The sequence below is a fragment of the Pararhizobium mangrovi genome (assembly GCF_006516965.1).
Lineage (GTDB): Bacteria > Pseudomonadota > Alphaproteobacteria > Rhizobiales > Rhizobiaceae > Pararhizobium_B > Pararhizobium_B mangrovi.
This window is the reverse complement of record NZ_VHLH01000016.1, coordinates 1-54,986: the sequence shown is the minus strand read 5'-3', so window position 1 is coordinate 54,986 and position 54,986 is coordinate 1. Positions and strand designations below refer to the sequence as shown.

Genomic DNA, 54,986 nt, shown 5'->3' with positions numbered 1-54,986 from the left:
GGTCTTGTCGGGCGGCGTCGGGTTCATGCGCATCTGCATGAACATCGTGAAGCCCATGATCAGCGGCCAGATGCCGATCATGAAGGCGTCCGGCGGCGTGAAAGGCAACAGGCCGAACAGGTTGAAGATCGAGGTCGGATCGGGTGCCGAAAGGTCCTGGATCCAGCCGAAGAACGGCGCATGCCGCATCTCGATCGTCGTGTAGAGCACCTTGTAGAGCGCGAAGAAGACGGGAATCTGGAGGAGCATCGGCCAGCAACCCGCGATCGGGTTGATCTTCTCCTCCTTGTACATCTTCATCATTTCCTGCTGCATGCCCATACGGTCGTCGCCGTATTTCTCCTTCAGCTCCTGCATCTTGGGCTGAATGGCCTTCATCTTGGCCATGGAGGAGTAGGACTTGTTGGCAAGCGGGAAGAAGATGAGCTTGATGATGATCACCGTCAGGATGATCGCTACGCCGAAATTGCCGACGAGGTTGTAGAAGAAGTCCATCAGGTGGAACATCGGCTTGGTGATGAAGTAGAACCATCCCCAGTCGATGAGCAGGTCGAACTGCTTGATGTTCAGGTTGTCGCGATAGGCGTTGACGAGGGGCACGCGCTTGGCGCCGGCGAAGACGAGGTTCTCGATTGAGGCGGATTGACCCGCAGCGACGCGCACCGGGGTCGACTTGAAGTCCGTCTGCCAGTGCGGCCTTCCGTCCTTGAAATAGGCGTACCGCCCGTCGAAGGAGCCGCTGCGCGGAATGAGCGTCGTCGCCCAGTACTTGTCGGTCAGGCCGAGCCAGCCGTTCTTGGCGCTCGGCTGGTCGACGATGCCGTCGTCCTTGATCGAGGAATAGCTCGTCTCTTCGAGGCCGGCATTGCCGAAGACGCCGATCGGACCTTCCTGAAGCACGTAGGAGGAGCGGTCGTGCGGACGGTTGAAGCGCGTGACGCGACCGTAGGGCGTCAGCGAGATCGCCGCGCCGGTTTTGTTGGCGATCGTGTCCTTGATCGTGAACATGTACTGGTCGTCGACGGCGATGTGCCGGTTGAAGGTGACGCCCTTGTCGTTCGTCCAGGTCAGCGTAACGGGGTTCGAAGGCGTCAGCTTGCCGCCCTCGCTCTCCTTCCAGACCGTGTCGGGGCCGGGCACCTTGCCGACCGCGTCGTTGCCGATATAGCCGAGCTCGGCGAAATAGCCGTTCTGCGACTGGGCCGGGCTCAGGAGCGTGATGAGCGGGCTGCTCTCGTCGACGGTCTCATGGTAGTTCTTGAGCTTCAGGTCGTCGAGGCGCGCGCCCTTGAGGTTGAGCGAGCCGATGACGGCGGGCGTCTCGATCGCGATGCGCGGCGTCTCGCCGATGAGCACGCTGCGGGCGGTCGTGGTCTGCTTGCCGGTATCGCCGTTGCCGGCGGGAAGGGTGCCGCTGGCCTCGTTCGGCGGAGGCGCCCCGTCGTCGGTGCTTCCGTTCGCCGGTGCCGTGCCGGCGTTCGAGCCGGATGGCTGCGATGCGGGCGCCTGCGTCGTCGCGGCCTGCTTTCCTTCGCCGGCCGTGTTTTGAGCGGTGCGCTGGCTGTCCATGCGCGGGCTCACGTAGAAATATTGCCAGCCGATGAGTACGAGCACCGAAAGCGCAATCGCGACGATGTAATTGCGGTTGTTGTCCATCCCAGATCCTTGATGGCCCCAGTTTCTGCTGGTCGAAGGTGCTCGACGACGTCCGCATTGCGGACCTGATTTCCGGCATGTCCGCCACGGCGGGGCGCGGCGCCTGAAATCTCTAGCGTTTCACGGTGCGAGCGCCATCGCCACGCCGGGCGGCCCGCTCGCGCCGGCCCTCGATGCGGTCTTTGAGCGCCGAGGTCAAGCGTGAAAACGACGCATGAAGCACCTCGCGCCGCCCGACGAGCACGTAATCGTGCCCTTCGGCCATGGCGAACCGGCCTTCCAGACGCACCGCTTCCTTGAGCCGGCGACGGATGCGATTGCGCTCGCAGGCATTGCCCTGGCGCTTGGTGACGGTGAAGCCGATGCGTGGGGCTTCGCCATCGCCGCGATCGCGCACCTCGAGCACGAAGAACGGTCCGCGACGGCGTTCGCCCTCGCGGACCGCAAGGAACGACGAGCGCTTCTTGAGCCGGCCGGGATGCCGCGCGGCATCGCCGACGGGAAGAGCCGCGTCCATGGCGCGAACGCGCCGCGTGAGCCGGCTTTACGCCGACAGACGCTTGCGCCCGCGGGCGCGGCGGGCGGAAAGAACCTTGCGTCCGCCCTTGGTCGCAAGGCGTGCGCGGAAGCCGTGGCGGCGCTTGCGCACGAGCTTGGAAGGCTGAAAGGTACGCTTCGACATTATTTGAATACCGCGGTGTGCGGCCCTTCTTGGAATGGCGTGTTTCGATGCGTGGATTGCGCTCGCACAGACGCGCCCGCAGGGCAGGCGCAAAGACGAACGGGCGACGTATAGGCACGCAAGTGACGAAAAGTCAATCCGCGCGCGGCCGTCGCGTGCCGCTTCGAGGTCGTCGCACGATGGCCGTTCGGGCCGGCCCCGCCTTCACGAAGGCTTCAACGAATGCGAACAGGCGTTAGTTGAGGCCTCGGCGGCGATGGCTTAGAGCGTTCGACGGGACGGGCGAAGGGCGCTCTTCCGAACTATCGCGACAGGGGCGGGCGAGAATGCGGGAAGGCGAGGGACGGACCGACACCGCGCCGGGCGAAGAGACGACCGGACCCTCCGCCGGGAGCCGGAACCGATGGACGCGCTTCCTACCGCTCGCCGTCCTGCTGGCGCTGCTTGCCGCGGGCTATGCGGCCGGTCTGCAACGCTATGTCTCGCTCGATGCGCTCGCCGATCGCCGTGCCGGCCTTCAGGCCTATGTCGCGGCGCATACGCTGCTTTCCGGGGCGATCTTCGCCGGAATCTACGTTCTGGCCGTCGCGGCGTCGTTTCCGGCCGCTTCGCTGTTCACGATCACCGGCGGCTTCCTCTTCGGCTGGCTCGGCGGTGGGCTGGTCACCAGCGTTTCGGCGACGATCGGAGCGACGATCATCTTCCTCGCCGCCCGAACCGCATTTTCGAGCGTACTGCGCCGGCGCGCCGGCGGCGCCATCCATCGCCTTGCCGGCGGCTTCGAGCGCGATGCGTTTTCCTATCTGCTGGCTCTGCGGCTGGCGCCGATCTTCCCCTTCTTCGTCATCAATGTCGCCCCGGCATTCTTTCGCGTCAGTCTTTTCGACTACGTCGTGGCGACCTATCTCGGCATCCTGCCCGGAACCTTCGCCTACGCCTATCTCGGCGAAGGTCTGGACAGCGTCCTCGTTTCCGCCGCGAAGGCCGGGCGCAGCGTGACGCTTTCCGACATCGTCACGCCCGAGATCACCATTGCCTTCGTCGCGCTCGCCGTGGTGGCTCTGATTCCAATGCTCGTTCGCCGCTTCCGTTCGCGCTGAAATCGTTCGCCGCGTCGATCGACTGCGGCAGCCGGAGCACGGCGAGCGAATTTCGGTGCGGCTTGGGGAACGCTCTCGCGGCCGCGATCTTTCGCCCTCCGCAGGTGAAGGAGACGAGAGACGGTGTCGATACGAGAATGCGTGGCGGCGTATGGCGGGCACCTTCTGGCGCCGACGCCTGGCAAAAGCCCCGGCAGCGCCCGCATCATCGTCTGCGTGCCGGTTCGAAACGAGGCGGACCGGGTCGGGCGATGCCTCAAAAGCCTTAGCGAAGCCTTCGGGGCCGAAGCGCACGTCCTTCTCCTCGTCAACGATACCGACGACGGAACGCAGGCGGCGATCGAAGCGGCTTCGTCGAGGCTTGCCTGCGGGATCACCGTCGTCGATGTCGGGTGGCGAAACGGCTGCGGTTCGGCGGGCCGTGCACGCCTTCTCGCGATGGCGATCGCGCACCGCCTCGCGCCGGGCGCGATCCTCTATTCGACGGATGCCGACACGCTGGTCGCGCCGGACACGATGACGGTGCTCGACGGGCATTTCGCCGAAGGCTTCGATCTCGTCTGCGGCCGGATCGGCTTCATCGCCGAAGAGGCCGCCCTTCTCGAAGCCGTCGATCCGGCGCGGGATGCGGCGATCCGCGCCTATCGCGAGACCACGCGCCACATCGCAGCACTTCTCTTTCCGGATCCGGACAATCCCTGGCCGCATCACGGCAATATCGGCGGGGCGAACTTCGCTATTACGGCAGATGCCTATCGGCGCATCGCACCGCTGCCCGTCGTCGCTTCCGGCGAGGATCGGCTATTGCGGCGCCATTGCGAGGCGCACGGCATGCGCATCACCTACAGCAACGCGCTTCGCGTCGAGACCTCCTGCCGGCTCGACGGCTTCACGCAAGGCGGCCTATCCGCGGAACTGACGCGCAACCGCCACGAGGCCGACCCGGAAGTCGACGAGATGCTGGAGCGGCCCTCGGAGCTGCTGCGACGCCTGCGCCTGCGATATCTCATGGAACACGAGAACGATCGGCAACGGGTCGCAAAGTGCCTCGCCGCACGTGGCATGACGCCCGAGCACGCGGCCCGGCTCGCCGATCTCGAACCGCGGACGCTCGCCTGGTTGCGCGTCGAGAACGAACTTGCCTGCCTTCGTCGCGAGCGGCTTCGCTTCAGCGCGATGAAGCGCTACCTGCCAGGTCTGGAACGCCTTCACCGGCGTATCGAAGAAGCGTCGCGCGATAGGCCTCCCGCCCGCGCTCGCTGACCGTGACGAAGCGATTGCCGAGCACGGCGAGGAAGAAATCGTGGGCGTCGCGGCCGGAAAGCGGCGTGCCGGTATCGCCAAGATAGTCGACCACGAGAATGTCGCCGCCCGGCTGGAGCCGTTCGATCAGGCCTTCGGCAAGAATGCGCGAGCCTTCCTCGTCGAGGAAATAGAGGATCTCCGACACGATCGCGAGATCGAAAGGCCCGTCCGGCAGGCCTTCCGGCAGCGCGCCCTCGACAAAATCGAGACCGGAGATTCCGGCATGAACCGTGCGGGCACGGGCTACAATACCGGGATCGCGGTCGATACCCGTGAGTGCCGGGACGACGCCGGCCTCGACAAGGGCGGCAGCGAGATGACCTTCCCCGCAGGCGACGTCGAGCCCGCGCGTATGGTGCGTGCCGGAAAGCTGGTCGATGTTGTCGGCGCGCTTGTCCGCTTCGTATCGCGAGGACCGCACGTGCCACGGGTCGCCATCGTTGGCGTAGAGATCGGCGAAATGGTCGGCACCCGGCAGTGCGCCCGGCATCGCCGCCCAGGCGTAGCGCTCGAACGGCGCGCGCTGCGCTTCGAGAAACCACTCCGGCAGCACGAAACCCTCCGGATCGTCGGTCACGAGCGCGCCGAGCTGCGAACGGTGGCAGGCGATGGCGCGGCCCTTGGCTTCGATGTCCGTCGCCAGCCTGAACGGCGTCAGGCCTTCCGTACGGCACGGCTCGTCGTCGCCTAGCCGCATCGACCAGACATAGTAATGGAGGAGCCGGATACGGGGGCGAAGGGCGCGAACCGCCTCGGCAAGTGCGGCCGTCGCGTGGTGATCCGGGTGCGGATCGTCCGGATGCGGAGCGCAAAGCGCAGTAGCCCCGATCTCGTCGAGAAAGGTCGCGACTCGGCCGGCCGCTTCGGCCATGCGCGGATCGCGGCCCGCGCCGCTGTCGGCGAGATGCAGCCGGAGCCATCGCGCATCGGCAACACCGAGGCTTTCGACGGCCGCCTGCTGCTCGGCCGTGCGGATTTCGGCAAGGCGCTCCCGTGGGATCGAAGGTGAACGGTGCGACGCTTCCCCATCGGTCACGGCGACGATGCCCATCGTTCTTCCAGCACGCGCGGAACCCGAAATCAGCGCGGACGTCCCGAACGTCTCGTCGTCGGGATGCGGCGAAAGAACCACGAGCGCGCCGTCGCCGACGAGGCGGCCCGCTTCCGTGACCGGCGCGTCGGCCATGCGTTCGCGCCATGGGCCCCAAATCGTCGTCATTTCAGATAGGTCTCGGCGAGCACGCGGCATTTGTGCAGCAGAAGCGCATCCGGGTTCGCCTGGCGCATGTAGACTGCAAGGTCGCGCACTGCGCTGTCGAGCGGGTTGCCGGCTTCGAAGGAGGAAAGCCCGACAGCACGCCGCGCGATCTCGCTGACGGCGAGCCCGTCCGCCTCCACCTGCAGACGCGTATAGGACGCACCGGCGACGGCGAGCGCGATGGCCGCATGATCGTCTGAATCCACCGTCTCGACGGTCCGAGCCGCATCCTCGACCCAAAGCGCTGCCGTGCGCGCATGCAGGATCGCCTGTCCCAGACGCTCGGTCTGCAACGGATGCTCGATCCGCCCGGTCGCTTCGAGATGGCGTGCCATCAGCATCATGATCGCCTCGATGCCGCCGAGATGGACGGCGGCGCAACGCCAGATCCCGCCCTGCAGGAACGGCTCGATCGCATAGTCGCCGGGTTCGCCGAGCATGGCGTCGGCATCGAGCCGCAGGCCTTCGAAATCGTAGGTGCCGGACGCCGAAGCCTGCATGCCGCTCATGCGCCAGCCTTCGCCGTTCTGCCGGGCCGGATCGTCGGCCGGCACGCAGTAAAGCTGCTGGCTGCCGTCCTCGCGCTTGATCGGCACGATGGCGTGGGAGACGATGCCGAGCCCCGAGGCGTAGCGCTTGCCGCCGTGCAGGACGATGCCTCGCCCGTCCGCTGCCACCGTCAACGGCGGGTCGGCGTCCGCGCCCCACACGCCGAGGATCGCATCCTTCTCCAGCATCGCTTCGAGCCGTGCGTGCTGCCGTCGCGAACCGTAGAGCCTGAGAAGCTGCACGGCGTTGGCGTGCCCTTCGAGAAGCCGGCCGAGATTGAGGTTCGCCGCACCCGCGGACCGCAGGCGTTCGAGCATCGTCCGCCAGTCTTCGCCGAGCCGGCCGTCTTCCCGGTAGAGCCGTCCGACCTCGCGAAAGAGCCCGTCTCGATGCGCCGCGTCGAAGGCGGTATCGAACGGCATGTAGGCAAAGCGATTCCCTGTCGCCGCGGTAAGGGGCATGCGCGTTCGCTCCATGAAGGGAATGCGCTTTGCGAGAAGGGGACCAAGCGCTGGAGATGGAACGGATGGCACGCCCGTTCGGTTCAGCCGACAACAAAAATCGTCTTTTCGGGCGGCAGCCGATGTATCTCTTTTCGAAGCTCCCGCCTCTTCCGGACAAGGCGGGATGACCCGATGTCCGAGTTGCATGGCGCGAAACTGGCTGCGTTCGCCGCGCGCGGACGCACTTTCGCGCTCACGGGGCGGAAACTGGTGGGAATGCGGCCACTGCGGCCTCGTCGCCTGCGAAACGGCGATCGAAGCCGACACGCTCGAGAAGCATCTCGCGGAACGCATGCGTGCTGCCGTCTTCCAGCTTGCAGACGACGATCCGCTCTTCGTCGAAGCTTATGCGCTGCGCACGGTCGCCCTTCGCCATCGCAAGGTCGCCGTTCCGACGGATAACCGGCAGCGAGCTGCGTTGCACGAACCCTATGCGCCGGTCGGCGCCGCGGCCGCGCTCCACGATCTCGCGTCGATCCAGCCCGTCCCTGTGTCTCTTACCATCCTCTGCCGGAACGATGAGATCAAGGCGCTGCGGGAAACCCTTGCGGAACTCGCCGAGGCGTTCGACGACATCCTTCTCCTCGTCGATGATTCCGGCCCGAAGCCAGAACGCATCGCCGTGCCGGGCGTGCGTGTCGTCGAACGATCCCTCGACGGCGATTTCGCCGCGCAGCGCAACCATGCGCAGAAGGCCGCCCGTCATGCATGGGTGCTCCAGCTCGACAGCGACGAGACCCTTGACCCCACCGCGCTCGGCGACCTTGCGCGTGTCGCGGCAGTCGCGGAGCGTTCGGGAAGCATTTCTGTCGGCCTCCCCAGACGGAACGTCGTCGACGGCGTTCTTTCCGACCTTTTCCCGGACGTGCAGTACCGCTTGAACCGCAGGCAAGTGCGCTACGTCGGCCGGGTCCACGAGCGTCCGGCCTTGCCGCGCGGATGGCGCGACGGCTTCATCGCGCCGAACCTCGTGCTTCATCACAGCCTGAGCGCGGAGCGCGTCCGGTCTCGTTCCACGCGTTACGAGGCACTCTCGCCCGGTGAAGGCCGGCTTTTCGAAGCCGAGGCGCTGCTCCGCCCTTTCCGGCCCTGATCGAAATTCGCGCGGGCCGCGGCGTAGAGCGCCAGTGTCTCGCGTGCCAGCCCCGCCCGGCCGAAGCGTCCGGCGGCAGCGAGCGCCTGGGCGTGCATCGTCTCGCGCAGGCCCGCATCCTTCAGCACGGGCCGAAGGGCGTCGGCCAGCGCTTCGCCCGTGTCGTTCGCGGCAAGGCGTCCGGCCTCGTCGTCGCCGACGACGGTGCGCGCACTCGCATCGCTCGCGCAGGCGACGAGCGGCCGGCCGAAGGCGAGCGCTTCCTGGTAGACGAGGCCGAAGGATTCGTAGCGCGACGGCGCGACGACCAGATGCGCGGAGCGGTAGAGTTTGCAGAGCGCCGCCTCGCCGACCCGGCCGATCGCCTCGATCCGTTGCGCGGCATTTTCTGGAAGCGCAGGCAATTCGCCAGTCTCGACGCCGACGAGCTTCAGCTTGAAGGCGGGGAGCGTACCGTTCTCCGCCTCAGGAGCGAGGATGCGCATCGCCTCCATCAGGCAGTCGAAGCCCTTGCGCCGTTCCGCCCGGCCGACGAAGAGCATCGTCACCGTGTCGCCCGGCGGCGGATAGGGCGCGTCTTCGGCAAGCGAAAGCCGCTCCGGCGGCAGCGAGAGGCCGACGACGGCCGACGGCGTTGTCGGATCGAGATGGTAGAGCCGGCTCACCTTCTCGCCGTGGCTTTCCGTATTGAAGATGTGCCCGTTCGATCGCCGCGCCGTGGCCGCCTCGATGCGGCAGGCGAAGCGCCCGTCGAGCGCGTCGCGCAAGGTCGCTCCGACCGCGCCGGTAAAGGCACCCGGCGTCGAATGGCGCGTGACGAAGGGCAGGCCGTCGATCCGGCTGGCAAGGGCCGCCGGCGCGTACCAGTTCGTCGCCTCGAGGCACGCGTAGGGCCGCTTGCGATGGTCGGCTGCGATGCGGCGAGCGAACCATCGCGGCCCGATCAGGTGACCGAGCGCCATGCGCTTGCGCAGCCAGCCGTCGACGCCGGACCGTTCCGGCAGGCAGCCGACGACATGCACACCGTTGACGCGTTCGCTGCGGGCACGGTCGAGCGTATAGACGGTGACGTCCGTGCCGGCGCCGACGAGACTTTCGGCGATCTCGCGCGCGGCGACCGAAAGCCCGCTCGGGCTCGGCGGGTAGTCCCATGCGATGAGCGCCGTCGAAAGCCCGCTCATGCGCGCGCCCCATCGAGAAGCCGGCGATAGATGGCAACGTAGTCCTCGGCCATCCTCCGTGCCGTGAAGCGCGCCTCGAAGCGCTCGCGTACCCGTCTGCGATCGAGCGTGGCAGCGCGGGCGAGCGCTTCGGCCGCTTCCGTCTCGTTCTCGACGACGTAGCCCGTCACGCCGTCTTCGACGACCTCCCCGACCGCACCGCGATCGAAGGCGACGACCGGCGTGCCGCAGGCCATCGCCTCGATCATGACGAGGCCAAAGGGCTCCGGCCAGTCGATCGGAAAGACGAGCGCCGCCGCGTTGCCGAGGAGGTCCTGCTTGCCGCGATCGTCGAGCGCGCCCACGAAAACCGCGTCGTCGCCGAGAAGCGGCCGGACGCATTCGTCGAAATAGGTCGGATTGCCGTTGTCGATGGCGCCGGCGAGCCGGATCGGCATGCCGGCCGCGCGCGCGATGCGGATCGCCGCATCCGGGCGCTTCTGGTCCGTCATGCGCCCGATGAAGGCCGCGTAACCACCACCATCGCCGAGCGAATAGCGATCTACCGCAATGCCGTGATGGACGACACCGGCGCGGTTTTGATGCGGGATACCGTCGAGCTGGCTCTGCGAGATACCGGCGACCGGCAGGTCGGGAAAGGCCGCGAAGAAGAGCTGCCGGTCCAGTTCGTCGACCCGCCAGTGGATCGTCGTCAACGAGCGCCCGCGCCGTTCGCCGAGCAACGCGGCGTGAAAAAATTCGCCGTGGCAGTGAACGATGTCGAAATCGGAAAGCCGCTGGCGGAGCGCCTCCATCTGTACGGCCTCGAGCACCTGCGGGATGGAAGGCGGCACCGTACCGTGACGCGTTTCGAGCGCCTTCAGGCTCGGCAGATCGCCGATTCGCGGCACCTCGCTCGTGCTGTCGTTCGGCGCGAAAAGCGTGACGGCATGACCGAGCGCTTCGAGTTCGATGCTAAGGTCGTGCACCACGCGCTCGGTCCCGCCGGCGTGTTCCGGAGGTGTGGGTGCGATGTTCGGAGCGATCTGGGCAACTTGCAGCGGCTTCATTGCGGAACATATAGCCCCGTAGCCGATTGCACGTAGGCGCTACTCGCCCGAGGGAGAGACATGTTCATCGTTCACCTTGCCCTTCAGGGTTGCCTGCGCGCCGAAGACGTCGCCTACGGGCTGACGCCGGATACCGGTGGACACATACGCTACCTTCTGGAACTGGCAACCGCGCAGATCCGGCATCCGGCGATCGACCGGGTCGTCATCGTCACGCGCGCCTTCGAAAGCCGCTACGGGGCCGACTACCACGCCGGTCACGAGCGGACGGAAGCCGGCTTCGAGATCCTGCGTTTGCCGACGAGCCATTCGGGCTATCTGTCGAAGGAAGATCTCTGGCGCGAGACGGACGCGTTCAGCGAAGCGCTTGCCGCGTGGCTCGAAGCCGAGCCGAAACGTCCGGACTATCTGCACGCCCATTACGCCGATGCGGCGACGGTCGCGGCGAGAATGCGCGAACGCTTCGCGATGCCCTTCGTCTTCACCGCCCACTCGCTCGGCCGCGTGAAGCTCGCTGCGTTCGATACGGCGAACGCACCGCTTCAGGCGAAGGCCGGCCTCGAACGCCGCGTCGTCACCGAGGAGAACGCGATTTCGGCCGCCGACCTCGTCGTCGCCTCCTCGCGCGACGAGGCCGAGGTGCAATACGCGACCTACGATCGCTACGAGGCCGGCCGCATCCGCATCATCGAGCCGGGCAGCAACCTCGAAGCCTATCGCGCGGCCCGTCCGACGCCGGCCGTGCGCGCCATGCTCGCCCCCTTCCTGCGTGAGCCCGACCGGCCGATGGTGCTTGCGATCGCGCGGCCGATGGCGAAGAAGAACCTGCCGGCCCTCGTCGAGGCCTTCGGCAGCGACCCGTGGCTTTACGAAAACGCCAACCTCGTCCTCGTCGCCGGCGTGCGCGACGACATCGCCGATCTCGAGCCGGAATGCCGCGAGGAGATGCGTGCGATCCTCGAGGCGATCGATCGGCACGATCTCTACGGGCGCGTCGCGCTTCCGAAGCACCATGGCGCCGCGGATATTCCCGCGCTTTACGCGCTGGCACACGAGACCGGCGGGGTGTTCGTCAATCCGGCGCTGAACGAGCCCTTCGGCCTGACGCTGCTCGAAGCCGCCGCAAGCGGCCTGCCCGTGGTCGCGACCGACAGCGGCGGGCCGAACGACATCGTCGAGCGTTGCCGAAACGGCCTGCTCGTCAGCCCGCAGCGCAAGGACGCGATCGCCACGGCCTGCCGGACGATCCTCGCCGACCATGAAGCATGGCGGCATTATTCGGCGAACGGTGCGAAGGCGGTCGCCGCGTATGACTGGGACCGCCATACCGAACGCTGCCTCGCCGCGATGCGCCGCCTTCTTGCGAAGGGTGACGGTCGGCGAACGGGCAGGATCAAGCAGCTCCTCGTCAGCGACATTGACAACACGCTGACCGGCTCCGATCCCTACATGGCGGCCTTCGTGAAGTGGTACGCCGGCGAAACCGGCCTGACCTTCGCCGTCGCGACGGGCCGTTCCTTCCACAGCGCGCTCGCCATCCTCGAACAGCACGAGGCGCCGACGCCGGAAATCGTCATCTCTTCGGTCGGCTCGGAAATCCACCTGCTCGACGAAAACGGCGTCACCTATCACGCCGACCGCGCGTGGGAGCGCCATATCGACAGGGACTGGCATCCGCGCGACATCGCCGAAAGGCTTGCGTGCGTCGCCAACCTCGCGCCGCAGGGGCCGCTCGAACAGCGGCGCTTCAAGCTCAGCTATCTCGCCGAGGACGATCCGGGGATCGTCGAGCGCATCCGTGGCCGGCTTGGCGAGGCGGGGCTGGCGGCCTCGGTCATCTACAGCCATGCGCGCTATCTCGACATCCTGCCGGTGCGCGCCTCCAAGGGTGCGGCGATCGCCTATCTGCGCAAACAATTCGATCTCGCCGAAAACGCGGTCTTCGTCGCCGGCGACAGCGGCAACGACATCGAGATGCTGCAATCCGTACCCCAGGCGATCATCGTCGCGAACTATTCCGACAGTCTTGCCAGCAACCGGACGCTGGCCCATTCCTACATCGCCCGCAAGAGCCATGCGCTCGGCATCATCGAGGGGGTACGCCACTTCCGCGAGCGCGCCCGGTGAGCCTCAGCGTCCTGACGCTCGTGCGAAACCGCCGCGCGCATCTGGAAAACCTGATGGAAAGCCTGCGCGCACAGACGCGGCTTCCCGACGAACTCGTCATTGCCTGCATGCAGGATGCCGTCGAACCCGACCTGCCGGAGCTACCCTTTTCCGTCCGCCAGTTCACCGTCGGCGGCGATGCCCTGCCGCTCGCCCGCGCCCGCAATCGCGCCGCCGGAACCGCGAGCGGCGACACGCTCGTCTTCCTGGATGTCGACTGCATCGCGTCGCCGACGCTCGTCGAAAGGTTCGAAGAGGCCTGCGAGACGGAACGCGGCCTCTTCCTCGGCGAAGTCCTCTATCTGCCGGCCGGTGCCGTGACGAGACCGCTCGACACCGCAAAGCTCGACGCGCTCGGCGTGCCCCACCCTTCCAAGCCGGCAATACCTGCCGAAGGCATGCGCCCGGAACCGGAAACCGGCGAGTTCTGGGGCCTTTCCTTCGCGCTGGCGAAAGCGACATGGACGGCGCTCGGCGGTATGGACGAGGCGTTCACCGGTTATGGCGGCGAGGAGACCGAACTCGCCGCCCGGCTCGACGAAAAGGGCGTGCCCCTATGGTGGGTCGCCGGCGCGCGCGCCTACCATCAGCACCACACCGTCTACAGTCCGCCGCTTCACCATTTCGACGCCATCCTCACGAATGCGCGTCGGTTCAAGCACCGTCACGGGCGCTGGTGCATGGACTACTGGCTCGGCCAGTTCGCCGAAGGCGGATGGATCGCGTGGGATCGGTCCTGTGAGGATGTCGAAGTTCTCCGCCGCCCGACGCGCGAGGAGATCGAAGCCGCGCGCCAACCGGACGACGTGCGCTTCAGCTGACACGCCCGCCGGGACGGAAATCATCTGGCGGTTTTCAGGCCCACAGCGTGTCCGTCGTCGTCTCGAGCCAGTTCGCCGCGCGTGGTGCCGCTTCCGGTTCGTAGAGATCGGCGAGGATGGCGGGGTCAAGGCGGCGAGCCTCGTTCATCAGCTCGCGCCATTTGGCGAGATCGCCCGGCCAGCGTGGTGCGTGGACGGCCGCGCCGAGGGTGGCGAGCGCCTCTGCCTTGCGGGCCTGCTCGGCGAAATAGCGCCATTCCGGCATGACGACCAGCGGCCGGCCGACGCGGGCGATCTCCGTGATCGTGTTGTCGCCGGCCGACGCGACGACCATGTCGCAGGCCGCCAGATAATCCGTGACGTTCTTCACCCAACCGAGTTCGTAAAGGTTGGAGAAGTTCGTCTCGTGGCCCTCCTTCAGCGTCGGGCCGAGGACGAGCCAGTCGGCATCCGGCAGGGCGCGCGCGGCGACGGTGAGCGGCGCGTAGGGCGTTCCGGCCCCGCCGCCGCCGGTCAGCACGACGATCGTCTCGCGTTCGGGGTCGAGGCCGAGCTTCCGGCGGGCGGCCGCCTTTTCCGGCACGGGATCGCGCGTGGTGCACAGGCCCCCGGAATAAAACGTCTTCGCCTTCAGATGATCCGGATAGTCCGCCTGTTCCAGCCGTTCGTCGAAGGGCGCGAGCATGCCGACGCTCGCCTCGTAGCTGCCGATATGGCCGACGTCGGAACGGTCGCCATGCATGCGGATCTGCACCGCCGGCACGGAGGCGATGCGCGAAAGGAGCGCGATCTCCGAGGAGACGTCGACGACGAAGAGCCCGACGTCGCGCGCGTCCAGATGGTCGAGGATCGTGCGCATGGTCGCCCGCATCTCCTTAAGGCCGAGCGGCACGCAGTGCAGCACCGAAGGCGTCGGCTCGGCATAGAGCCGTGCGGTCGGGACGGCCGCGCCGATCATGTTCGGCAGCGCCACCAGTTCGATGTCGCGTTCGAAGCCGTCGAAGAGATGCGGACCGGCCGTCAGCACCGATACCGGTCGTTCGCGCGAAAAGGCTTCGACGAGCGCCATCGTCCGGTTGGCGTGGCCGCGGCCCTGGTGGTGAACGAAAAACGTGATCGGTTTGAGCATTATCGAAGAAACGCCGTTGGTCGGAAAGCCGATAGACGCCGAACGCCACGCCCGATCATTTACATTTGCTTATGGGAAAGCGGTAAATATTTTGCGGGTGCGTTCGTTATCTAGGCTTCCACAGCGACGCGTCGACGATCAAACGGGCGAAACCGGCGGATGGATGCGAACGCGGCCTTCGTTCTCCTTCGCGTGGAAGAAGGCGCGTTCCATCGCCCATCGATGCCCCTGCCAGCCATCGAAGCCGAAACCGAAGACGTCGATCGGCTCGTCGAAGGTCGAAAGCGCCCAGATCAGTGCGATCAGGCCGGTGGAGGGCGCGGGCATGGCACGTTCGATCCGCGGATGACCGATCACCGCGCAGGCGGCGAGGAAGACGGCTTCGTCGACGACGATCACCTCCTTGCCGGCCGCCGAAAAGCGCATCCGTGCCTCGTCCGCATGGTTCGCCCCGTCCGGGTCAGCGCGTTCGGCTGCCGAAAGCGGTGGTGCGATGCGCTCGTCCTTGTCCGGATGGATCGGCAGGAGGATGCGTCGGGTCTCGCGCATGGGCTTACGTGTGGCGAACGCGGGATCATCCAGCCATTCGCGCATCTGGCCGCCGCAGTTGACGAGGAAGAGATCGGTCACGCGGCTGCCGTTGACGTCGCCGAAGCCATGGGCGTTGTTGAACCGGACGACACGTTTCATCGCATCGATCCTCGCGGCCTCGTTGCCCGTCGTCGGTGCGTTGCCGACGAGGCAGATGCCGTCTTGCGGCGCGTCGTTCGTCACGTTCGATACCCTTGCCACCGATGTGTTCGGCGAACGTATCGGTCGGGCACCGGATCGTCCATGGCGAGACCGTTCAGCGCTCGGACAGGGCGGGCCGCTTCGAAAGGTCCGTTCGGGCAGGCGTCAGCGCGATGCCCATGGCGCGGATCCGTTCGCATTCGTCCGCCGGCAGGCCCTCGTCGGTGATGATCTGGCGGACACGCTCCAGCGCCCCGATCCGGTAGATAGCGCGCGCGCCGAAGCGGCTGCTGTCGGCAAGCAGGCAGGTGCCCGGGTAGCGCAAACCGTCGCTCGCATGGGCCCGGATCGACGCATTGATCAACGATGCCGGCTCCGGCGAGGGGTTCGCCCGATGGACGACGAATCACTCGACCGGCTCTGGGCGATTAACGTGAAGGCGACGCTGCGCCTGACGCGCACTGCCGGGCATGAAACCCGGGACATGGACGTTCGCTGCACGGTCGTCTGCCCAGGTTTTGGCCGTACGGAGATGTTGAGCTATACCGACAAGGTGACGCCGGCCAAGATGGTCCGGCCGGAAACGCTCGTAACGATGATCCGCAACACCGTCGAACTTCCGAACACCGCCGCCGTTGCCGGGCTCCTCGTCAACTGCCGGCTCGAGGACACGCTTTGAGGGAAAAGGGTGCGCAACCGATCGCCCGCGGCGTGCCGGCACTCGTGTCGGTCTCTTCCGACGCGGCGCTTCCCGAAAAGGTCGACGTCGTCGTCATCGGCGGCGGTATCGCCGGCGTGGCGACCGCGTTCTTCCTCGCCCGCGCGGGCGTTTCCGTCCTCGTTTGCGAGAAGGGGCGCATTGCCGGCGAACAGTCCAGCCGCAACTGGGGCTGGGTGCGCCAGATGGGGCGCGACGCGGCGGAACTGCCGCTGACCATCGAAAGCCTGAGGATCTGGCGTGGCCTGCACGAGATGGGAGTCGAGACCGGATTCCGCGAAACCGGCATCACCTACGTCGCCCGTACCGCACGCGAAAGCGCCGATTTCGAGGGGTGGAAGCGCGATGGCACGGCGCACGGCGTGCCGATCCGGCTGCTTTCGGCGCGCGAGGTCCGCCGGCATCTGCCGCAGATCACGGACACCTTCCGCACCGCACTGCATACCGGCAACGACGGACGCGCCGAACCGGCGATGGCGGTTCCGGCCCTTGCCGAGGCAGCCCGTGGGCACGGTGCCCGGATCATGACGGACTGCGCCGTGCGCGATGTTGAGACGAGCGGTGGCAGGGTCAGCGGCGTCGTCACGGAACACGGGCGCGTCGCATGCGCGCAAGTGCTCGTCGCCGGCGGCGCATGGACGCGCCGGTTCCTCGGCAATCTCGGCGTGCGCTTTCCCCAGCTTCGCGTCATCGGGTCGGTGGCGCGCATCGAGACCGAGCACGCCCTTCCCGAAATGCCGGTGGGCGGAGGCGATTTCGCCGTGCGCCAACGGCTGGACGGCGGCTACACGATCGCCCGGCGGAACGCCAACATCGCGCCGATCACCCCGGACAGCTTCGCCTTCCTGGCCGATTTCCTGCCGACCTACCTCAAGACGTGGCGCGAGCTTTCGGTCCGCGTCAACCGGCATTCGCTGGACGAGCTGCGCGGGCGGCGCCGATGGCACGCCGACGAGCCTTCGCCCTTCGAAGCATGCCGCGTGCTCGATCCCGATCCGGATCTTTCCTGCGTGGAGGAAGCGCGCAAGAGAGTGGAACGCGCGTTCCCCGGCGCGGGCATGGTGCGGCTGACGCACGCCTGGGCAGGCGTCATCGACGCTTCGCCGGACGCCGTTCCGGCGATCGGCCCCGTTCCCGGACGCGAGGGCCTCTTCGTCGCGAGCGGATTTTCCGGGCACGGCTTCGGCATCGGACCGGGCGCCGGCCGTCTCGCCGCCGATCTCGTGACGGGCGGCACGCCATGCGTCGACCCCGCGCCTTTCTCTCCATCCCGGTTCATCCGGGCGAGCGCAACCGGCGCAAAGCGCGCCCGACAGGACAACGAAGCAGACTGATATAGCTGGCGTATCGGTGTGGACAGCGGCGGCACGTTTACCGATGTGGCGCCGCTTAAGAACGGCGTATGCTCGCCGACCGGCGAGGCGGAAGCGCACGGCCACCCGATCAAGACGCCGATGCTCGACATCCATACGGTCGGCGCGGGCGGCGGTTCGATCGCGCATGTCAACAGCGGCAGCCTGCATACCGGAAGAGAGGCGTTCGATCAGCCGCGTCCCGGCGTAGCCCACGCCTCGTACCTGCGGGCGCATTCAGTCCGCGTCGGCGAGCCGCCTGGCGATCGTTCGGGCGGCAAGCGCCAGCGAGACGGCGCCGGCATCGGGGTGGCCCTTGCTGCGTTCTGCGAGCGGGCGGGCGCGTCCGAGCTTCGGCGTCAGCGCTTTGGTCTCTTCGGCCGCCTTTTCCGCCGCGTCGGCGGCTTCGCGCCAGATCGTCGCCGCGTCGGCATCGGCGGCACTTGCCCGCCGGATCGCCTCGACCATGGGGACGAGCGCGTCGACCAGCGTCTTGTCGCCGGGTTTCGCCCCGCCGAGACGCATGACGCGCTCGCGAGCGGCTTCCGCGCCGGCGGCGACCTGGCCACGGCTCATCCGCTGCGTATCGGAAAGCGCGCTCGCGAAACCGCCGAGGATGAGGCCCCAGATCGCGCCCGAGGTACCCCCGGCGCGATCCGCCCAGGCTTCGCCGGCAGCGGCAAGCACGCTCCGTGCCCCTGCGCCGGCCGACACCGCCTGCTCGGCCCGCGAGGCGGCGGCACTCGCACCCCGGCGCATGCCGGCGCCATGGTCGCCGTCGCCGGCGACCGCGTCGATCCGGCCCAGCTCGTCTTCGGCCGCCTCCAGAGCTTCCCGCAAGTCGCGAAGGACGAGGAGGATCAGTTCGCCGGATTTGCGCGAATCCTGGTTTCCCTTCGGAAAGCCGTGTTCCGCCTCGACGGTTTCGGCCAGCGGTTCGGCCGGCGCCCGGTCGCCGACATGGCCCTTGCGGCAGGCGGCCGTATCGGCCGGCGCCCGCCAGAGCGTTTCGAGTTCGTCGTCGAGGAAGGTGATCGTCAGCGAACAGCCGGCCATGTCGAGGCTGGTGACGAGCTCGCCGCATTCCGGCTCGACGAGCGTCATGCCTTCGCTCCCGAGCCGTTTCGCGATGTGGGTCCACAGCACGAACAGCTCCTCGTATTTCGTCGCGCCGAGCCCGTTGAGGATCACGGCCGCCCGCCCGTTCCAACCTTCCGGGCGTTCGGGGAGGAGCTTCTCGACGAGAAGATCGGCAAGTCCGGCCGCGTCGGGCGCATCGATCTCGCCGATGCCGGGCTCGCCATGGATGCCGAGGCCGACGCCCATGCGCCCTTTTTTGACGTGGAAGAGCGGTTCGCCGGCACCGGGAAGCGTGCAGCCTTCGAAGGCGACGCCGATCGAGACGGTGCGCGCGTTCGTCTTTTCCATGACGGCCATGACCGCGTCGATGTCGCGGCCTTCCTCGGCCGCAGCGCCGGCGATCTTGAAGACCGGCACGTCGCCGGCGACGCCGCGGCGCTTGTGCCGTTCGCCGAGTTCGGCGCTCGCGACGTCGTCGGTGACGGCGAAGGTGCGCGCGTCGATGCCCTCGGCGGAGAGCTCGGCCGCCGCACCGAAATTGAGGACGTCGCCGGCATAGTTGCCGAAGGCGAAGACCACTCCGCCGCCGCGATCGGAAAGCCGGCCAACACGTGCGATCGCCGCCGTCGAGGGCGAGGCGAAGACATCGCCGGCGACCGCGGCGTCGGCGATGCCGGGCCCGACATAGCCGAGAAAGGCCGGGTAGTGCCCCGAGCCCCCGCCGATGACGAGCGCCACCTTGCCCTTCGGCGTCGCCGTCGCACGCAGCACGCCGTTCGGCACCGGCCGCACGATGCGCGGATGCAACGCGGCGAAGCCTTCGAGGGCACGAATCGCGAAATCTTCGGGGTCGTCGTGGATGCGGGTCATGGCGTCACCGTCACGCTGTGAAGGGTGGAGCGGAAGCCGTGGCGCACGCATGCGCCGTCCGTCCTCGTCTGCGGGTTCGCGCACCATAGTGCGCGCGCAAGCGCTTCGTCGTAAAGTCCAGGGTGAGTGGTAGAGCCTGAAGACGCGAACGATAGGGCCGTCGGCCGCAAAGCGCGCCTTCGATACGCTTTACGACCGACGGCCGATGCGCGCCGTTCGCCGACGCGTCACGTTCCCCTCTTCGGAACTGTCCTCGACGGAGCAAGATGCGTGCCAGAGGCGTTTTCCGGTGCGAGCGTCCCGGATTCACGCGATCGCGAGGAAGCGGTGCGAACGATTGCCGCACGGCGAAGCAGAGTGTGCCCATTTACGAGGCATCGGTGACGATCGCCTCGGATCGGGCGCGCCGGACTGGATCGGTCCGGCCCGAAAGTGCGCTAGAATGCCTTGAAGGTGAGGATCGTGTGCGTGCGTTCGATGCCGGGGATCGTGTGCACGTTGTCGGCCACGAAGCGGCCGATGTCGACGGTGTCCTCGACGTAGAACTTCGCCAGAAGGTCGAAATCGCCGCTCACCGAATAGATCTCGGAGGCGATCTCGCACTCGGCAAGATCGTCGGCGACCGCGTAGGCCTGGCCGAGCCGGCACTTGAACTCGATGAAGAAGCACTGCATGGCGCGTTCCCAGGCCGTCTTTCGGATGGCGCCGCCGCCGCAAGCGGCACCGCTTTCAGCGTCGAACCATATTCCATCGCCTGCGACAAGGCCCATGTGCGGCTGCGGCGATCGTTGTGAGCCGGGCAAGCCGCCGCGGTTGTCGGGCGCGCCCTCGAAACGACGAAACGCTTTCCTCCGGGCGTCGCGTCGCCTATGGGCGAGGGGAGGCCGCGCCATGGTGCGGTGGAGCGAGAATATCGGGAGCGCGAGGAGATGACGAAAAGCGGCGAGAAGACCGCGCGATCGGGCAACCGCCTGGACGATGCCGCGCGCGCCGGCTGGCTCTACTACGTGGCCGGCCGGACGCAGGACGAGATCGCCGGCGCCATGGGGATCTCGCGCCAGAGTGCGCAGCGGCTCGTTTCGCTGGCGGTTTCCGAAAAGCTGATCAAGGTGCGCCTCGACCACCCGATCGCCGCATGCCTCGAACTTGCCGAAGCGCTGAAGCGAGCCTTCGACCTCACGCGCATCGAGGTGGTGCCGAGCGATCCGGCGGGCACGTCGCGCACGGTGGGGCTTGCCGAAACGGGGGCGGCGGAAGTCGAGCGTTGGCTGCGCTCCGAAACGCCGATCGTCATGGCGGTCGGCACCGGCCGGACGCTCAAGGCGGCGATCGACCAGCTCCCCGCGATGGAATGCCCGCAGCACCGCATCGTCTCGCTGACGGGCAATATCGGCCCGGACGGCTCGGCGTCGTACTACAACGTGATCTTCTCGATGGCCGACGCGGTGAAGGCGCGGCATTTCCCAATGCCGCTGCCGATCTTCGTCTCCTCGCCCGAAGAACGCGCACTGCTTCACCAGCAGGCCATGGTGCAGTCGACCCTTTCGCTCGCCCGCCAGGCGAACGTGACCTTCGTCGGCATCGGCGAACTCGGGCCGAATGCCCCCCTGCGCATGGACGGGTTCCTCGACGAAGACGAGATCGCCGCCGCCGAACGGGCGGGTGCCGTGGGAGAAATCTGCGGTTGGGTCTTCGACGCCGAGGGCAGGCTGCTCGACGGTGTCATCGAGAAGAGCGTCGCGAGCGCGCCGTTGCCGCCGCGCGAAGAAAGCCTGGTCATGGCGCTCGCCATGGGCGAACGGAAGCGCGCCGCGATCGCCGGCGCCCTGAAGGGTCGCCTCGTCAACGGGCTGGTCACGGACGAGGAAACGGCACGCCATCTGCTGCGCGTCGCTTGACGCCCCCGGACCACCGCCGATACCGTGTCGTTCCACAACCGGGAGGCGGCTTCGATCGCGTTGGAATGGTGCGTTGCAGCATCGAATCCGCCTTGACGAGGCCCGGGGTAAGATGGGTAATTGCCCATAACCAAGGCAATTGCTCGTTTTGGTACCATTCTTCTTTCGGGAGGCTTTCGATGAAATTCAAATCGCTCTTGCTGGGCGCGTGTGCGTCGGTCGCGATGGTGGCCTCGGCACAGGCGGTCACGCTGACCATTGCCACCGTGAACAACGGCGACATGATCCGGATGCAGAAGCTGACGGACGACTTCAAGAAACAGAATCCGGACATCGACCTGAAGTGGGTCACGCTGGAAGAAAACGTCCTTCGCCAGCGCGTCACGACCGATATCGCCACGCATGGCGGCCAGTACGACATCATGACGATCGGCAACTACGAAGTGCCGATCTGGGCCAAGCAGGACTGGCTCGTCCAGCTCGACGATCTCGGCGACAACTACGATGCCGACGACATCCTGCCTTCGGTGAAGAAGTCGATCTCCGTCAAGGACAAGCTGTACGCCGCGCCGTTCTACGGCGAGAGCGCCTTCACCATGTACCGTACGGATCTCTTCAAGAAGGCCGGGCTGGAGATGCCCGAGAAGCCGACCTGGGAGTTCATCAAGAAGGCCGCCGACAAGATCACCGACAAGGACAAGGGGATCTACGGCATCTGCCTGCGCGGCAAGGCCGGCTGGGGCGAGAACATGGCCTTCGTCACGGCGCTCGCCAACTCCTGGGGCGCGCGCTGGTTCGACATGGACTGGAAGCCGCAGTTCGACAGCGATGCCTGGAAGGGTGCGGCGAAGTTCTACGTCGACCTCCTGAAGCAGGACGGACCTCCCGGGGCATCGTCGAACGGCTTCAACGAGAACCTCGCGCTCTTCCAGTCCGGCAAGTGCGGCATGTGGATGGACGCGACGGTCGCGGCTTCCTTCATCTCGGACCCGAAGGAATCGAAGGTCGCCGACAGCGTCGGCTACGCGCTTTTCCCGACCCATGCGAAATACGACAACCACGGTAACTGGCTGTGGTCGTGGAACCTCGCCATTCCGGCCGGTACCAAGCATGAGGACGCGGCGAAGAAGTTCATCGCCTGGGCGACGAGCAAGCACTACACCGATCTCGTCGCGCAGAAGGACGGCTGGTCCAACGTGCCTCCCGGCACGCGCCAGTCGCTCTACGCCAACAAGGACTATCTCGACAAGGCGCCGTTCGCCAAGCTGACGCTGCAGGCCATGCAGGCGGTCAACCCGAACCAGCCGACCGTGGACAAGGTGCCCTACAAGGGTTCCCAGTTCGTCTCCATTCCGGAGTTCCAGGCGATCGGTACCGCCGTCGGCCAGCAGTTCTCGGCGGCCGTCGCCGGACAGACCTCGGTCGACCAGGCGCTGCAGAACTCGCAGCAGCTGACGACGCGCGAGATGACAAAGGCCGGCTACATCAAGTAGTCGCGCCACGCGTCTCGAAAACGCGAAGAAGTCCGAAGGGTCGCCGCCTCGAAGCAACGGGCGGCGGCCCCTCTTTCAGGCAAGAGATGGTTCAAGTGGCCGGATCGCGCAGGTAGGCGCGTCATCCTCCTTGACCGATCTTTTTCCTGTGTCACCGTACCGTCCGGATGGGACGACCAAGGCGAGGAGAGCACCGGCATGGCAACGACGCACACCAAGACGGCTGCCCGTCTGATGATGTCGCCGTCGGTCATCCTGTTGCTGATCTGGATGGCCGTGCCGCTGGCCACGACGATCTACTTCTCGACCCTGAACTACAATCTGCTGATGCCCGGTGTGCATAATTTCATCGGGTTCCAGAACTACAAGTACTTCCTGACCGATCCGGCCTTCCTGACCTCGATCTGGAACACGCTCGTCCTCGTCGTCGGCGTGCTTCTCATCACCGTCGTCGGCGGTATTGGGCTCGCGCTTCTGATCGACCAACCGATCTACGGCCAGAACATCGTGCGCATTCTGGTGATCGCACCGTTCTTCGTCATGCCGACCGTCTCCGCGCTCGTGTGGAAGAACATGTTCATGAACCCGGTGAACGGGCTCTTCGCCTGGTTGTGGCACCTCGTCGGGTTGCAGCCGGTCGACTGGCTGGCGCAGGCGCCCCTTCTCTCGATCATCATCATCGTCGCATGGGGATGGCTGCCGTTCGCCACGCTGATCATCCTGACGGCGCTTCAGTCGCTCGACGAGGAGCAGAAGGAAGCCGCCGAGATGGACGGGGCCAGCGCGTTCTCGCGCTTCTGGTACATCACCCTGCCGCACCTTTCGCGCGCGCTGACCGTCGTCATCCTCATCCAGACGATCTTCCTGCTGGCGATCTTCGCCGAGATCCTCGTCACCACGAATGGCGGACCGGGCAACCTTTCCACGAACCTCACCTATCTCGTCTACACCCAGGCGCTCCTGCAGTTCGATGTCGGCAGCGCCTCGGCCGGCGGCATCGTCGCCGTCATCCTCGCCAACATCGTGGCGATCTTCCTCATCCGCCTCGTCGGCAAGAATCTGGAGACCTGAGGCGATGGCCCGCTCGGTTCCGCAAAGCCGCAAGATCACCTTCACCATCATCGCCTGGCTGGTCGCGCTTCTCATCTTCTTCCCGATCCTGTGGACGTTCCTGACGAGCTTCAAGACGGAAGGCGAGGCCGTGGCGGTCCCGCCGCACTTCCTCTTCTTCGACTGGACGAGCGTGAACTACGAGCAGGTCTGGGACCGCTCGAACTATCCGCTGTTCTTCCTGAACTCGGTCGTCATCTCCATCGGCTCGACGGTGCTCGGCCTGGTCGTCGCCATTCCCGCCGCCTGGGCGATGGCGTTCTCGCCGACGAAGCACACCAAGGACGTCCTGATGTGGATGCTGTCCACGAAGATGCTTCCGGCCGTCGGCGTGCTGGTGCCAATCTACCTGTTCCTGCGCAATGTCGGCCTGCTCGATACCCGCATCGCGCTCGTCGTCATCATGATGCTGATCAATCTGCCGATCATCGTGTGGATGCTCTTCACCTACTTCAAGGAGATCCCGGGCGACATCCTGGAGGCGGCGCGCATGGACGGGGCGACGCTCGGCAAGGAGATCGTCTACATCCTGACGCCGATGGCGATCCCGGGCATTGCCTCGACGCTGCTCCTGAACGTCATCCTCGCCTGGAACGAGGCGTTCTGGACGATCAACCTGACGGCCTCGAACGCGGCGCCGCTGACGGCCTTCATCGCCTCGTTCTCGGCGCCCGAGGGGCTTTTCTACGCCAAGCTTTCGGCGGCATCGACCATGGCGATCGCGCCGATCCTCATTCTCGGCTGGTTCTCGCAGAAACAGCTTGTCCGCGGCCTCACCTTCGGCGCGGTGAAATAGGGAGATCCGGGATGGGAAGCATCTCACTCAAGAACGTTTCGAAGGTCTTCGGCGAGCACAAGGTGATCCCCTCGCTCAGCCTCGAGATCGAAGACGGCGAGTTCGTGGTCTTCGTCGGGCCTTCGGGCTGCGGCAAGTCCACGCTGCTTCGCCTCATCGCCGGGCTCGAGGACGTGTCGGGCGGCGAGATCCGCATCGACGGACGCGATGCGACCGAGCTGCCGCCGGCCAAGCGCGGCCTCTCCATGGTCTTCCAGTCCTACGCGCTCTATCCGCATATGAGCGTGCGCGGCAACATCGCCTTTCCGCTGAAGATGGTGGGCGAGAAGAAGGAGGTCATCGACCGCAAGGTGAAGGAAGCGGCCGACGTCCTCAACCTCACCGACTATCTCGACCGCAAGCCGCGCATGCTTTCCGGCGGCCAGCGCCAGCGCGTGGCGATCGGCCGGGCGATCGTGCGCGACCCGACCGCCTTCCTCTTCGACGAGCCGCTGTCGAACCTCGACGCCGCCCTGCGCGTGAACATGCGGCTCGAGATCTCCGAGCTCCACCAGGAGCTCGACACGACGATGATCTACGTCACCCACGACCAGATCGAGGCCATGACGATGGCCGACAAGATCGTCGTGCTCAACAGGGGCAATATCGAGCAGGTCGGCTCGCCGCTCGACCTCTATCGCCAGCCGGAGAACCTCTTCGTCGCCGGCTTCATCGGCTCGCCGAAGATGAACCTCGTCGGAGGCGACATCGCCAGGCGTCACGATGCGACGACGATCGGCTTTCGGCCCGAGCATGTGCACATTTCCGAAACGGAAGGTACGTGGAAGGGCAAGGTCGGCGTTTCCGAGCATCTGGGCTCCGACACCTTCATCCACGTCGACGTGCCGGAGATCGGCCAGGTCACGGCCCGGGCAGACGGTGAACGGGTCCTCAGACACGGAAGCGAGGTCTGGCTGACGCCGGAAGAAGGGCGCATCCACCGCTTCGACGAGAACGGAAAGGCGATCCGGTGAAACGCCTTGCCGGCAGAACGGCGCTGATCACGGGTGCAGCCCGCGGCATCGGCCGGTCGTTCGCCGAGGCCTATGTGCGCGAGGGCGCGACGGTCGCCATCGCCGATATCGATCGCGGACGTGCGGAGGAAAGCGCGCGTGCGATCGGCTCTTCCTGCTTCGCCATCGAAATGGACGTCACCGACCAGGCCTCGATCGATGCGGCCGTCGCGACCGTCGACGAACGCACCGGCGGCATCGACATCCTCGTCAACAATGCCGGGCTTTTCGATCTCGCGCCGATCGCCGACATCACGCGGGAGAGCTACGAGCGCGTCTTTTCGATCAACGTCTCCGGCACGCTCTTCACCATGCAGGCCGTCGCGCGCTCCATGATCGCGCGCGGCAAGGGTGGCAAGATCATCAACATGGCGAGCCAGGCGGGCCGGCGCGGCGAGCCGCTCGTCGCCGTCTACTGCGCGTCGAAAGCCGCCGTCATCAGCCTCACCCAGTCTGCGGGGCTGAACCTCATCCGCCACGGCATCAACGTGAACGCCATCGCGCCCGGCGTCGTCGACGGCGAGCATTGGGACGGGGTCGATGCCAAGTTCGCCGCCTACGAAGGCCGCCCGCCCGGCGAGAAGAAGCGCCTCGTCGGCGAGGCGGTGCCCTATGGCCGCATGGGCACGGCCGAAGACCTGACCGGCATGGCGATCTTCCTCGCCTCGCACGAAGCCGACTACATCGTCGCCCAGACCTACAACGTCGACGGCGGCAACTGGATGAGCTGACCGCGCCCGCAGGCGTCGCCGGTACCGACAAGACCCTTTCAGGGAGTCATGACCATGAGCACCAAGCTCTCGCTTGCCAACCTTCCGCAGATCGCCGAAACGGTTGCGGTCCCGCAATACGCCCGGGACGATCTCAGCGCCGGCATCGTCCATTTCGGCGTCGGAAACTTCCACCGCGCCCACCAGGCGGTCTATCTGGACGACCTTTTCAATACCGGCGCGGACCACGACTGGGCGCTGATCGGTGCGGGCGTGCTGCCCTCCGACGAAGCCATGCGGAAGCGCCTGGAAGGCCAGGACTGGCTGAGCACCGTCGTCGAGCAGGACAACAACCGCTCCGACGCACGCGTGACCGGATCCATGATCGGCATGATGACGCCGAACGACAAGCCGGCAATCGTCGAAAAGCTCGCCGATCCGACGATCCGCATCGTCTCGCTGACGATCACCGAAGGCGGCTACTACGTCAATCCGTCGACCGGCGTCTTCGATCCGACCTATGACGCGATCGCCGCCGACGGGGCCAACCCCGACGAACCGCAGACCGTCTTCGGCCTGATCGTCGCGGGGCTCAAGGCGCGCCGCGATGCCGGCACCCGGCCGTTCACCGTCATGTCCTGCGACAACATTCCGGGAAACGGCGAGGTCGCCCGCGACGCCGTGGCGGGGCTTGCCGAACTTTCCGATGCCGAACTCGGCACGTGGATCCGCGAGAACGTCGCCTTTCCGAACGCCATGGTCGATCGCATCACGCCGGCGACGGGGGATCGCGAGATCTCCATCGCACGCGAGGATTTCGGCATCGACGACGCGTTTCCGGTCTTCTGCGAGGAATTCCGGCAATGGGTGCTCGAGGATCATTTCCCCGCGGGCCGACCGGCCTTCGAAAAGGCGGGCGTGACGATCGTCGAGGACGTCGCGCCCTATGAGCGCATGAAGATCCGCATCCTGAACGGCGGTCATGCGGTCATCGCCTATCCGGCCGGACTGATGGACATCCATTTCGTCCACGAGGCGATGGAAAACGAGCTCGTCGCGCGGTTTCTCGAAAAGATCGAGACCGAGGAGATCATCCCGATGGTCCCGCCGGTGCCCGATACCGACCTTCGGGATTATTTCGGCACCATCAAGCATCGCTTCGCCAATCCGAAGATCGGCGACACGGTGCGCCGGCTGTGCCTCGACGGTTCGAACCGGCAGCCGAAGTTCATCCTTCCGTCGACGGCAGCGCGTTTGAAGGAGGGGCTTTCCGTGACCGGCCTCGCGCTCGAATCGGCGCTGTGGTGCCGGTATTGCTACGGCGAGAGCGAGTCCGGTGCCGAGATCGCACCGAACGACCCGAACTGGGAACGCCTGCAGGCGCATGCGCGCCGCGCCCGGAATGAGCCGCTGGCCTTCCTCGAAATGACGGACATCTTCGGCGAGGTCGGCGAATCCGAAGCCTTCCGCACCGCCTTCGAGCATGCGCTTTCGACGTTGTGGGAAGTCGGTACGGCGGAGACGTTGAAGCGGTACCTTTCGGACTCGCTCTAAGGATCAGGCCGTTCGGTGCGCAGGACCGCCGAACGGCTAAGGGAAGAAAGCCGAACGGGGGGCGAGGCGGAGCGATGACCCCTTTCGATCTCGTCATCTTCGACTGCGACGGCGTACTGGTCGACAGCGAGCCGATCTCCATTGCCGTTCTCGTCGAGACGATCGAAAAGGCCGGCGGCCGGATCAACGAGGCCGATGCGCATCGCCGGTTCCTCGGCAAGAGCCTGAAGACCATACGCGACCTGCTCGAACGCGAGGACGGCCTCGTCATCGACGAGGCGGAACTGGCGGCAATGCGGACGCGTCTTCATGCCCGCTTCGAGCGCGAGTTGAAACCGGTGCCGGGGGTCGAGGCAGCGCTCGCCCGGCTCGACTGCCGGCGCTGCGTGGCTTCGTCGAGCCAGCCCGAACGCATCCGCCTTACGCTTGCGATCACCGGGCTCGATGTCTTTTTCGGCGATGCGATCTTCAGCGCGACCATGGTCGCCGAGGGCAAGCCCGCGCCCGACCTCTTCCTGTACGCGGCCGCAAGCATGAACGCGGCACCCGCGCAGTGCCTCGTGATCGAGGACAGCGTCGCCGGCATCGCCGCGGCGAAGGCTGCCGGCATGCGCGTCTTCGCGTTTACCGGCGGCGCGCACGCCTCGGGCGAAGACTATCGAAAATCGCTCGCCGCGCTCGATCCCGACGCGATCTTCGACGACATGCAAACGCTCCCCGAACTGATCGCCGCTCAGGGTATGGTTTGACGAAGGTCGGGTGCGGTCCTGCATCTGGACGCTGCGAATGAGGGAGAACGCGAAAAGGGCAGGCGGAGATCACTCCACCTGCCCCGAACGAATTACCCTGTCCACAACGCGAGTGTCGCGACCAGAACCGACCGGACACGGTACACCGTTGAAGCTGTCCTCGACGATACCGGTCCAGGGGACCGGCCGGGACAAACCTTAGCGCGCCGGACGCTTGCGCTTGGCGATCAGGCCTTCGCGCTGTGCCTGCTTGCGGGCCGCCTTGCGGCTGCGGCGCACGGCCTCGGCCTTTTCGCGCGAGCGGCGCTCGGAAGGCTTTTCGTAGGCGCGGCGTGCCTTCATTTCGCGGAAGACGCCTTCGCGCTGAAGCTTCTTCTTCAGGACGCGAAGCGCCTGATCGACGTTGTTGTCACGAACCAGTACCTGCATGGACACTCCTTGTCTCGTTCGCCGGCAGCGACGCACCGCGCCGGCAATGGTGATGGTGCGGCCTTCCCTGCCCGAAAGCCGCGATGCAGTCGTTTAAAGAGCGCGATCGGCGCCTCGTTCGAAAACGGGCCCGCGGCAGCGGTCGCCATGGCGTCGGTCGCCGATTACGGTGGTGGCATGCCAAGCCATCGCCGCCCGTTCCGGCAAACGTGCGCCGTATCGACCACGAGATATAGGATTTTGCAATCGAAAATTAAAGCCCGCGTTCGGAAAAGGCATTTCGCGAGACGCTCGGTGACCCGTAACCGTGTCGATCGAGTGCCAATCCGAAAGTTTGTGATTTTTTAAAGAAGATGTTAGCAATTTGGTAACCGTGCTGTGGCGTAACTGTGGTCAAGTACCCGTTTCGGTCGGCAAGCTCCGCCCGATACCACTTTGCCGAGCGTCGATGCGTTCCGGCTGCGGAGTTGAAGAAGCCATGAAGATCCGGGATTTCGCCGTCCTCGCAGCTGCAGCCTTCTTTTCGCTCGCCGGCATGGCTTCGGTCAACGACAGCGAAGCGATCAACGTCGTCCTGCCTTCGCAGTATCAGGTCATCTGGAACCAGACCCCCTTCGCCACCGACGGGGATAACACCGACGAGGCGAAGCCCACCGTACGCCTTCAGATCGAAAGCCGGCGGAATTTCGGCACGACGGACGACGACCGTACCTGGATCGGCGACCGCCGCGCGCTCGACTGGACGCGCGGCTAAAGCCCTTCGGGTTCATACGGAAGTGGCGACGGCTTCCGCATGCCTTCCAAAATTTAGAGCCTTTCAGGTTTATACGGAAGCGCTCTGTTCGATCGTGCCGGTTTTCCACGCGAAGGTGATCGCAGCGCGATGTGGTTCATCGGGCAAGATCGCCGACAGTGAGGCGGAGAAGCAAACGAGCCAGTGACTCGTTTGCCCGCCGAACGGGAGGACGGCACGATCGAACCCTTCGGGCCGGCCCTGTTTGCGCCGTGACGCTTCGACGGATGGCTCGACCGTACCACCAGTACACTCGTCGCCATCCGTCTCGGTCCTGACGCAAACAGGGTCGGCAGAACGCTTCCGTATAATCCTGAAAGGCTCTAGAAGCACGCATCCGGCCGAGGTGAGGCGCGTCAGCCCGCTGTCGAGGAGCGCGTCGTCTCGCCGCCCGGCAGGCGGGTTTTGGCCGCACGGCGCTCGCGATAGACCGCCGGCAGGGCCAGAAGGGCGATGCCGAAAAGCGTGATCAGCGTCTTTTCGAACTGCGTGAACGGCCCCACCTGCTTGTCCACCCAGAAGACCAGGTAGATCAGCACGACGTGCCAGGCGTAGATCTGGAGCGAGTGCCGGCCGAGCAGGCGCAGGAACGACAGGTTGAAGAGCCAGGTGAAGAACTGCGAGAGCCTGCGCACGCGGGCGTCGGCGACTTCCTTGCCGGCCGTCATCACCCATGTGAACACATAGGCGGCGATCACGAAGTTGATCATGAAGATCGGGCTGAAGGCGGCGCGGTTTTCGAGCATCCGGAACCGCGCGGTCACGTCGCCGGGGATCAGACCGAAGGTGAAGCCGAGCCTCAACGCGGTGAAGAAGAGCAGCGATATCGCCATCATCTTGACGATCGGCGCGTGCCGGACGTCGAAGTAGCGGCGGATGTCCAGCCGGTCGAGCGCCATCAGCGAGCCGATGACCATGGCGATCATGAACAGCGCCTGCCAGGCGAGCACGTTGAAGGGAACGCGCAGGAAGAGCTTCGACGAGAGATGCTTCAGCCCAACGTTGATCGCGTCGATGAGCGGCAGGTGAAGGCCGGTCTGGACGGCGAGCCAGAGCACGAGCGAGCCGGTGACGACGGCCGCAGCGCGACCGCGCACGACGAGCCAGATCAGCATCGGTGCGGCCAGCATGTAGACGATGTATTGCGGCAGGATGTCGAGGAAGGTCGCCTGGTAAAGGAGCGCAGCCGCGGCGACGTGCGCGCCGAAGCCGCCATGGCCGATCTCGCCGAGCCAGCCCTGCCAGATGCGCGGCGCGCCGGGCAGGATCTCGCGCAGGACGAGCACCACGATGATGCAGCCGATCGTATAGCCGTAGAGTTCGGCGGCGCGACGCCAGAGCGCGCGTGCGCCGGCGGAGAAGCCGCCGCGGTTCATGCGCCGCGTGTAGACCATGCCGGCGAGCAGGCCCGACAGGAACACGAAGCCCTGTGCATCCTCGACGAATCCGAGTTGCGCGTGGTTGAGATAGCGCATGAACAACCCGCCGGTGAAGGTGACGTGGTTGATGAACATGAAGACGAGAAAATAGCCTCGGAGGCCATCGAGCGTTTCGATCCGGCGCATGCGCGTGCATATCTTTCCATACGGGGAAGGCGACCGTCACCTTCGGCGCATAGATAACTTCGAAGACCCTGCGTAGCTATGAACCCGGCCGGGGGCGGCCATCAATTTGCAGCCTCCCGTGTTACGCGAGGTTACGCGCAGCAGGGCACTTCGTGTGCCGCGATGCGCTTCCGTACGACGTGCAAACCCATTAGGTTCCGCACGACTGCGATTGCATGAAACGGGAGGCAGGCACGCGTGACCATGAGCACGGACCCAACGACAACGATCGGCATCGGCATCGGCATCGTCGGCCTCGGTAAGATCGCCCGCGACGAACACATACCGGCGATCGCCGGCGAAGCGGCGTTCCAGTTGAGGGCGCTTGCCAGTCGTAGCACCACCCTGCCGGACGTCGAGTGCTACGAGACCCTCGAGGCGATGCTCGCCGAGGCGGCGGATGTCGACGCCGTCGCCCTGTGCACGCCGCCGCAGGTGCGCTACGCGCTAGCGGCTCGTGCGCTGACGGCAGGCAAGCATGTGCTTCTGGAAAAGCCGCCCGGCATGACGCTGAGCGAGGTGGTCGATCTTCGCGACATGGCGGCCGGAAGCGGCTGCTCGCTGTTTGCGACCTGGCATTCGCGCTTTGCCGCCGGTGTCGAGCCGGCGCGGCAGTGGCTCGCCGAGCGGCGCGTGCGCACCGTGCGGATCCTATGGAAGGAGGACGTGCGCGTATGGCATCCTGGCCAGGAATGGATCTGGGAGCCCGGCGGGCTCGGGGTCTTCGATCCCGGCATCAATGCGCTGTCCATCCTCACGCGGATCATGCCGCACGCCGTCTTCCTCACCGAGGCCGAGCTCGAAGTGCCGGAAAACCGGCAGGCGCCCATCGCCGCGAACCTCGCCTTCACCGATCGGCGCGGCGCCGATATCCGTGCCGAGTTCGACTGGCGCCAGGAAGGCCCACAGCTGTGGACCATCACGGTCGAGACCGAAGAGGGGACGCTTGAACTCGCCGAGGGCGGCAGCCGCCTCGCCATCGACGGCGAAGCCGTTCCGCTTTCGGCCGCCGGCGAATATCCGGGGATCTACCGCCGCTTCGCCGACCTCGTCCGCAGCGGAACCAGCGATGTCGACGTCTCGCCCCAGCGCCACGTCGCCGACGCCTTCATGATGGGCCGGCGCATTGCCGTCGCGCCGTTTACGGAGTGAGCGCGATGATCAAACGGGATCGCATCCGAACGGCTTCGCGGGCCGGTTCGAGGTCGGGCGTGCCGGCGGGGTGTTTCGCGTGACGGTGCCGCGTGCGATCGTCGTCATGGGCGTCAGCGGTTCGGGAAAGTCCAGTGTCGGCAGCCGTCTGGCGAGCCAGATCGGCGCTCGCTTCGTGGAGGGCGACGAGCTGCACCCGCCCGAAAACGTGCGCAAGATGGAAAGCGGCACGCCGCTCGACGACGCGGACCGTTCGCCTTGGCTGGAAAGGGTCGGCACCTGCCTGCGGCAGGCGATCGACGCGCACGACGCCGCGGTGGTCGCGTGCTCGGCGCTCAAGCGCAGCTATCGCGACACGCTGCGCGAGGCCGCCGGCGGCGAGGGCGTCGCCTTCGTCTATCTCGAAGGCGACCGGGCGCTGCTCGCCCGACGCATGAGCGGGCGAAGCGGACATTTCATGCCGACCAAGCTGCTCGATAGCCAGCTCGCGACGCTGGAGGTGCCGCACGACGAGCCCCGCACGATCACGGTTTCCGTCGACCAGACGGTCGAGCAGATCGTCGTCGACGCGATCCAGGGGTTGCGCGGTCTCTGAAGACGGCACCGGCGAACCGGACGGCCCGAACCTCAATCGAGGTTGGAAAGAATGCGCACCTTGCGGTTCCATACGCGCAGGGCCGTGAGGCGTCCGGTATAGAAGGCGGCCGTGTCGATGTTGATGCGCCGGCCTTCCCGGCGCACGCTGTCGATCGGCGTGTGGCCGTGGACCACCCACTTCTCGAAGGCGAAATCGTCGCCGCCTTCCGGACGAAGCCACACGAGGTCCTCGTCGCTGTGGTCCTCGATCGGCATTCCGGGCTGGAGCCCGGCATGGACGCAGACGATACGGTCCGTCTCGGCGAGAACGGGCAGCTTGCGCATGAAGGAAAGATGCGCCTTCGGCAGTGCGGCTTCCACCTCGGTGCGCGCCTTGCGCTCGCTGGTGGGCAGGCCGCGCGGGTCGACGCCGTAGGACGAAAGGGTCGAGCCGGATCCGAGTTCGAGCCACGATCCGAGATCGAGTTCGCCGTCAAGAAAGCCGAGCAGGCAGACTTCGTGATTGCCGGCCAGGCAGATACGCTCGAAGCCTTCGGGCGGTGGCTGCAGCAGATGCTCGATGACGCCGGCCGGGTCCGGGCCGCGATCGACGTAGTCGCCGAGCATGACGATCATCTTGCGGCCCTTGAACTTCCGCGCGTCGGCGATGATGCGCTCCTCGAGCCGCTTCAGCGCGTCCAGGCACCCGTGCACGTCGCCGACCGCGTAGAGCGCGATCGTGTCGGCGCCCTCGATCTGGATGCGGCGCCGGCCGGCACGCTCTTCTTGTACCGGCGCTTCCGCGTTGGCACGGAAGAGATTGCGTATCATGGGCCCTCCGGCATTTGCGGCCAGAACACGCGGAAAGGTCGCCGAACCGTATCACGTGTCCGCACAATCGATGTTGACGAGCCTGAAGCACCCCGAAGTCCGTTTCATGGCCTTCGCAGCGCACTTTTCGCCTTCGTCGTGCCGAAAATCGCGATTTCGGCAGTTTCGCAGACTGCTCCGATGAAGATAATGCGAAAGCCCCGCGATCGTTCGCCCGCTGCGTGCAATTCGCCTCCGATGCCGTGCTTCGCCGACCGGTACGGGTTTGCCGGGACGGGTCGAGCCGGGCTGCGAGACGCCCCGCGCGATCGAAACCGGCGCACGAAAGAAGAAGGAATGGTACCCGAGATGACGGAAAGAAAGGTCTGGTGGGGGGATTTCACCGCTGCCGATTTCGCCGACGGCAAAGCGAGCGAAGCGGTTGCCGTGCTGCCGGTTGCCGCGATCGAGCAACATGGTCCGCACCTGCCGCTCTCTACCGACAGTGCGATCATGGACGGCATGCTCGAAACGGCGATTGAGCTTCTGCCGACCGATCTCGACGTGCGCATCCTGCCGGTCCACAAGGTCGGCAAGTCGGACGAACACGTCTATGCGCCGGGGACGCTGAGCGTGCCGGCGACGACGCTGATCGACCATTGGAGCGCGCTCGGCGACAGCGTCGCGCGGGCGCAGATCCGCCGGCTCGTCATCGTGACCGCGCATGGCGGCAACGAGGAGGTCGTCGGCATCGTCGCGCGCGAGATGCGGGTGCGCCATGCCATGCTGGCCGTGCGCACGAGCTGGGATCGCTTCGGCACGCCGCCCGGCCTCTACCCGGAAGCCGAGAAGCGCTTCGATATCCATGGCGGCCATTGGGAAACGTCGTTGATGCTGCACTTCCGGCCGGATCTCGTTCGCATGGACGAAGCGCGCGACTTCGCTTCCGCCACCCCGGCGATCGAGGCCGAGAACGCTTTCCTGAGCGCACAGAGCCCGCACGGGTTCGCGTGGATCGCCCGTGATCTCAACCCGGCCGGCGTTGTCGGCAATGCAGCCGCGGCGAGCGAGGCCGCCGGCCGCGCGACGGCCAAGCACCAGGCCGACGGATTCGTGCGGCTGCTTGGCGACGTCGCGCGCGCGCCACTCGACCGCTATCTCGGCTGATCGTCGCTCACGAGACGAGGAAGTCTTTCAGCAGGCCGATCTGTTCGTCGTTCGCGAGCGTCGGCGCATGGCCGATGCCGGGCAGGGTGTGGATCCGTGGCCTCGGTCCGCGAACGCGCATCTCGTCGGCGACGCCTGCGGGCAGAAGATCCGAGTCCGCGCCCCTGAAGACGAGGGTCGGCGCCGTGATCGCATCGTATTGGGCCCAAAGATCGCCTTCGGCATCGTCGTCGAGCGCCGCAAAGCCTTCGGCGATCGCCGGGTCGTAATGGACGGTCAGTCGCCCGTCGGGCAGGCGCCGGACGGAAGTCTCCGCCATACGGCGCCAGAAGGCGTCGGTATTGGGCCCGAACGGCGCATAGGTCTCGCGCAGCCATGCTTCGAACGCGCTTACCCGGTCGAAGGCCGGCGGGGCGGCGACATAGGTGCCGATGCGCTTCAACGCCTTCGGGTCGAGCACCGGCGCGATGTCGTTCAGCACGAGGCGGTTTATGCGTCCCTTCGCCGGTCCGCTGGCAAGCAGCATGCCGATGATGCCGCCCATCGAGGTGCCGACGAAGGAAAAGCGGGTGACGGCGTAGGCGTCGAGGAGGGCGAGCGCGATCTGCACGTAGACCGCCGGGTTGTACTCCTCCGGCTTTGCCCAGGAGGAAAGCCCACGGCCGATCGTGTCCGGGCAAAGCACGAAATGCGTTTCGGCGAGTGCCGATGCCGTTTCGTCGAAATCGCGTCCGGTACGCGCCAGCCCGTGCCACAGGAGGAGGGCCGGACGATCCAGTTCGCCCCATTCGGTGACGTGGATCTCGTAGCCGGCCGCTTCCGTATAGGTCGAACGTGGCTGCATCGGTTTCGCTTTCGTCCTCGTTCTCGCCGCATCGGCGAACGGAAGCATCCTGCCGCGCGACAAGGCTGCGGGAAAGAGCGTAATCGACCGGAATCTTACCGGTACCTACCCGTCGCACCCTCGTTGACGCGGCAACCTCGTATTGCTATGTGCCCTGATAGGAAGGACGCATACTATATGGGTGCACAAGAAGATCGCCCCGTCATGCTGCGCGAATGCCTTGACGCGCTGACGCGGGTCAGCCGCAAGCTGCGGACGCTGTTCAACGCGCGGGTGACGGCGCACGGCCTGACCTATGCCCGGGCACGCGCACTCCTGCGTCTTTCGGAGGGTGACAAACTCGGCCAGAAGGAGCTTGCCTGCCTTCTCGAACTGGAGCCGGCGACGACCGGCCAGCTTCTCGACCGCATGGAACGACTGGATCTCATCGAACGCGTGCTCGACCCGGGCGATCGCCGCGCGAAGAAGGTGGTGCTGACGCCGTACGGTCGCGAGCAGGCCGCCCTCGTAGCGCGCATCGGCGAGGAAATCCGCGCCGAGATCTTCGCCGGCATGGACGACGAGGCGGTGGCCGGCGCCGTCGCCTTCTTCACCGCGCTCGAGGATCGCGTAGGCGAGGCCGGACACGCCGCCTCCGCGCCAGCCGGATAGACCGAACCCTTCGCGCGCTGCGCGGACAACGAAAGTTTGAGGAGTGGCGATGCAACGCCCGGCTCCATGGCAGATCCTTTTCGCGCTGAAGGCGTTCGCGGCAGCCATGCTCGCGCTCTACATCGCCTTTTCGCTCGATCTCACGCGCCCCTACTGGGCGTTGACGACCGTCTATGTCGTCTCGCAGCCCTTTGCCGGCGCCATCCGCTCCAAGGGTGTCTTCCGTATCGGCGGAACGATCGCCGGCGCCTCGGCCGGTATCGCGATGACGGCGATCTTCGGCGCTTGGCAGCCCGGCCTGATCGCCGGTCTCGCATGCTGGGTCTATGCCTGCGGCTACCTAGCGCTTTCCGACCGCAGTCCGCGCGGCTACTTCTTCCTGCTCGCCGCCCTGACCGGCCTGCTCGTCGCCTGGCCGGGATCGAGCCTTTCCTCCGGACCGATCTTCCCGACCGCGGTTGCCCGCGTGGAGGAGATCGGCCTCGGCATCCTGTGCGCGGTCTTCGTCGACAGCGTCTTCTTTCCGCGCCGGATCGCGCCGGTGATCGACACGCAGCTTCGCACATGGTTCGACGATGCCAGGCAGTGGAGCCTCGACGTGCTTTCCGGCAAGCGCGAGAAGGCCGATGCCGACCGGGCGAAGCTGGCCGCCGACGCCGCGCAGATCGCACCGATGACGGTCCATCTCGACTACGAGATGGCCGACGAGCCCCAGCGCGCCCGCTGGATCCGCGTGCTCCAGCGGCGCATGCTCTTCATCCTGCCCGTCCTTTCCTCGATCGACGACCGGCTTTCGCAATTGCGTGCGGGAAAGGACGGCCTGCCGTCGCGTCTGGACGCGATCGTCGCGGACCTTCAGGTATGGATCGAGGCCAAGGCGCCGGCCGAAGAGGGGCGCCGGCTCGAAGAACGGCTCGCCGCCTTCAGCCCGAAGGACGTGGCGACCTCGCGCTGGAACCGCGTGCTTCTCGTCAGCCTGTGCGAGCGCCTCGCGGATTTCGTCCGCATCGTCGGCGACTGCCGCGAACTGAGCGCGCTGGCCGGGGATCCCCGTAAGGCGCCGAGCGCGCGCGTCGCGGAGATCGCGCGCAACACGAGTTCCGAACCGCACCGCGACCACGGGATGATCGTCTGGGCGATCGCGACGTCGATGCTTTCCTTCTCGGTGGCGGCGGCGTTCTGGTACTTCACCGGCTGGTCGGGCGGCGCGACGGCGGCGATGTTCTCGCTTCTCATGTCGCTCTTCTTCGGCTCGATGGACAACCCGATGCCGATGCTGAAGCTGCTCTTCAAGGTGCTGCTCTTCGCGGTGGCGCTGGATTCGCTCTATCTCTTCGTCATCATGCCGTCGACGCATTCCTTTCCCACGCTCGTGATCGCGCTGGCGCCGGCGCTCATTCCGCTCGGGATCGTCGCCAGCAACCCGGCGACCTTCATCATCGCGCTCATGCCGATCGCCATGATGACCATGCGCAGTACGGCATTCATCGGCTTCGCGCCGTTCCTGAACGGCATGATCGGCATGATCTTCGGGGTGGTGATCGTCCTTCTCGTCTCGGGCGTGGTCAAGGCCGTCAGTGCCGAGACGAGCGTCCGGCGCGTCGTCCATGCGGGCTGGCGGGATCTCGAACGCATCGCCTCGGCACGCGGCACGCGCGAGGAACGCCACCGCTTCGTCGCGCGCATGCTGGACCGGCTTGCGCTTCTCGCACCCCGCCTGGCAGCACTTTCGGCCGAAAGCGGCCTCGTGGCGAATGACGCGCTTTCCGAAACGCGCCTCGGCCTCGCCCTGATCGAACTCCAGCATCATCGACGCCATCTTGCGGCCGGCGGCCAAGCGGCGGTCGGTGCGGTTCTCTCAGGCGTCGCGAGCCACTACCGCGACCGTCGCCGCAATCCCCATTGCTTGCCGCACGCAACGCTTCTCGAAGCGCTGGACCAGGCGCTCGGCGAAGTTCTCGACGGGCCGGAAGGCGAGCATCGCCGCCCGGCCGTGCTGGCGCTCGCCGGCGTGCGCAGGGCCCTGTTCCAGGGTGCCCCGCCGGCAATGCCGGAAGAAAGACCCGACGAGCCCGAAGCGCGCGAGCCGGATGTCGCGCCGCCGCTCGTCGTGGCGGCGGAGTAGGATCATGGCCGAGTTCGATATCTACGGCGTCTTCGTGCCGGCGCTTCTCGTCTTCGCGGTCTGTGCGGCCGCGCTCACCATGGTCGTGCGCCGCGTGCTCGTGGCTGTCGGCTTCTACCGGCTCGTCTGGCATCCGTCGCTCTTCGACGTGGCGCTCTTCGTCGTCGCCATCGGCGTGGTCTTTCTCATCGTCAACAACGGCGCGCAGGCGCTGCCCGTCATTCGGGCGCTCCACGCGAAAACCGGAATCTGAATCATGATCTTCAAGACCATCGTACGCTTTCTCGTGACGGCGGTCGTCGTCGTGGTGGCCGGCCTCGTCGTATGGAACCTGTGGATCTACTACGAGGAGGAGCCGCGCACCCGGGACGCGCGCGTCAGCGCCGACGTCGTCGCTATCGCGCCGGACGTCGCCGGCCATGTCGTGAACGTCGCCGTTTCGGACGATGCGACGGTGAAGAAGGGCCAGACGCTCTTCAAGCTCGATCCCGCGCGCTATTCGATCGCCGTCGATCAGGCGAAGGCCGCCCTGAAGACCGCGAAGGCGACGCTCGACCAGGCGAGACGCGACGCCGACCGCTTCGACAAGCTCGGCGACAACGTCGCGTCGATCCAGCAGCACGAGCAGGCGGCGACCGACGAAACCAAGGCGGAAGCCGCCTACGAGCAGGCGAAGGCCGCCCTCGACCTCGCCGAACTCAACCTGCACCGCACGACGGTTCATTCGCCGGTCAACGGAAGGGTGACGAACCTCTCCCTGAAGACGGGCGACTACGTTACCGCCGGCAAGCCTTCCATGGCGGTCGTCGACGCCGATTCCTTTTACGTGATGGGCTATTTCGAGGAAACGAAGCTCGCCAAGATCGACGTCGGCGATCCGGCGACCATCACGATGATGGGGGACGATACGGTGTTGAAGGGGCATGTCGCAGGGGTTTCGGCAGCCATCACCGATTCCAACCGGACCACCAACGCCGATCTCCTGCCGAACGTCGATCCGAGCTTTACCTGGGTGCGCCTCGCGCAGCGTATTCCCGTCCGCATTGCCCTCGACGACGCGCCGAAGGACGGACGCCTCGTCGCCGGGCGCACGGCGTCCGTCGATATCACCCCGTCGGCGAAGGACGGTGCCGTGACAGCCACATCGGACCGCAAATAGACGCAGGAGACCTTGCCGCGAGCGGCCGGGTCCTTTAAGCCATGAGCATCACGTCATCTTCACGTTCGAGTCGCGCCTGTCGTTTCAGGCGGCGTTCGGCATTTCCAGCGACAGGATCATTCCGGTGAGCGGCGAAGCTCGAAGCGACGCGCTGAAACTCAACTCGCCTCGCGCGGCGACGCCCGACAGCTGGCGCGAAGGGTTCGGCGTCATCGCACGCATCCTACGGCTGACCTTCGAGCATCCGTGGCAGGTCACCTTTGCGATCGGTGGCGCCATGGTCGCCGCGATCCTGCAGCTGATGATCCCGAAGCTGCTCGGTCACGCCGTGGACCAGACGCAGGCGATCGTCGACGGGGGCGGGGTCACGCGTGCCTCGCTCTGGGTGACGGCGGCGCTGCTTCTCGTCGTCAGCGTGCTGCGCGGCGGCTTCACCATGGTGCAGAACTATTTCGCCGAGGCCGTCGGCCACCATGTGGCCTATCGCCTGCGGCTTTCCTATTACGAGAAGATCCAGCGTCTGAGCTTCTCCTTCCACGATCAGGTGCATTCCGGCGACCTCATTACCGTCGGCATGCTCGATCTGGAAGGCGTGCGCATGTTCTTCTCGACCGGCTTCGTGCGTGCGGCCTTCCTGGCGATGATGATCGGCATCGGCGCCTTTCTGCTGCTCACCACGAATTTCGTGCTCGGGCTCCTGGCGCTGAGCTTCGTGCCCTTCGTCGCGTGGCGCTCCTCCGCTGCGCGGCTGAAGCTGCGCGCCGCCTGGCTTACGCTGCAGGAATGGCTCGGCGTGCTTACCCGGGCAATGGACGAGAATCTGAGCGGCATCCGCGTCGTGCGTGCCTTCGCCGCGCAGCGCCACGAGATGGCGAAGTTCGACAAGCTCTCGCAGCATACGCTCGGCCTGCAATACGAGCGCATCGGCATCCGCGTGCGCAATACGAGCATGATGACCTTCTCGTTCTTCATCGCCATGGGGCTCGTGCTTCTGGTCGGCGGGCAGAAGGTAATCGCCGGCGAGATCACGGTCGGCACGCTGACGTCGTTCCTGGCGTTCATGACCATTCTGCAGCTGCCCGTGCGTCAGCTCGGCATGATGGTGAACTCCTTCGCCCGCGCCTCGACCTGCGGTGCGCGCCTCTTCGAGGTGCTCGACCTGAACGACGAGATCGGCGAGGCCGGGGATGCGCCGGAGCTTGCCGTCGGTGACGGTACGCTTGAGTTCGAGGCCGTCGATTTCGCCTATCCCGCAGCACCCGACAAGCCGGTGCTGAAAGGCATCAGCTTCACCGCGCACCGCGGCCAGACGATCGGCATCGTCGGCCCGCCGGGCAGCGGCAAGACTTCGGTCGCGAGCCTCCTGCCGCGCTTCTACGACGTGACCGGCGGCTCGATCCGCATCGACGGACGGGATATCCGCTCCGTCGCGCTCGCTTCGCTGCGCCGGGCCGTCGGCGTGGTCCAGCAGGATTCCTTCCTCTTCACCACGACGATCGAGAACAACATCGCCTATGGTGACCCGTGGGCCGAAGGTGCGACGATCGAGCGGGCGAGCGAGTCCGCACAGCTCCACACCTATATCAAGAATCTGCCGCAGGGCTATTCGACCCTCGTCGGCGAGCGCGGCGTCTCGCTTTCCGGCGGTCAGCGCCAGCGCCTCTCGATCGCCCGCATCCTGATGCTGAAGCCGCCCTTCATCGTCTTCGACGATTCGACGGCGGCCATCGACGCGGCGACCGAACAGCGCATCCGCGCCGAAATGCGCGAAGTGGCCGGGGACAGCGTGACGCTGATCATCGCCCATCGCCTTTCCTCGCTGAAGCATGCCGACGAGATCCTCTTCCTTGAGGATGGCGAAGTCGTCGAGCGCGGCACGCATGACGAACTGATCGCACTTGGCGGGCGCTACAAGGCGCTGAGCGACCTGCAGGGACAGCCCGACGACGCCGATCTGGAAGACACGAAGGACGATAGGGATGTCGAGAACGAGCGACACGCCGTTCGACAGGGCTGAGGCGCTGCGCGCGGCCGGCAAGCGACCGCCGCGAGCGACCGTCGGTTCCCATGTCGACCGGGAAGAAGTCTTCGGCCGCATGTTCGACGGCAACGTGGTCAAGCGGCTGTGGAGCTATGTCAGCCCCTACCGGAAGCTGGTCTTCATCTCCATTGCCGCCGTGCTCGTCTTCACCGCGACGCAGCTCGCCCTGCCGCTCGTCATCCGCTATGCGATCGACACCGGCATGGCCGCAGGCGATCCCCATCCCGGCGCGCTCGCCTGGGCCGGTGTCGCGTTCGCGATCGTCATCCTGATCAATTTCGCCGCCAGCTACGTGCAGGAAAACGTCGTCGGGCGCGCGGCGGAGAACATGCTGTTCGACCTGCGCCGGGCGATGTTCGAGCATCTGCAGCACATCTCGCTTTCGTTCATGGACAAGACCGAGGTCGGCCGGCTGATGTCGCGCCTGCAGGGCGATGTCTCCTCCATGCAGGAGTTCCTGGAAAACTCGGTGCTTTCGATCGGCGACATCGTGCTTCTGATCGGCATCGTCTGCGTCATGCTCGCGCTGAACGTATGGCTCGGCCTTCTGACGCTCGTCGTCATCCCCGTTCTCTTCGTCGTGCGCATCGTCTGGCTGCCGCGCGCGCGGGTCGCCTTCATGGCCGCGCACGAGGCGAACTCGATCACCAACGGCGCGCTCGCCGAGGCGATCAACGGCGTCCGGGCGGTGCAGGGCATGGACCGCCAGCGCGTCAACGCCACGCTCTACGACGACAAGGCACGCTACAATCTCGAAACGCACCTGAAGTCGGCGCGCTACGCCCAGCTCATGGTGCCGGTCGTCGACACGCTGACGGGCATCGCCATGGCCGTCGTCATCGTCGGCGGCGGCACGATGATCACCACCGGCACGCTCGACGTCGGCGTGATGGTCGCGTTCATCTTCTACATCCAGCGCTTCTTCGATCCCATCCGCTCGCTGACGCTGCAATATTCCGTCATGCAGCGCGCCATGGCTTCCGGCCAGCGCATCCTCGAGGTCATGGATGTGCCGGTGAGCGTCACTGACAAGCCGGACGCGAAGGTGCTGCCGGCTGACAACGACGGCTCGGTCGATTTCGAGAACGTCACCTTCGGCTACGATCCGAAGCGGCCGGTCCTGAAGAACGTCAGCTTCCGCGTGAACCCTGGGGAAACGGTCGCCCTCGTCGGCCCGACGGGCTCGGGCAAGTCGTCCGCCATGGCGCTCGTCCACCGCTTTTACGATGTGCAGCACGGCACGGTGCGCGTTGGCGGCCACGACGTTCGCGACCTCACGCAGGAATCGCTCGGCCGGCAGGTGGCGATGGTGCTGCAGGAGCCGTTCCTCTTCACCGGAACGGTCTTCGAAAACGTGCGCTACAACAACGATGCCGCGACACGCGAAGAGGTGCGGCGCGCCTGCGAGGCCGTCGGCGCGCACGATTTCGTCATGGCGCTTCCGGACGGGTACGACACGCAGCTTTCGCAGGGCGGCGGCTCGCTTTCGCTCGGACAGCGCCAGCTTCTGAGCTTCGCGCGAGCCCTGATCGCCGATTCGAAACTGCTCGTGCTCGACGAGGCGACGGCGAACATCGACAGTTACACCGAACTGCAGATCCAGAAGGCGCTCGAACGGCTCCTCGAAGGCCGGACGGGTCTCGTCATCGCCCACCGGCTGGCGACGATCCGCGGTGCCGATCGCATCATCGTGCTGCGCGAGGGCGAGGTGGTCGAGACGGGCACGCATGGCGAACTGATGCGGCTTAACGGCATGTACGCCAAGCTCTACAGCCTGAACTATGCGTCGTTCGACGACGCGGCGCGCGAACTGGCGGCAATGTCGGGAACGTAGGGCGGGCGAAGCCCTTATTTCGTCGCGGAAAATTTTCGCGAAAGCGGAAGTCGGCGCCGGGGCGAAGTGATATCCGCCGGACTTACCATCTCGTTCCGTATGGATCCAGCGGGGATGCATGGATCGGCGAAGGCCTCGCTCGCCGGGGCCTTCGGGTCGTTCTTGCCGGTCGTTATTCCGGAACGGACCGCCAGCTATCCCGGTCGCGATAGGGCTCGTCGACCTTTGTCGCCATGCGGTGGCGCACGTTCTGCCAAGGACCGAAATCGGCGCCGCAGACCGGACAGTGGACGCGCATCGTGTCGTCCTTTTCCTGGTGGTCGATCTGCAACGCGACATCGCATCGGTTGCAGAGCATTTTCATTTGGGCGGTTTCCATGACGTACTCCCTTCGTATTCGCGCCAATTTTATACGTCGGCCGATCGAGCGTGTCTTACAATTTTGTTAAATATGGGTGCGGCATCGACGTGCCGTCCTCGGACCGTTAGAGCGTTCGCGCATCGTCTTTCCCCTCGCTCTCGCGGAGACCGAATGGCAACCGAGTGGTTTCTTCCCGCCGCATGGTCGGACCTCGCATGGGTCGTGATCTCCACGGTCGGCATGTACTGCACCATCCTTGCGCTGGCGCGGCTTTCCGGCGTGCGCAGCTTTGCGGAAATGTCCGCGTTCGACGTCGCCGTAACCATCGCGGTCGGCTCGCTGCTGGCAACGAGCATCGCCACGCGCAATCCGCCGCTCCTGCAGGGCGTCGTCGCGATGGTCTCGCTCTACGGCCTTCAACTCGTGCTCTCGCGCCTGCGCCGGCACTATCGCGGCGTTTCGCACATCACCGACAACGCGCCGATCCAGCTCATGGGACGCGGAGGCGTCGTCTATCACGTCAACATGGATCTCGCCCGGGTCACCGAGGACGATCTGAGGACCCATCTGCGAAAGGCGAACGTCGTCGATCCGAAGAGGGTCGAGGCAGTCGTCATGGAAGGCACCGGCGAGATCAACGTCCTGCATGGTCACGGCGGGGGTTCGCTCGAGAATGCGTGGATCCTGCGCGATGTGCGCAATTACGACGAGGGAATCGGCCGGCCGAGCGTCGAGTAGCGGGATGGGACGATCGGCCTACGGCATCAGCTGGCCGCCGTTCACCTCGAGGATCTGGCCGATCACGTAGCCGGAAAGGGCTTCGGAGGCGAGAAAGAGGTAGGCGCCGACACAGTCCTCCGCCGTTCCCCAGCGCCCCTGCGGTATGCCGGCGAGCGCCGTCTTGAGCTGCTGTTCAGTGGAATACCGCTCGTGGAAGGGCGTCAGGATGACGCCGGGCGCCACGCCGTTCACGCGAATGCCGAAGGGAATGAGTTCCTTCGCCATTCCGCGCGTCACGTTCGAGACGAAGGCCTTCGACGATCCGTAGAGCCCGGAACCGCCGCTGGCGCCGTTGCGCGCGGCGATCGACGTCGTGTTGACGATGAAGCCGCCGTTCTTCTTCAGATACGGGATCGCCGCATTGGAGGCGGTAACGACCGAACGCGCGTTCAGGTCCATGACCTTGTCGTAGAATGCGTCGGTCATGTCGGCGTAATCGACACGATCGACCATGCCGCCGGCATTGTTGATCAGCCCGTCCAGGCCGCCGAAATGATCCGCTATCTCGTCGACGATCCCCTTCAGGGTTTCAGACGACGTGACGTCGCCCTGGACGAGCTTGACCGTGCCACCGTCGGCCTCGATCTCCTCGGCCAGTTTGCGCGCTTCATCGACGCTTGCATTGTAATGCAGGCCGACGCGCGCGCCTTGAGCTGCGAATGCACGCGCGAGCGCTGCACCGATACCCGTCGAGGCACCGGTAATGAGCACGGTCTTGCCGGCAAGATCGGGAATGGCGAGTGATGGCATCGGGTCCTCCGGCGGCGTCAAATGGAAATCGCCGTCGATCGGCCGATGAAGGTCGGCAGGCGACGATCAATGCGTGGGTGTGTCCACCCGGGAATTCTGCCGAGGCGATGCCTAGCGGAACATCGTCTTGAACATGCTGCCGACGTCGACCGCCTGACGGTGCGCCCTGCGCCGATTGACGGACTGCCGGGCGTAGCCGATGCCGTTCTGACGAGACATGCCGTTTTGACGCGTAATTCCACCATCGATCGCCGCCGAGGAACGAGCGGCTTGCTGGCGTGTGACGAAAGTGGATAGGCGGCGACGAAGATGAAGCAGATACGAGCGATTGATCATCTGGACTCCCTTTACTCAAGGCAAACGATCCTGCGCGGGGGTAGTTCCGTCCATCTCCGGTTCGAGAGGATGCGCGGCCATGCGTCCCGTATCCTTCGAGCATGCATGTCTCAAAGCAGGCTGAGTTGCGTGCCGCCGACCGTCGGCGGAGTGAAGAGGTCGGTGCGAAGCGGCATCAGCTTTCCGTCGAGGCCAAGCCGCTTGGCGGCCATCTGGAAACGACGGCCGATCTGCCAGGCATAGGGGCCGGCGCCGCGCATGCGCTTGCCGAACTCCGCGTCGTAGTCCTTGCCGTCGCGCATGGAGCGCACCAGCGACATGACGTGGCGGTAGCGGTCGGGATGGTCGCGCAGCAGCCAGTCGCGAAAGAGCGGGCTGACTTCGTGCGGCAGGCGCAGGAGCACGTAGCCGGCCTGCTCCGCCCCGGCGGCGGCTGCCGAATCGAGGATGCGCTCGATCTCGTGATCGTTCAGGCCGGGAATGACGGGAGCCGCCATGACGCCGGTCGGAATGCCCGCATCGCTGAGTGCCCGGATCGCTTCCAGCCTGCGCGACGGTGTGGCAGCGCGCGGTTCCATGGAGCGGGCGAGCTTGCGATCGAGCGTCGTCACCGACAGCGCGACACGGGCAAGGCCGCGTTCGGCCATCGAGGCGAGGATGTCGATGTCGCGCATGACGAGCGCGGATTTCGTGACGATGCCGACGGGATGATTCGCCTTGTCGAGCACTTCGAGAACGGAGCGCATGATGCGCCATTCCTTCTCGATCGGCTGATAGGGGTCGGTGTTCGTTCCGATGGCGATCGAACGTGGCTGGTAGCCGGGTTTGGCAAGCTCGCGCTCGAGAAGCCTCGCCGCGTCCGGCTTGGCGAAGAGCTTCGCCTCGAAATCGAGCCCGGCGGAAAGGCCCATATAGCTGTGGGTCGGCCGCGCGAAGCAGTAGACGCAGCCATGCTCGCAGCCGCGATACGGATTGATCGAGCGATCGAAGGAAATGTCCGGCGAAGCGTTGCGGGTGATGATGGCGCGCGGCTTCTCGACCTGCACCTCGGTCTTGAACGGCGGCAATTCCTCGATCGACGCCCAGCCGTCGTCGAAGACGTGCCGGACCTGCCTTTCGAAGCGTCCGGTCGGATTGATACCGGCCCCGCGTCCACGTCGGCGCCCTTGCCGTACGCGAAGACCGCCGCTCTCCATGAGCGCATCGGCCATGTCGTGGCGATGGTCCGGCGAAAGCGGACCGCGCGCGATATCCATATGGTCGGCCATGCCAGCGTTCCCTCGCCAGTGTTCGAACGAGATCATCGATACCGAAGACATAGAACGGCGATGAGAACAAAGCAAGAACAATTGACGGCTGGCGCGTAGGCGGGCGATACGGTAGGCGTCGGCCATGATTACCGTACTCATGGAATGCCGCGATCAGGAGGCGGCGCTCGCACGATCGCTTGGCGCACTCGTGCCCGGTGCCGTGGAGGGGCTGGTTCGCGAAGCGATCGTCTTCGATCACGGTTCGGGCGACGGATCCGCGAAGGTGGCGGATGCGGCGGGCTGCCGCTTCATACCCGCAGTCGCGATGGCCGGTACGATCGCGGCGGCACGTTCCGATTGGCTGTTCATCCTGGAAACGGGTGCCTGCCCGTTGGCGGGCTGGATCGAGGCTTTCGATGCGCATATGGCGTCGAGCACGCGCCCGGCGCGGCTGAAACCGTCCGACGAACGCGGCCCGTTTGCGAAGCTGCGTTTGCGATCGAGACCGTTGCGCGGCGGCATGCTGATCCCGAAGAGCGCCGTGCGGCCGGGATCCGATGGCCTTAAGCGTGCAGTGCGCGGCGTAAGACCGATCACCCTTGCTGCGGGCATGCATCCGGCCGCTTGAAGCGCACCGGTTAGAGCGCTCCCGTACAAACCTGAAAGGCCCTAGGCCGGGTTCGGCTTGCGGCGCAGGTGTTCGTCGAGGCGCGGCATGATCTCGACGAAGTTGCAGGGGCGGTGGCGGTAGTCGAACTGTGCTTCGAGGATGCCGTCCCAGGCATCGCGGCAGGCACCGGGCGAGCCGGGCAGCACGAAGACGAAAGTGCCCTGCGCCAGGCCCGCGGTCGCCCGGGACTGAATCGTCGAGGTACCGATCTTGTCGTAGGAGATCCGATGGAAGATGGCGGAAAAGCCGTCCATGCGCTTGTCGAAGAGCGGTTCGATCGCCTCGGGCGTGACGTCGTGGCCGGTAAAGCCGGTGCCGCCCGTCGTGATCACGACGTCGATCTCGGACGTTCGCGTCAGCTCGCGCACCGAGCGCGCGATCTCTTCGGGGTCGTCGCGGACGATCTTGCGCGCGACGAGGTGATGGCCGGCAGCCTCGATGCGCTCGGCGAGCGTGTCGCCGGACCGGTCGTCCTCGGCGCTGCGCGTGTCCGAAACGGTCACGACGGCGATGCCGACGGGAATGAAGGGGCGTTCGCTCATGGCAATCCTCTGGCGTTGGCGTAGACGCTGCGGCAGTCGGCCACGAACCAGCCCGGGCGGCGCCTGCGAATGGAAAGGGCGGCGGCCTGTGCCGTTGCCGCATCCGTGAAGAGGCCGAAACACGTCGCGCCGGACCCCGACATGCGCGCAAGCCGCGCGCCGGCGTCGGTCAGGTCGCTGCGCGCCTCGCCGATCGCCGGTTCGGCGTCGGCCGCCGTCGCTTCGAGGTCGTTGCGCATGGCGGCGAGGATCGCGCAGTTGTTCGTGAATGCGCTCCAACGCGGCGGCAGCGTCAGCCCGGCATTCTCGCGCCGGTCGAGGTTCGAGAAGATTTCGGCGGTGGAAACGGGCCGGTCGGGGGTTACGAGCACCATGTCGAAGGAGGGAAATTCGGAAAGGATGCGGATGCGCTCGCCGACACCGGTTGCGACGAGCGGCCGCGTCGCCAGGCACATCGGCACGTCCGCGCCGAGCCCGGCGGCGATGTCGGCCATCTCCGCATCGCTCATGTGCACCGACCACGAACGGGCGAGCGCCCTCAGTGTGGCGGCCGCATCGGCCGAGCCGCCACCGATGCCGCTTGCCACGGGCAGGTTCTTTTCGAGCGTGATCGCGACCGGCGGCGCCGGCTGGTCGAGGGTGCGCAGCGCCTCGCGCAAACGATCCCGTGCGGCGAGTACCAGATTGCCTGGATCGTTCGCCAGCGCGCTCGCATAGGGGCCGCAAAGCTCGAAACGATCGCGCTCGGCCGCGACGACGTGGACACGATCGACGACGTTGGCGAAGGTGACGAGGCTTTCGAGCGAATGCCGCCCATCCGCCCTGCGGCCGGTGACGTGGAGTGCGAGATTGATCTTTGCCGGCGCCCGCTCGACGACGGCCCTAACGAGCGGATCGACGCCCGCCGGCGATGCGCGGCCCGCTCCCGCGTTCGTTTCTGGCGCCGCCTGCCTGCTCATTCATGCGCCATGCCGGGGTCAGCTTCGATCGGGCCGGCCGGATGCGCCCGGACGCTCGAAAAGCGCCGCCGCGTACCGGTGCCGGGCATCGGGCAGGAGGAGGCCGCTCTTGCGATCCTCGCCGCTCTTGGCCGGCGCGTCCGGTGTCTTTGCCGGCTTCTCGCTCTCGGCGCTGACCGGGCGCCCGTCGACGGGGGCCGGCAGCCCGCTCTGAAGCTTCTCCTTCAGCTCGGCCACTTCGTCCTTCTCCGCCCCGAAGGTGATGGCGTGCTGCCACTGGTAGCGCGCCTCGATGCGCCGACCGGCCTGCCAGTAGGCGTCGCCGAGATGGGCGTTGATCGTCGCGTCCTCCGGCTTGAGCTCGACCGCGTGCTCGAGTTCGTCCACCGCCTTGTCGAAGCGTCCGAGCTTGTAATAGGCCCAGCCGAGCGAATCGACGATGTATCCGTCGTTCGGGCGAAGCGAGACGGCCTTCTTGACCATCTCGAGCCCGTCTTCGAGGTGCGTGTTCCGGTCGATCCAGGAATAGCCGAGATAGTTCAGCACCTGCGGCTGGTCCGGCGAAAGGTCGAGCGCCTTCTTGAAGGACGGCTCGGCCTTGTCCCACTGCTTCAGACGCTCGTAGGCGATTCCACGCTGGTAGTAGATGTCCCAGTTCGCCTTGTCGGGCACCGAACCGAGAGCCTTGACGGCCTGGTCGTAGAGGTCGGCCATCGCCTGATAGTTTTCCGCGCTCGAATAGACGCTGCCGAGCGCGAGATAGGCGCGCATGTCGCTTGGATCCTCGGCGATCAGCTGCTTGAGCTGCTTGACGGCGTCCTGCGTGCGATCGAGACGGGCGAGATCGAGGCCGCGCTGCAGCTCCGACAACCGGCGCATCGGCGAATTGGCGGGAATGCCCTCGTAGATGGTGATCGCCTTTTCGGTCTGGCCCTGCTGCTCTGCAAGGCCGCCAAGCATGACGCGGGTGGCCGGATTGTCGGGGTCGAGCGCCTGGGAAAAGCGCAGGTAGAGCGCGACCACCTCGTCTGCGCCCTGGCCGCTCAGTGCGCTGCCGACGGAAAAGAGCACGGTCGCCGCACCCTGGTTCGCGGTCTTGACGGAACGCTCGCCGACGGTGCCCTTGTCGATCGCCTGGCGCACGGCGTCGAGTGGCGGGTAGCCGGGCGAAAGCCGCTCGCCTGTCGCGACCGCGTCGCGCGCGGCCGTCTTGTTGCCCTGGTGGGCCTCCATCTGGGCAAGCGCGATGACGGCGCGCATGAAGGTGTCCGGCGCGGTGCTCGCGCCGGTCTTGTCGGTGATCGCCGCGCGCAGGCGCTTGCGGGCGTCGCCGATGCGGCCCGCGGCCTCGTCCATCAGGCCGGCGCTGTAGTTCTTGAAGATGGCGAACCATTCCGGCCCGTCGATGGCGTCGATCCGCTTCAGGGCGCTGTCGGTATTGCCCTCGCCGTACTGAGCCCAGGCGATGAGCAGACCGTTCATCAGCCGGTCGAGATCGTTGTCGCCGTTGTATTGCAGGATCTTTGCGGCCTCGCCGAACCGCTTGTCGCGCATGGCGGCGACGCCGCGCGCGATGGTCGTCACCCGGTCGACGTCGCTGTCGTCCTTGAGCGTATCGGCAAGCTTCATGCCGTCCGCGAAACGCCCGTCGGTAAACAGCGCGATCATCAGGCGCTGCTGGATCTGGCGGTCGCCGGGATCGAAATCGAGCGCGCGGCGGTAGAACGCGATCGCCGAATCGGCGTCGTCGTCGGCATCGGCGATACGCCCGGCGAGAAACGCGCCAGCGAAGGAATCCACGTGCGCGGCGGAAAATCCGGCGTCCTTCTCGCCCTTCGCGTGGCCCTCGACGGCAGGCAAGAATGCCAGCGTTCCGGCAAGCGCCATCAGCGAGGCGCGGGCGAGAACGGGACGCAGATAGCTTCGTGTCATGGCGATGGCCTTTCGTCTCGCGCCGCTTCGGCGGTCGGCATGAAGTGCCGCGTGTGCAGCATCAAGATGGCGTTTTTTAAGCACGTACCGATATGGGTGTTGCAGGCGGCGGAGTGGCCGGCGAGACGGTCGCGGCATCAGGTAACGCGGGCAATGCAGAAATCGATGACTTCCAGCATGGCGGACTTGTAGTCGGAACCGGGCAGGGGCGCGAGCGCATCGCGCGCGATGTCGCCGTAGTGGCGGGCCCGCGCGATCGTGTCGGCCAGGCTGTCGTGCCTGGCGATGAGGGCGTTTGCCCTTTCGAGCGCTGCCTCGTCGTTCAGCCCGTCTTCCATCGCCGACTTCCAGAAGGCGCGTTCGTCCTCGCTGCCGCGGCGGTAGGCGAGCACGATCGGCAGGGTGATCTTGCCCTCGCGGAAATCGTCGCCGGTGTTCTTGCCGAGGTCCTGCTGCGAGCCGCCGTAGTCGAGCGCGTCGTCGACGAGCTGGAAGGCGAGGCCGAGATTGATGCCGTAGGATTTCAGCGCGTTGCGTTCGGCACGGCTGGCACCGGCGATGATCGGCCCGACCTCGGCGGCGGCCGAGAAGAGTGCGGCCGTCTTGGCCCGGATGACGGCCAGGTAGTCGTCCTCCGTCGTCTCCATGTTCTTGGCGACGGACAGTTGCAGCACTTCGCCCTCGGCGATGACGGCGGCGGCGTTGGAAAGGACGCCGAGCGCATCCATCGAACCGGCGTCGACCATCATGCGAAAGGCCTGGCCGAGCAGGAAGTCGCCGACGAGCACGCTCGCCTGGTTGCCCCACACGGTGCGCGCGGTCGACCTGCCGCGCCGCAGATCGCTCTCGTCGACCACGTCGTCGTGCAGCAGCGTCGCGGTGTGCATGAACTCGACGCTGGTGGCGAGCCGGACGTGATGCTCGCCGCCGTAGCCGAACATGGCGGCCGAGGCGAGGGTGAGCATCGGCCGCAGGCGCTTGCCGCCCGACGAGATCAGATGGTTGGCGACCTCGGGAATCATCTCGACGTCCGAGCCCGCACGATCGAGGATCATCCGGTTGACCCGCTCCATGTCGGGCCCCGTCAGCTCGACCAGCGGCCCGATCGAGGCGGGCCGATTCACTTCTTCCTCTAGCGGGACGACGACACCCAAACCCGGCACCTCCTGTTCAAACCCTTGCAAACAGAATAGATAGGCCTCCGACGCGCGGCAAGGGCAATCCGACCGCCATGGCGCGGCGAACCGGCGCGACGCGACTTGTCAAACGAGGAACGACGGGACCGATGCACGAACTGATCCGCACCAACGACGCCGTTCTGATCTCCTTCGTGGAAAGCCTTCTGAAGGAAGCCGGCATCGAATACTTCGTCGCCGATCGCAACACGAGCGTCGTCGAAGGCTCGCTCGGCGTCCTGCCGCGGCGCGTGATGGTGAGCGAGGACGGCGAGCAGCAGGCGCGGCGCATCCTGAAGGACGCCGGCGTCGGCGACGAGCTGCGCCCGCCCCGCGCGTGAACGCCGGGCCGCAGCCGGCCGATTACACGGTCGACGCCTTCCATCGCGGCGCCTTCCATCTCGTCCAGCCACGCGGCAGGGGACATCGTGCGGGGATCGATGCCATGCTTCTCGCCGCCCTCGTGCCCGACGGCGCGAGGGGGCAGCTCGCCGATTTCGGCGCCGGAACGGGGGCTGCCGGCCTCGCCGCGGTGTCGCGCCTCGCGGATATGCGAGCCACGCTCGTCGAGTATGACAGCGAGATGGTCGAATGCGCGCGCCGCACGCTCGCGCTTGCCGAAAATGGCGAACTGGCCGCCCGCGCAAGCGTGCTGCGCGCCGACGTCACCCTGCGTGGCCAGGCGCGCCTTGCTGCCGGACTCGCCGATTCGGCCTACGATCACGTCATCATGAACCCGCCCTTCAACGACGCCCTCGACCGGCCCACGCCCGACGCCCTGAAGGCACGCGCGCACGCCATGAGCGGCGACCTCTTCCAGGCGTGGATCCGCACCGCCGGTGCCGTCGCCCGGGCCGGCGCGCAGCTTTCCCTGATCGCACGGCCGGAATCGATCGCGGCGATCGTCGATGCCTGCGGCGGGCGCTTCGGCGGGCTGGAATGCACCGCGCTGTACCCGCGCGAGGGGGCCGATGCGATCCGCATTCTCGTCACGGCCATCCGTGGAAGCCGGGCGCGGCTCAGAATGCGCGCGCCGCTGGTGCTCCACGAGGGCGAGGACCATGCCTTCACCTCCTTCGTCGACGCGCTGAACAACGGCCGGGCGGCCTATCCGCGGCGCGGATGAGGCGTGCCGTCGGGCGATGACCGATCGCGACGCCGGCGGCAGCCATTGCGTTTGGGCCGGCGCCTCTTACATGCGAGATCATTCTTCGCCGCGTCCCGCACACAGCCACGAAAGCCGCCCATGGCCTCCCTCAAGTCCCTCCTTCCCCGCCGCTTCCGCAAGGAGGGCGTCGCCATTCCGGTCGTGCGCCTGCATGGCGCGATCATGGCGGGTGGCAGCCAGTTCCGGCAGAACCTGAACCTTGCCGCGGTCGCCCCGCTCCTGAACCGCGCCTTCGCCGACAAGCATGCGCCGGCCGTGGCGATCTCGGTCAATTCGCCGGGTGGTTCGCCGGTGCAGTCCCGGCTGATCTTCGCGCGGATCCGCGACCTGGCGAAGGAGAAGAACAAGCGCGTCCTGATGTTCGTCGAGGACGTCGCCGCTTCCGGCGGCTACATGATCGCGATCGCCGGCGACGAGATCTTCGTCGATCCGTCCTCGATCGTCGGGTCGATCGGCGTCGTCTCTGCCGGCTTTGGCTTCCAGGACCTCATCGAGAAGATCGGCGTCGAGCGCCGTGTGCACACCGCCGGGCGCAACAAGGCCGTGCTCGATCCGTTCCGCCCGGAACGGCAGGAGGACGTGGACCACCTGCTGCGGTTGCAGGGCGACATTCACGCGATTTTCATCGACATGGTGAAGGAGCGTCGCGGAGCCAAGCTGGTCGATGACGACGAGCTCTTCACCGGGCTCTTCTGGACTGGCGCGAAGGGCCGGGACCTCGGTCTCGTCGACGGTTTCGGCGACATGCGCACCGTGCTCAAGGAGCGGTACGGGGAAAACGTCGAGCTCAAGCTCGTCGCGCGCAAGCGCAGCCTGCTTCGCCGGCCGACACCCGGCGTCTTCGCCGGCGGTCTCAACGGCGCGGAAATCGCATCGGGGGCCGTGGACGGTCTTGCCGGTTATGCCGAGGAGCGCCTATTATGGGCGCGCTACGGATTGTAGCGTTCTGGGCTTTGGAGAAGGATGGCGCCGGTGCCACAGCTTCTGGTCATCGCCGGCTTCGGCGCACTCGCCTGGTACGGCTATCAGCGCTTCGTCAAGGAGGCCGAGCGGGTAAGCCGTGCGGTGCGCCGGGCGGAAAAGGAAACCGAAACCGGCGCGATCGGCACGCTGGTCCGCGATCCCGTGACCGGCGAATATCGGGTGGCGGCGAAGGAAGCCGACTAGAGCGCTTCCGTATGAACCTGAAAGGCTCTAGCTGTGGAGCCTCAACAGGTTGTCCTGATCGAGACCGAGGCGGCTGATGGGCACGGTGTCGTTTATCCCGCCATG

54 protein-coding genes and 1 pseudogene (1 of these 55 running past the window's edge) are annotated in these 54,986 nt (G+C 66.2%); 32 read left to right on the top strand and 23 right to left on the bottom strand.

The window, feature by feature from the left end; genetic code table 11:
• From yidC to rpmH, 3 genes are all read right to left on the bottom strand, one after another.
• On the bottom strand, window positions 1-1,656 hold the 5' portion of the coding sequence (gene yidC, locus FJU11_RS09970; RefSeq protein ID WP_141166902.1) for a membrane protein insertase YidC. The gene continues 204 nt to the left of window position 1, outside the view; 1,656 of the gene's 1,860 nt are visible here — the first part of the coding sequence; it begins with the start codon at window positions 1,654-1,656; the stop codon falls past the left edge of the window.
• Window positions 1,657-1,768: 112 nt separating this feature from the next.
• A complete protein-coding gene (rnpA, locus tag FJU11_RS09965) occupies window positions 1,769-2,173 on the bottom strand; it encodes a ribonuclease P protein component (RefSeq protein WP_141166901.1) in 405 nt (134 codons plus the stop codon).
• 27 nt (window positions 2,174-2,200) lie between these two features.
• Window positions 2,201-2,338, bottom strand: coding sequence for a 50S ribosomal protein L34 (gene rpmH, locus FJU11_RS09960; RefSeq protein WP_141166900.1), 138 nt, complete (start codon window positions 2,336-2,338; stop codon window positions 2,201-2,203).
• 326 nt (window positions 2,339-2,664) lie between these two features.
• Here rpmH and FJU11_RS09955 point away from each other — a divergent pair, with 326 nt between their 5' ends.
• Together FJU11_RS09955 and FJU11_RS09950 are read left to right on the top strand one after the other, a co-directional pair.
• Complete coding sequence (locus FJU11_RS09955) at window positions 2,665-3,438, top strand: TVP38/TMEM64 family protein (protein WP_141166899.1); 774 nt, start codon at window positions 2,665-2,667, stop codon at window positions 3,436-3,438.
• Window positions 3,439-3,561: 123 nt separating this feature from the next.
• The gene (locus FJU11_RS09950) at window positions 3,562-4,701 is read left to right on the top strand and encodes a glycosyltransferase (protein ID WP_141166898.1); all 1,140 of its coding nucleotides are present in this window, start codon (window positions 3,562-3,564) and stop codon (window positions 4,699-4,701) included.
• Here FJU11_RS09950 and FJU11_RS09945 read toward each other — a convergent pair.
• Entirely contained in the window at window positions 4,607-5,962 is a 1,356-nt protein-coding gene (locus tag FJU11_RS09945; RefSeq protein ID WP_181408126.1) for a PIG-L family deacetylase, read from the bottom strand. The two genes, FJU11_RS09950 and FJU11_RS09945, sit on opposite strands and share 95 nt — an antisense overlap.
• On the bottom strand, window positions 5,959-7,011 hold the full coding sequence (locus tag FJU11_RS09940) for an acyl-CoA dehydrogenase family protein (RefSeq protein ID WP_141166896.1): 1,053 nt from the start codon (window positions 7,009-7,011) through the stop codon (window positions 5,959-5,961). The genes FJU11_RS09945 and FJU11_RS09940 overlap by 4 nt, the downstream gene beginning before the upstream one ends.
• 187 nt (window positions 7,012-7,198) lie before the next feature.
• On the opposite strand from FJU11_RS09940, the gene FJU11_RS09935 reads away from it, so the two are divergent.
• Window positions 7,199-8,146, top strand: a complete 948-nt coding sequence (locus tag FJU11_RS09935; protein ID WP_141166895.1) for a glycosyltransferase — start codon at window positions 7,199-7,201, stop codon at window positions 8,144-8,146.
• On the opposite strand, the gene FJU11_RS09930 is transcribed toward FJU11_RS09935, so the two are convergent.
• Both FJU11_RS09930 and FJU11_RS09925 read right to left on the bottom strand, forming a co-directional pair.
• The gene (locus tag FJU11_RS09930; protein WP_141166894.1) at window positions 8,074-9,327 is read right to left on the bottom strand and encodes a glycosyltransferase family 4 protein; all 1,254 of its coding nucleotides are present in this window, start codon (window positions 9,325-9,327) and stop codon (window positions 8,074-8,076) included. The two genes, FJU11_RS09935 and FJU11_RS09930, sit on opposite strands and share 73 nt — an antisense overlap.
• A complete protein-coding gene (locus FJU11_RS09925) occupies window positions 9,324-10,376 on the bottom strand; it encodes a glycosyltransferase family 4 protein (protein ID WP_141166893.1) in 1,053 nt (350 codons plus the stop codon). Before FJU11_RS09925 ends, FJU11_RS09930 begins: the two co-directional genes overlap by 4 nt.
• A 60-nt stretch (window positions 10,377-10,436) precedes the next feature.
• Between FJU11_RS09925 and FJU11_RS09920 the strand changes: the two genes are divergently transcribed.
• Window positions 10,437-12,503 carry an HAD-IIB family hydrolase gene (locus tag FJU11_RS09920; RefSeq protein WP_141166892.1) on the top strand — a complete coding sequence of 689 codons (2,067 nt, stop codon included), beginning with the start codon at window positions 10,437-10,439 and terminating at the stop codon, window positions 12,501-12,503.
• A complete protein-coding gene (locus FJU11_RS09915) occupies window positions 12,500-13,363 on the top strand; it encodes a glycosyltransferase family 2 protein (RefSeq protein ID WP_235890974.1) in 864 nt (287 codons plus the stop codon). Before FJU11_RS09920 ends, FJU11_RS09915 begins: the two co-directional genes overlap by 4 nt.
• A gap of 34 nt (window positions 13,364-13,397) precedes the next feature.
• Here FJU11_RS09915 and FJU11_RS09910 read toward each other — a convergent pair whose 3' ends face one another.
• The 3 genes from FJU11_RS09910 to FJU11_RS09900 form a co-directional block, all read right to left on the bottom strand.
• A complete protein-coding gene (locus FJU11_RS09910) occupies window positions 13,398-14,492 on the bottom strand; it encodes a glycosyltransferase (RefSeq protein ID WP_141166891.1) in 1,095 nt (364 codons plus the stop codon).
• A 138-nt stretch (window positions 14,493-14,630) separates the two neighbouring features.
• Complete coding sequence (locus FJU11_RS09905) at window positions 14,631-15,284, bottom strand: glycosyltransferase family 29 protein (RefSeq protein WP_141166890.1); 654 nt, start codon at window positions 15,282-15,284, stop codon at window positions 14,631-14,633.
• A gap of 55 nt (window positions 15,285-15,339) precedes the next feature.
• The gene (locus FJU11_RS09900) at window positions 15,340-15,588 is read right to left on the bottom strand and encodes a DeoR/GlpR family DNA-binding transcription regulator (protein ID WP_141166889.1); all 249 of its coding nucleotides are present in this window, start codon (window positions 15,586-15,588) and stop codon (window positions 15,340-15,342) included.
• A gap of 30 nt (window positions 15,589-15,618) precedes the next feature.
• On the opposite strand from FJU11_RS09900, the gene FJU11_RS09895 reads away from it, so the two are divergent.
• The 3 genes and pseudogenes from FJU11_RS09895 to FJU11_RS18745 all read left to right on the top strand — a co-directional run.
• Window positions 15,619-15,903 carry a Rossmann-fold NAD(P)-binding domain-containing protein gene (locus tag FJU11_RS09895; protein WP_141166888.1) on the top strand — a complete coding sequence of 95 codons (285 nt, stop codon included), beginning with the start codon at window positions 15,619-15,621 and terminating at the stop codon, window positions 15,901-15,903.
• Window positions 15,900-17,276 (top strand): NAD(P)/FAD-dependent oxidoreductase, encoded by a 1,377-nt coding sequence (locus FJU11_RS09890; RefSeq protein ID WP_235890973.1) that lies wholly within the window; start codon window positions 15,900-15,902, stop codon window positions 17,274-17,276. The genes FJU11_RS09895 and FJU11_RS09890 overlap by 4 nt, the downstream gene beginning before the upstream one ends.
• Window positions 17,277-17,294: 18 nt before the next feature.
• A pseudogene (locus FJU11_RS18745) lies at window positions 17,295-17,468 on the top strand (hydantoinase/oxoprolinase family protein); the annotation flags it as partial.
• A 63-nt stretch (window positions 17,469-17,531) separates the two neighbouring features.
• Here FJU11_RS18745 and FJU11_RS09880 read toward each other — a convergent pair.
• Both FJU11_RS09880 and FJU11_RS09875 read right to left on the bottom strand, forming a co-directional pair.
• Window positions 17,532-19,244 (bottom strand): dihydroxyacetone kinase family protein, encoded by a 1,713-nt coding sequence (locus FJU11_RS09880; RefSeq protein WP_141166887.1) that lies wholly within the window; start codon window positions 19,242-19,244, stop codon window positions 17,532-17,534.
• Window positions 19,245-19,681: 437 nt separating this feature from the next.
• Window positions 19,682-19,918, bottom strand: coding sequence for an Lrp/AsnC ligand binding domain-containing protein (locus FJU11_RS09875; protein ID WP_141166923.1), 237 nt, complete (start codon window positions 19,916-19,918; stop codon window positions 19,682-19,684).
• A gap of 255 nt (window positions 19,919-20,173) precedes the next feature.
• On the opposite strand from FJU11_RS09875, the gene FJU11_RS09870 reads away from it, so the two are divergent.
• The 8 genes from FJU11_RS09870 (at window position 20,174) to FJU11_RS09835 (ending at window position 28,606) form a co-directional block, all read left to right on the top strand.
• Window positions 20,174-21,142 carry a sugar-binding transcriptional regulator gene (locus FJU11_RS09870; RefSeq protein WP_141166886.1) on the top strand — a complete coding sequence of 323 codons (969 nt, stop codon included), beginning with the start codon at window positions 20,174-20,176 and terminating at the stop codon, window positions 21,140-21,142.
• 179 nt (window positions 21,143-21,321) lie between these two features.
• A complete protein-coding gene (locus tag FJU11_RS09865; protein ID WP_141166885.1) occupies window positions 21,322-22,635 on the top strand; it encodes an ABC transporter substrate-binding protein in 1,314 nt (437 codons plus the stop codon).
• Window positions 22,636-22,833: 198 nt separating this feature from the next.
• Complete coding sequence (locus tag FJU11_RS09860) at window positions 22,834-23,706, top strand: carbohydrate ABC transporter permease (RefSeq protein ID WP_141166884.1); 873 nt, start codon at window positions 22,834-22,836, stop codon at window positions 23,704-23,706.
• 4 nt (window positions 23,707-23,710) lie between these two features.
• Window positions 23,711-24,541: a carbohydrate ABC transporter permease gene (locus FJU11_RS09855; protein ID WP_141166883.1), complete on the top strand. Its 831-nt coding sequence runs from the start codon at window positions 23,711-23,713 to the stop codon at window positions 24,539-24,541.
• Window positions 24,542-24,552: 11 nt separating this feature from the next.
• Complete coding sequence (locus FJU11_RS09850) at window positions 24,553-25,554, top strand: ABC transporter ATP-binding protein (RefSeq protein ID WP_141166882.1); 1,002 nt, start codon at window positions 24,553-24,555, stop codon at window positions 25,552-25,554.
• Complete coding sequence (locus tag FJU11_RS09845; RefSeq protein ID WP_141166881.1) at window positions 25,551-26,324, top strand: L-iditol 2-dehydrogenase; 774 nt, start codon at window positions 25,551-25,553, stop codon at window positions 26,322-26,324. Before FJU11_RS09850 ends, FJU11_RS09845 begins: the two co-directional genes overlap by 4 nt.
• A gap of 54 nt (window positions 26,325-26,378) precedes the next feature.
• Entirely contained in the window at window positions 26,379-27,857 is a 1,479-nt protein-coding gene (locus tag FJU11_RS09840; protein WP_141166880.1) for a mannitol dehydrogenase family protein, read from the top strand.
• A 74-nt stretch (window positions 27,858-27,931) separates the two neighbouring features.
• Entirely contained in the window at window positions 27,932-28,606 is a 675-nt protein-coding gene (locus FJU11_RS09835; RefSeq protein WP_141166879.1) for an HAD-IA family hydrolase, read from the top strand.
• A 198-nt stretch (window positions 28,607-28,804) separates the two neighbouring features.
• Here the strand turns inward: FJU11_RS09835 and rpsU are convergent, their stop codons facing one another.
• Window positions 28,805-29,035: a 30S ribosomal protein S21 gene (rpsU, locus tag FJU11_RS09830; protein WP_141166878.1), complete on the bottom strand. Its 231-nt coding sequence runs from the start codon at window positions 29,033-29,035 to the stop codon at window positions 28,805-28,807.
• A 478-nt stretch (window positions 29,036-29,513) separates the two neighbouring features.
• Between rpsU and FJU11_RS09825 the strand changes: the two genes are divergently transcribed.
• Window positions 29,514-29,789 (top strand): hypothetical protein, encoded by a 276-nt coding sequence (locus FJU11_RS09825; protein WP_141166877.1) that lies wholly within the window; start codon window positions 29,514-29,516, stop codon window positions 29,787-29,789.
• Between the two features lie 395 nt (window positions 29,790-30,184).
• Here the strand turns inward: FJU11_RS09825 and FJU11_RS09820 are convergent, their stop codons facing one another.
• On the bottom strand, window positions 30,185-31,393 hold the full coding sequence (locus tag FJU11_RS09820; protein ID WP_141166876.1) for an OpgC family protein: 1,209 nt from the start codon (window positions 31,391-31,393) through the stop codon (window positions 30,185-30,187).
• 243 nt (window positions 31,394-31,636) lie between these two features.
• Between FJU11_RS09820 and FJU11_RS09815 the strand changes: the two genes are divergently transcribed.
• Together FJU11_RS09815 and FJU11_RS09810 are read left to right on the top strand one after the other, a co-directional pair.
• Window positions 31,637-32,584 carry a Gfo/Idh/MocA family protein gene (locus FJU11_RS09815; RefSeq protein ID WP_141166875.1) on the top strand — a complete coding sequence of 316 codons (948 nt, stop codon included), beginning with the start codon at window positions 31,637-31,639 and terminating at the stop codon, window positions 32,582-32,584.
• A gap of 106 nt (window positions 32,585-32,690) precedes the next feature.
• Complete coding sequence (locus FJU11_RS09810; protein ID WP_141166922.1) at window positions 32,691-33,179, top strand: gluconokinase; 489 nt, start codon at window positions 32,691-32,693, stop codon at window positions 33,177-33,179.
• A 32-nt stretch (window positions 33,180-33,211) separates the two neighbouring features.
• Here FJU11_RS09810 and FJU11_RS09805 read toward each other — a convergent pair whose 3' ends face one another.
• A complete protein-coding gene (locus FJU11_RS09805; RefSeq protein ID WP_141166874.1) occupies window positions 33,212-33,991 on the bottom strand; it encodes a metallophosphoesterase family protein in 780 nt (259 codons plus the stop codon).
• A 348-nt stretch (window positions 33,992-34,339) separates the two neighbouring features.
• On the opposite strand from FJU11_RS09805, the gene FJU11_RS09800 reads away from it, so the two are divergent.
• Window positions 34,340-35,137: a creatininase family protein gene (locus FJU11_RS09800; protein ID WP_141166873.1), complete on the top strand. Its 798-nt coding sequence runs from the start codon at window positions 34,340-34,342 to the stop codon at window positions 35,135-35,137.
• 7 nt (window positions 35,138-35,144) lie between these two features.
• Here FJU11_RS09800 and FJU11_RS09795 read toward each other — a convergent pair whose 3' ends face one another.
• Window positions 35,145-35,981, bottom strand: a complete 837-nt coding sequence (locus tag FJU11_RS09795; protein WP_141166872.1) for an alpha/beta fold hydrolase — start codon at window positions 35,979-35,981, stop codon at window positions 35,145-35,147.
• 177 nt (window positions 35,982-36,158) lie between these two features.
• On the opposite strand from FJU11_RS09795, the gene FJU11_RS09790 reads away from it, so the two are divergent.
• The 6 genes from FJU11_RS09790 (at window position 36,159) to FJU11_RS09765 (ending at window position 43,791) form a co-directional block, all read left to right on the top strand.
• Complete coding sequence (locus tag FJU11_RS09790) at window positions 36,159-36,632, top strand: MarR family winged helix-turn-helix transcriptional regulator (RefSeq protein ID WP_181408125.1); 474 nt, start codon at window positions 36,159-36,161, stop codon at window positions 36,630-36,632.
• Window positions 36,633-36,681: 49 nt separating this feature from the next.
• Window positions 36,682-38,757: an FUSC family protein gene (locus FJU11_RS09785; RefSeq protein WP_141166870.1), complete on the top strand. Its 2,076-nt coding sequence runs from the start codon at window positions 36,682-36,684 to the stop codon at window positions 38,755-38,757.
• Between the two features lie 4 nt (window positions 38,758-38,761).
• Entirely contained in the window at window positions 38,762-39,010 is a 249-nt protein-coding gene (locus FJU11_RS09780) for a DUF1656 domain-containing protein (RefSeq protein WP_141166869.1), read from the top strand.
• A gap of 3 nt (window positions 39,011-39,013) precedes the next feature.
• Window positions 39,014-39,916, top strand: coding sequence for an efflux RND transporter periplasmic adaptor subunit (locus FJU11_RS09775; protein WP_141166868.1), 903 nt, complete (start codon window positions 39,014-39,016; stop codon window positions 39,914-39,916).
• A gap of 124 nt (window positions 39,917-40,040) precedes the next feature.
• On the top strand, window positions 40,041-41,933 hold the full coding sequence (locus FJU11_RS09770; protein ID WP_141166867.1) for an ABC transporter ATP-binding protein: 1,893 nt from the start codon (window positions 40,041-40,043) through the stop codon (window positions 41,931-41,933).
• Entirely contained in the window at window positions 41,896-43,791 is a 1,896-nt protein-coding gene (locus FJU11_RS09765) for an ABC transporter ATP-binding protein (RefSeq protein WP_141166866.1), read from the top strand. The genes FJU11_RS09770 and FJU11_RS09765 overlap by 38 nt, the downstream gene beginning before the upstream one ends.
• A gap of 172 nt (window positions 43,792-43,963) precedes the next feature.
• Here the strand turns inward: FJU11_RS09765 and FJU11_RS09760 are convergent, their stop codons facing one another.
• A complete protein-coding gene (locus tag FJU11_RS09760; protein ID WP_141166865.1) occupies window positions 43,964-44,155 on the bottom strand; it encodes a hypothetical protein in 192 nt (63 codons plus the stop codon).
• 168 nt (window positions 44,156-44,323) lie between these two features.
• Between FJU11_RS09760 and FJU11_RS09755 the strand changes: the two genes are divergently transcribed.
• Entirely contained in the window at window positions 44,324-44,890 is a 567-nt protein-coding gene (locus FJU11_RS09755; protein WP_141166864.1) for a DUF421 domain-containing protein, read from the top strand.
• 18 nt (window positions 44,891-44,908) lie between these two features.
• Here the strand turns inward: FJU11_RS09755 and FJU11_RS09750 are convergent, their stop codons facing one another.
• Both FJU11_RS09750 and FJU11_RS09745 read right to left on the bottom strand, forming a co-directional pair.
• Entirely contained in the window at window positions 44,909-45,682 is a 774-nt protein-coding gene (locus FJU11_RS09750; RefSeq protein WP_141166863.1) for an SDR family NAD(P)-dependent oxidoreductase, read from the bottom strand.
• Between the two features lie 446 nt (window positions 45,683-46,128).
• Window positions 46,129-47,286 (bottom strand): PA0069 family radical SAM protein, encoded by a 1,158-nt coding sequence (locus tag FJU11_RS09745; protein WP_141166862.1) that lies wholly within the window; start codon window positions 47,284-47,286, stop codon window positions 46,129-46,131.
• A 124-nt stretch (window positions 47,287-47,410) separates the two neighbouring features.
• Here FJU11_RS09745 and FJU11_RS09740 point away from each other — a divergent pair, with 124 nt between their 5' ends.
• On the top strand, window positions 47,411-47,896 hold the full coding sequence (locus FJU11_RS09740) for a glycosyltransferase family protein (RefSeq protein WP_141166861.1): 486 nt from the start codon (window positions 47,411-47,413) through the stop codon (window positions 47,894-47,896).
• A gap of 41 nt (window positions 47,897-47,937) precedes the next feature.
• Here FJU11_RS09740 and moaB read toward each other — a convergent pair whose 3' ends face one another.
• The 4 genes from moaB to FJU11_RS09720 all read right to left on the bottom strand — a co-directional run bounded on the left by moaB (window position 47,938) and on the right by FJU11_RS09720 (window position 52,525).
• Window positions 47,938-48,480 (bottom strand): molybdenum cofactor biosynthesis protein B, encoded by a 543-nt coding sequence (gene moaB / locus FJU11_RS09735; RefSeq protein ID WP_141166860.1) that lies wholly within the window; start codon window positions 48,478-48,480, stop codon window positions 47,938-47,940.
• The gene (locus tag FJU11_RS09730; RefSeq protein WP_141166859.1) at window positions 48,477-49,439 is read right to left on the bottom strand and encodes a 4-(cytidine 5'-diphospho)-2-C-methyl-D-erythritol kinase; all 963 of its coding nucleotides are present in this window, start codon (window positions 49,437-49,439) and stop codon (window positions 48,477-48,479) included. Before FJU11_RS09730 ends, moaB begins: the two co-directional genes overlap by 4 nt.
• Window positions 49,440-49,457: 18 nt before the next feature.
• The gene (locus tag FJU11_RS09725; protein ID WP_141166858.1) at window positions 49,458-51,371 is read right to left on the bottom strand and encodes a tetratricopeptide repeat protein; all 1,914 of its coding nucleotides are present in this window, start codon (window positions 51,369-51,371) and stop codon (window positions 49,458-49,460) included.
• A gap of 137 nt (window positions 51,372-51,508) precedes the next feature.
• A complete protein-coding gene (locus FJU11_RS09720) occupies window positions 51,509-52,525 on the bottom strand; it encodes a polyprenyl synthetase family protein (protein ID WP_141166857.1) in 1,017 nt (338 codons plus the stop codon).
• Between the two features lie 131 nt (window positions 52,526-52,656).
• Between FJU11_RS09720 and FJU11_RS09715 the strand changes: the two genes are divergently transcribed.
• From FJU11_RS09715 to FJU11_RS09700, 4 genes are all read left to right on the top strand, one after another.
• Window positions 52,657-52,887, top strand: a complete 231-nt coding sequence (locus FJU11_RS09715; protein ID WP_141166856.1) for a putative signal transducing protein — start codon at window positions 52,657-52,659, stop codon at window positions 52,885-52,887.
• Window positions 52,884-53,672: a tRNA1(Val) (adenine(37)-N6)-methyltransferase gene (locus tag FJU11_RS09710; protein ID WP_235890972.1), complete on the top strand. Its 789-nt coding sequence runs from the start codon at window positions 52,884-52,886 to the stop codon at window positions 53,670-53,672. The genes FJU11_RS09715 and FJU11_RS09710 overlap by 4 nt, the downstream gene beginning before the upstream one ends.
• Window positions 53,673-53,792: 120 nt before the next feature.
• Window positions 53,793-54,656, top strand: a complete 864-nt coding sequence (locus tag FJU11_RS09705) for a S49 family peptidase (RefSeq protein ID WP_141166855.1) — start codon at window positions 53,793-53,795, stop codon at window positions 54,654-54,656.
• Between the two features lie 30 nt (window positions 54,657-54,686).
• Complete coding sequence (locus FJU11_RS09700; protein WP_141166854.1) at window positions 54,687-54,881, top strand: hypothetical protein; 195 nt, start codon at window positions 54,687-54,689, stop codon at window positions 54,879-54,881.
• Window positions 54,882-54,986: the final 105 nt, after the last annotated feature.

What these genes read in the sequence shown, in the direction of transcription:
- rpmH (WP_141166900.1), bottom strand. Translation starts at nt 2,338, where the DNA reads ATGTCGAAGCGTACCTTTCAGCCTTCCAAGCTCGTGCGCAAGCGCCGC.
- FJU11_RS09800 (WP_141166873.1), top strand. Translation starts at nt 34,340, where the DNA reads ATGACGGAAAGAAAGGTCTGGTGGGGGGATTTCACCGCTGCCGATTTC.
- FJU11_RS09825 (WP_141166877.1), top strand. Translation starts at nt 29,514, where the DNA reads ATGAAGATCCGGGATTTCGCCGTCCTCGCAGCTGCAGCCTTCTTTTCG.
- FJU11_RS09925 (WP_141166893.1), bottom strand. Translation starts at nt 10,376, where the DNA reads ATGAAGCCGCTGCAAGTTGCCCAGATCGCTCCGAACATCGCACCCACA.
- FJU11_RS09945 (WP_181408126.1), bottom strand. Translation starts at nt 5,962, where the DNA reads ATGACGACGATTTGGGGCCCATGGCGCGAACGCATGGCCGACGCGCCG.
- FJU11_RS09790 (WP_181408125.1), top strand. Translation starts at nt 36,159, where the DNA reads ATGGGTGCACAAGAAGATCGCCCCGTCATGCTGCGCGAATGCCTTGAC.
- FJU11_RS09955 (WP_141166899.1), top strand. Translation starts at nt 2,665, where the DNA reads ATGCGGGAAGGCGAGGGACGGACCGACACCGCGCCGGGCGAAGAGACG.
- moaB (WP_141166860.1), bottom strand. Translation starts at nt 48,480, where the DNA reads ATGAGCGAACGCCCCTTCATTCCCGTCGGCATCGCCGTCGTGACCGTT.
- FJU11_RS09730 (WP_141166859.1), bottom strand. Translation starts at nt 49,439, where the DNA reads ATGAGCAGGCAGGCGGCGCCAGAAACGAACGCGGGAGCGGGCCGCGCA.
- FJU11_RS09870 (WP_141166886.1), top strand. Translation starts at nt 20,174, where the DNA reads ATGACGAAAAGCGGCGAGAAGACCGCGCGATCGGGCAACCGCCTGGAC.
- FJU11_RS09910 (WP_141166891.1), bottom strand. Translation starts at nt 14,492, where the DNA reads ATGCTCAAACCGATCACGTTTTTCGTTCACCACCAGGGCCGCGGCCAC.
- FJU11_RS09740 (WP_141166861.1), top strand. Translation starts at nt 47,411, where the DNA reads ATGATTACCGTACTCATGGAATGCCGCGATCAGGAGGCGGCGCTCGCA.
- FJU11_RS09745 (WP_141166862.1), bottom strand. Translation starts at nt 47,286, where the DNA reads ATGGCCGACCATATGGATATCGCGCGCGGTCCGCTTTCGCCGGACCAT.
- FJU11_RS09920 (WP_141166892.1), top strand. Translation starts at nt 10,437, where the DNA reads ATGTTCATCGTTCACCTTGCCCTTCAGGGTTGCCTGCGCGCCGAAGAC.
- FJU11_RS09755 (WP_141166864.1), top strand. Translation starts at nt 44,324, where the DNA reads ATGGCAACCGAGTGGTTTCTTCCCGCCGCATGGTCGGACCTCGCATGG.
- FJU11_RS09815 (WP_141166875.1), top strand. Translation starts at nt 31,637, where the DNA reads ATGAGCACGGACCCAACGACAACGATCGGCATCGGCATCGGCATCGTC.
- FJU11_RS09820 (WP_141166876.1), bottom strand. Translation starts at nt 31,393, where the DNA reads ATGCGCCGGATCGAAACGCTCGATGGCCTCCGAGGCTATTTTCTCGTC.
- FJU11_RS09775 (WP_141166868.1), top strand. Translation starts at nt 39,014, where the DNA reads ATGATCTTCAAGACCATCGTACGCTTTCTCGTGACGGCGGTCGTCGTC.
- FJU11_RS09935 (WP_141166895.1), top strand. Translation starts at nt 7,199, where the DNA reads ATGGCGCGAAACTGGCTGCGTTCGCCGCGCGCGGACGCACTTTCGCGC.
- rnpA (WP_141166901.1), bottom strand. Translation starts at nt 2,173, where the DNA reads ATGGACGCGGCTCTTCCCGTCGGCGATGCCGCGCGGCATCCCGGCCGG.
- FJU11_RS09930 (WP_141166894.1), bottom strand. Translation starts at nt 9,327, where the DNA reads ATGAGCGGGCTTTCGACGGCGCTCATCGCATGGGACTACCCGCCGAGC.
- FJU11_RS09760 (WP_141166865.1), bottom strand. Translation starts at nt 44,155, where the DNA reads ATGAAAATGCTCTGCAACCGATGCGATGTCGCGTTGCAGATCGACCAC.
- FJU11_RS09875 (WP_141166923.1), bottom strand. Translation starts at nt 19,918, where the DNA reads ATGCAGTGCTTCTTCATCGAGTTCAAGTGCCGGCTCGGCCAGGCCTAC.
- FJU11_RS09780 (WP_141166869.1), top strand. Translation starts at nt 38,762, where the DNA reads ATGGCCGAGTTCGATATCTACGGCGTCTTCGTGCCGGCGCTTCTCGTC.
- FJU11_RS09850 (WP_141166882.1), top strand. Translation starts at nt 24,553, where the DNA reads ATGGGAAGCATCTCACTCAAGAACGTTTCGAAGGTCTTCGGCGAGCAC.
- FJU11_RS09805 (WP_141166874.1), bottom strand. Translation starts at nt 33,991, where the DNA reads ATGATACGCAATCTCTTCCGTGCCAACGCGGAAGCGCCGGTACAAGAA.
- FJU11_RS09705 (WP_141166855.1), top strand. Translation starts at nt 53,793, where the DNA reads ATGGCCTCCCTCAAGTCCCTCCTTCCCCGCCGCTTCCGCAAGGAGGGC.
- FJU11_RS09765 (WP_141166866.1), top strand. Translation starts at nt 41,896, where the DNA reads ATGTCGAGAACGAGCGACACGCCGTTCGACAGGGCTGAGGCGCTGCGC.
- FJU11_RS09795 (WP_141166872.1), bottom strand. Translation starts at nt 35,981, where the DNA reads ATGCAGCCACGTTCGACCTATACGGAAGCGGCCGGCTACGAGATCCAC.
- FJU11_RS09860 (WP_141166884.1), top strand. Translation starts at nt 22,834, where the DNA reads ATGGCAACGACGCACACCAAGACGGCTGCCCGTCTGATGATGTCGCCG.
- FJU11_RS09880 (WP_141166887.1), bottom strand. Translation starts at nt 19,244, where the DNA reads ATGACCCGCATCCACGACGACCCCGAAGATTTCGCGATTCGTGCCCTC.
- FJU11_RS09895 (WP_141166888.1), top strand. Translation starts at nt 15,619, where the DNA reads ATGGACGACGAATCACTCGACCGGCTCTGGGCGATTAACGTGAAGGCG.
- FJU11_RS09750 (WP_141166863.1), bottom strand. Translation starts at nt 45,682, where the DNA reads ATGCCATCACTCGCCATTCCCGATCTTGCCGGCAAGACCGTGCTCATT.
- FJU11_RS09865 (WP_141166885.1), top strand. Translation starts at nt 21,322, where the DNA reads ATGAAATTCAAATCGCTCTTGCTGGGCGCGTGTGCGTCGGTCGCGATG.
- FJU11_RS09835 (WP_141166879.1), top strand. Translation starts at nt 27,932, where the DNA reads ATGACCCCTTTCGATCTCGTCATCTTCGACTGCGACGGCGTACTGGTC.
- FJU11_RS09785 (WP_141166870.1), top strand. Translation starts at nt 36,682, where the DNA reads ATGCAACGCCCGGCTCCATGGCAGATCCTTTTCGCGCTGAAGGCGTTC.
- FJU11_RS09725 (WP_141166858.1), bottom strand. Translation starts at nt 51,371, where the DNA reads ATGACACGAAGCTATCTGCGTCCCGTTCTCGCCCGCGCCTCGCTGATG.
- rpsU (WP_141166878.1), bottom strand. Translation starts at nt 29,035, where the DNA reads ATGCAGGTACTGGTTCGTGACAACAACGTCGATCAGGCGCTTCGCGTC.
- FJU11_RS09855 (WP_141166883.1), top strand. Translation starts at nt 23,711, where the DNA reads ATGGCCCGCTCGGTTCCGCAAAGCCGCAAGATCACCTTCACCATCATC.
- FJU11_RS09940 (WP_141166896.1), bottom strand. Translation starts at nt 7,011, where the DNA reads ATGCCCCTTACCGCGGCGACAGGGAATCGCTTTGCCTACATGCCGTTC.
- FJU11_RS09840 (WP_141166880.1), top strand. Translation starts at nt 26,379, where the DNA reads ATGAGCACCAAGCTCTCGCTTGCCAACCTTCCGCAGATCGCCGAAACG.
- FJU11_RS09715 (WP_141166856.1), top strand. Translation starts at nt 52,657, where the DNA reads ATGCACGAACTGATCCGCACCAACGACGCCGTTCTGATCTCCTTCGTG.
- FJU11_RS09810 (WP_141166922.1), top strand. Translation starts at nt 32,691, where the DNA reads ATGGGCGTCAGCGGTTCGGGAAAGTCCAGTGTCGGCAGCCGTCTGGCG.